This window comes from Kitasatospora sp. NPDC096140, from assembly GCF_040303045.1.
GTDB lineage: Bacteria > Actinomycetota > Actinomycetes > Streptomycetales > Streptomycetaceae > Kitasatospora.
In genome coordinates, this window is sequence record NZ_JBEOUW010000031.1 from 1 (window position 1) to 54,526 (window position 54,526).

The 54,526-nt window shown below is 73.9% G+C and carries 57 protein-coding genes and 1 pseudogene (1 of these 58 cut by a window edge); 30 read left to right on the forward strand and 28 right to left on the reverse strand.

From position 1 onward, the window contains the following. The 5 genes from ABT048_RS27940 to ABT048_RS27960 form a co-directional block, all read right to left on the reverse strand. The coding region (locus ABT048_RS27940) for an electron transfer flavoprotein subunit beta/FixA family protein (protein ID WP_350524285.1) at positions 1-506 on the reverse strand (506 nt) is incomplete at its 3' end. 204 nt (positions 507-710) lie between these two features. Then, positions 711-1,556: a family 1 encapsulin nanocompartment shell protein gene (locus tag ABT048_RS27945; RefSeq protein WP_350524286.1), complete on the reverse strand. Its 846-nt coding sequence runs from the start codon at positions 1,554-1,556 to the stop codon at positions 711-713. After that, positions 1,553-2,614, reverse strand: coding sequence for a Dyp-type peroxidase (locus tag ABT048_RS27950; RefSeq protein ID WP_350524287.1), 1,062 nt, complete (start codon positions 2,612-2,614; stop codon positions 1,553-1,555). Before ABT048_RS27950 ends, ABT048_RS27945 begins: the two co-directional genes overlap by 4 nt. A gap of 220 nt (positions 2,615-2,834) precedes the next feature. Beyond that, positions 2,835-3,461 (reverse strand): FMN reductase, encoded by a 627-nt coding sequence (locus ABT048_RS27955; RefSeq protein ID WP_350524288.1) that lies wholly within the window; start codon positions 3,459-3,461, stop codon positions 2,835-2,837. Beyond that, positions 3,458-4,618, reverse strand: a complete 1,161-nt coding sequence (locus ABT048_RS27960) for an LLM class flavin-dependent oxidoreductase (protein ID WP_350524289.1) — start codon at positions 4,616-4,618, stop codon at positions 3,458-3,460. Before ABT048_RS27960 ends, ABT048_RS27955 begins: the two co-directional genes overlap by 4 nt. Before the next feature lie 133 nt (positions 4,619-4,751). Here ABT048_RS27960 and ABT048_RS27965 point away from each other — a divergent pair, with 133 nt between their 5' ends. Next, on the forward strand, positions 4,752-5,513 hold the full coding sequence (locus tag ABT048_RS27965) for a PP2C family protein-serine/threonine phosphatase (protein ID WP_350524290.1): 762 nt from the start codon (positions 4,752-4,754) through the stop codon (positions 5,511-5,513). A 131-nt stretch (positions 5,514-5,644) separates the two neighbouring features. Here ABT048_RS27965 and ABT048_RS27970 read toward each other — a convergent pair whose 3' ends face one another. Together ABT048_RS27970 and ABT048_RS27975 are read right to left on the reverse strand one after the other, a co-directional pair. Further along, entirely contained in the window at positions 5,645-7,939 is a 2,295-nt protein-coding gene (locus tag ABT048_RS27970) for a M9 family metallopeptidase (RefSeq protein ID WP_350524291.1), read from the reverse strand. A gap of 247 nt (positions 7,940-8,186) precedes the next feature. Continuing rightward, positions 8,187-8,759 carry a DoxX family protein gene (locus ABT048_RS27975; protein WP_350524292.1) on the reverse strand — a complete coding sequence of 191 codons (573 nt, stop codon included), beginning with the start codon at positions 8,757-8,759 and terminating at the stop codon, positions 8,187-8,189. Between the two features lie 211 nt (positions 8,760-8,970). Here ABT048_RS27975 and ABT048_RS27980 point away from each other — a divergent pair, with 211 nt between their 5' ends. Both ABT048_RS27980 and ABT048_RS27985 read left to right on the forward strand, forming a co-directional pair. Beyond that, positions 8,971-9,591 (forward strand): TIGR03086 family metal-binding protein, encoded by a 621-nt coding sequence (locus tag ABT048_RS27980; protein ID WP_350524293.1) that lies wholly within the window; start codon positions 8,971-8,973, stop codon positions 9,589-9,591. 200 nt (positions 9,592-9,791) lie between these two features. Further along, positions 9,792-10,244, forward strand: coding sequence for a hemerythrin domain-containing protein (locus tag ABT048_RS27985; protein ID WP_350524294.1), 453 nt, complete (start codon positions 9,792-9,794; stop codon positions 10,242-10,244). A gap of 69 nt (positions 10,245-10,313) precedes the next feature. Here ABT048_RS27985 and ABT048_RS27990 read toward each other — a convergent pair whose 3' ends face one another. Further along, positions 10,314-11,099, reverse strand: a complete 786-nt coding sequence (locus ABT048_RS27990) for a VOC family protein (protein WP_350524295.1) — start codon at positions 11,097-11,099, stop codon at positions 10,314-10,316. Positions 11,100-11,220: 121 nt separating this feature from the next. Beyond that, positions 11,221-11,349, reverse strand: a pseudogene (locus tag ABT048_RS27995) (Uma2 family endonuclease); the annotation flags it as partial. Between the two features lie 137 nt (positions 11,350-11,486). On the opposite strand from ABT048_RS27995, the gene ABT048_RS28000 reads away from it, so the two are divergent. From ABT048_RS28000 to ABT048_RS28010, 3 genes are all read left to right on the forward strand, one after another. Then, positions 11,487-12,167 carry a TetR/AcrR family transcriptional regulator gene (locus ABT048_RS28000; RefSeq protein WP_350524296.1) on the forward strand — a complete coding sequence of 227 codons (681 nt, stop codon included), beginning with the start codon at positions 11,487-11,489 and terminating at the stop codon, positions 12,165-12,167. Positions 12,168-12,373: 206 nt separating this feature from the next. After that, positions 12,374-13,909, forward strand: coding sequence for an MFS transporter (locus tag ABT048_RS28005; protein ID WP_350524297.1), 1,536 nt, complete (start codon positions 12,374-12,376; stop codon positions 13,907-13,909). A gap of 328 nt (positions 13,910-14,237) precedes the next feature. After that, the gene (locus ABT048_RS28010; protein WP_350524298.1) at positions 14,238-14,678 is read left to right on the forward strand and encodes a PPOX class F420-dependent oxidoreductase; all 441 of its coding nucleotides are present in this window, start codon (positions 14,238-14,240) and stop codon (positions 14,676-14,678) included. Between the two features lie 106 nt (positions 14,679-14,784). Here the strand turns inward: ABT048_RS28010 and ABT048_RS28015 are convergent, their stop codons facing one another. Further along, a complete protein-coding gene (locus tag ABT048_RS28015) occupies positions 14,785-14,988 on the reverse strand; it encodes a hypothetical protein (protein ID WP_350524299.1) in 204 nt (67 codons plus the stop codon). Continuing rightward, positions 14,985-15,254, reverse strand: coding sequence for a DUF1876 domain-containing protein (locus tag ABT048_RS28020; RefSeq protein WP_350524300.1), 270 nt, complete (start codon positions 15,252-15,254; stop codon positions 14,985-14,987). The genes ABT048_RS28015 and ABT048_RS28020 overlap by 4 nt, the downstream gene beginning before the upstream one ends. A 168-nt stretch (positions 15,255-15,422) precedes the next feature. Between ABT048_RS28020 and ABT048_RS28025 the strand changes: the two genes are divergently transcribed. The 3 genes from ABT048_RS28025 to ABT048_RS28035 all read left to right on the forward strand — a co-directional run bounded on the left by ABT048_RS28025 (position 15,423) and on the right by ABT048_RS28035 (position 17,561). Continuing rightward, entirely contained in the window at positions 15,423-16,265 is an 843-nt protein-coding gene (locus ABT048_RS28025) for a YndJ family protein (protein WP_350524301.1), read from the forward strand. Further along, complete coding sequence (locus ABT048_RS28030) at positions 16,262-16,774, forward strand: DUF1990 domain-containing protein (protein ID WP_350524302.1); 513 nt, start codon at positions 16,262-16,264, stop codon at positions 16,772-16,774. Before ABT048_RS28025 ends, ABT048_RS28030 begins: the two co-directional genes overlap by 4 nt. Positions 16,775-16,931: 157 nt before the next feature. Then, positions 16,932-17,561 (forward strand): hypothetical protein, encoded by a 630-nt coding sequence (locus ABT048_RS28035; protein ID WP_350524303.1) that lies wholly within the window; start codon positions 16,932-16,934, stop codon positions 17,559-17,561. Positions 17,562-18,267: 706 nt separating this feature from the next. On the opposite strand, the gene ABT048_RS28040 is transcribed toward ABT048_RS28035, so the two are convergent. Genes ABT048_RS28040 through ABT048_RS28050 form a run of 3 tightly spaced genes read right to left on the reverse strand, consistent with a single transcriptional unit; the run spans position 18,268 to position 20,240 of the window. Next, complete coding sequence (locus ABT048_RS28040) at positions 18,268-19,077, reverse strand: anti-sigma factor family protein (RefSeq protein WP_350524304.1); 810 nt, start codon at positions 19,075-19,077, stop codon at positions 18,268-18,270. Continuing rightward, positions 19,074-19,646, reverse strand: coding sequence for a sigma-70 family RNA polymerase sigma factor (locus tag ABT048_RS28045; protein WP_402806890.1), 573 nt, complete (start codon positions 19,644-19,646; stop codon positions 19,074-19,076). Before ABT048_RS28045 ends, ABT048_RS28040 begins: the two co-directional genes overlap by 4 nt. Before the next feature lie 33 nt (positions 19,647-19,679). Next, complete coding sequence (locus ABT048_RS28050; protein ID WP_350524305.1) at positions 19,680-20,240, reverse strand: hypothetical protein; 561 nt, start codon at positions 20,238-20,240, stop codon at positions 19,680-19,682. A 161-nt stretch (positions 20,241-20,401) separates the two neighbouring features. Here ABT048_RS28050 and ABT048_RS28055 point away from each other — a divergent pair, with 161 nt between their 5' ends. The 6 genes from ABT048_RS28055 to ABT048_RS28080 all read left to right on the forward strand — a co-directional run bounded on the left by ABT048_RS28055 (position 20,402) and on the right by ABT048_RS28080 (position 25,994). After that, positions 20,402-20,827 (forward strand): thioredoxin family protein, encoded by a 426-nt coding sequence (locus ABT048_RS28055; protein ID WP_502894088.1) that lies wholly within the window; start codon positions 20,402-20,404, stop codon positions 20,825-20,827. A 184-nt stretch (positions 20,828-21,011) separates the two neighbouring features. Further along, positions 21,012-21,746, forward strand: coding sequence for an alpha/beta fold hydrolase (locus tag ABT048_RS28060; protein ID WP_350524307.1), 735 nt, complete (start codon positions 21,012-21,014; stop codon positions 21,744-21,746). 150 nt (positions 21,747-21,896) lie between these two features. Further along, positions 21,897-22,352, forward strand: a complete 456-nt coding sequence (locus ABT048_RS28065; protein WP_350524308.1) for an OsmC family protein — start codon at positions 21,897-21,899, stop codon at positions 22,350-22,352. Continuing rightward, positions 22,349-23,791, forward strand: coding sequence for a dihydrolipoyl dehydrogenase family protein (locus tag ABT048_RS28070; RefSeq protein WP_350524309.1), 1,443 nt, complete (start codon positions 22,349-22,351; stop codon positions 23,789-23,791). The genes ABT048_RS28065 and ABT048_RS28070 overlap by 4 nt, the downstream gene beginning before the upstream one ends. Before the next feature lie 179 nt (positions 23,792-23,970). After that, a complete protein-coding gene (locus ABT048_RS28075) occupies positions 23,971-25,065 on the forward strand; it encodes a WD40/YVTN/BNR-like repeat-containing protein (RefSeq protein ID WP_350524310.1) in 1,095 nt (364 codons plus the stop codon). A gap of 173 nt (positions 25,066-25,238) precedes the next feature. After that, positions 25,239-25,994, forward strand: a complete 756-nt coding sequence (locus ABT048_RS28080; RefSeq protein WP_350524311.1) for a GNAT family N-acetyltransferase — start codon at positions 25,239-25,241, stop codon at positions 25,992-25,994. A gap of 115 nt (positions 25,995-26,109) precedes the next feature. On the opposite strand, the gene ABT048_RS28085 is transcribed toward ABT048_RS28080, so the two are convergent. Then, a complete protein-coding gene (locus ABT048_RS28085) occupies positions 26,110-27,060 on the reverse strand; it encodes a DUF8686 domain-containing protein (protein ID WP_350524312.1) in 951 nt (316 codons plus the stop codon). Between the two features lie 155 nt (positions 27,061-27,215). Here ABT048_RS28085 and ABT048_RS28090 point away from each other — a divergent pair, with 155 nt between their 5' ends. Further along, positions 27,216-28,262: a LacI family DNA-binding transcriptional regulator gene (locus tag ABT048_RS28090; RefSeq protein ID WP_350524313.1), complete on the forward strand. Its 1,047-nt coding sequence runs from the start codon at positions 27,216-27,218 to the stop codon at positions 28,260-28,262. Positions 28,263-28,332: 70 nt separating this feature from the next. Here the strand turns inward: ABT048_RS28090 and ABT048_RS28095 are convergent, their stop codons facing one another. Further along, positions 28,333-29,370, reverse strand: coding sequence for a sphingomyelin phosphodiesterase (locus ABT048_RS28095; protein WP_350524314.1), 1,038 nt, complete (start codon positions 29,368-29,370; stop codon positions 28,333-28,335). A 235-nt stretch (positions 29,371-29,605) separates the two neighbouring features. Further along, a complete protein-coding gene (locus tag ABT048_RS28100; RefSeq protein ID WP_350524315.1) occupies positions 29,606-30,124 on the reverse strand; it encodes a GNAT family N-acetyltransferase in 519 nt (172 codons plus the stop codon). A gap of 88 nt (positions 30,125-30,212) precedes the next feature. Here ABT048_RS28100 and ABT048_RS28105 point away from each other — a divergent pair, with 88 nt between their 5' ends. Further along, entirely contained in the window at positions 30,213-31,325 is a 1,113-nt protein-coding gene (locus ABT048_RS28105; protein WP_350524316.1) for a hypothetical protein, read from the forward strand. Between the two features lie 101 nt (positions 31,326-31,426). On the opposite strand, the gene ABT048_RS28110 is transcribed toward ABT048_RS28105, so the two are convergent. Beyond that, on the reverse strand, positions 31,427-31,888 hold the full coding sequence (locus ABT048_RS28110; RefSeq protein WP_350524317.1) for a molybdopterin-dependent oxidoreductase: 462 nt from the start codon (positions 31,886-31,888) through the stop codon (positions 31,427-31,429). Between the two features lie 364 nt (positions 31,889-32,252). Here ABT048_RS28110 and ABT048_RS28115 point away from each other — a divergent pair, with 364 nt between their 5' ends. Continuing rightward, entirely contained in the window at positions 32,253-32,618 is a 366-nt protein-coding gene (locus ABT048_RS28115; RefSeq protein ID WP_350524318.1) for a YciI family protein, read from the forward strand. A 67-nt stretch (positions 32,619-32,685) separates the two neighbouring features. Further along, positions 32,686-33,942, forward strand: coding sequence for an RNA polymerase sigma factor (locus tag ABT048_RS28120; protein WP_502894087.1), 1,257 nt, complete (start codon positions 32,686-32,688; stop codon positions 33,940-33,942). Positions 33,943-34,034: 92 nt separating this feature from the next. Here the strand turns inward: ABT048_RS28120 and ABT048_RS28125 are convergent, their stop codons facing one another. After that, positions 34,035-34,502, reverse strand: coding sequence for a MarR family winged helix-turn-helix transcriptional regulator (locus ABT048_RS28125; protein ID WP_350524386.1), 468 nt, complete (start codon positions 34,500-34,502; stop codon positions 34,035-34,037). 117 nt (positions 34,503-34,619) lie between these two features. Here ABT048_RS28125 and ABT048_RS28130 point away from each other — a divergent pair, with 117 nt between their 5' ends. Beyond that, entirely contained in the window at positions 34,620-35,402 is a 783-nt protein-coding gene (locus tag ABT048_RS28130; RefSeq protein ID WP_350524320.1) for a dioxygenase family protein, read from the forward strand. A 66-nt stretch (positions 35,403-35,468) separates the two neighbouring features. Here the strand turns inward: ABT048_RS28130 and ABT048_RS28135 are convergent, their stop codons facing one another. The 3 genes from ABT048_RS28135 to ABT048_RS28145 are packed head-to-tail and all read right to left on the reverse strand — an operon-like array spanning position 35,469 to position 36,869. After that, positions 35,469-35,855: a VOC family protein gene (locus tag ABT048_RS28135; protein WP_350524321.1), complete on the reverse strand. Its 387-nt coding sequence runs from the start codon at positions 35,853-35,855 to the stop codon at positions 35,469-35,471. Between the two features lie 4 nt (positions 35,856-35,859). Then, entirely contained in the window at positions 35,860-36,411 is a 552-nt protein-coding gene (locus ABT048_RS28140) for a GNAT family N-acetyltransferase (protein ID WP_350524322.1), read from the reverse strand. Continuing rightward, positions 36,408-36,869: a group II truncated hemoglobin gene (locus ABT048_RS28145; protein WP_350524323.1), complete on the reverse strand. Its 462-nt coding sequence runs from the start codon at positions 36,867-36,869 to the stop codon at positions 36,408-36,410. The genes ABT048_RS28140 and ABT048_RS28145 overlap by 4 nt, the downstream gene beginning before the upstream one ends. A gap of 249 nt (positions 36,870-37,118) precedes the next feature. On the opposite strand from ABT048_RS28145, the gene ABT048_RS28150 reads away from it, so the two are divergent. From ABT048_RS28150 to ABT048_RS28160, 3 genes are read left to right on the forward strand one after another with little or no spacing between them, the layout of a single operon-like run. Further along, positions 37,119-37,883 carry an SDR family NAD(P)-dependent oxidoreductase gene (locus tag ABT048_RS28150; protein WP_350524324.1) on the forward strand — a complete coding sequence of 255 codons (765 nt, stop codon included), beginning with the start codon at positions 37,119-37,121 and terminating at the stop codon, positions 37,881-37,883. Between the two features lie 3 nt (positions 37,884-37,886). Continuing rightward, complete coding sequence (locus ABT048_RS28155) at positions 37,887-38,381, forward strand: MerR family transcriptional regulator (RefSeq protein ID WP_402806860.1); 495 nt, start codon at positions 37,887-37,889, stop codon at positions 38,379-38,381. A 51-nt stretch (positions 38,382-38,432) separates the two neighbouring features. Continuing rightward, positions 38,433-39,968 carry an AMP-binding protein gene (locus tag ABT048_RS28160; RefSeq protein WP_350524325.1) on the forward strand — a complete coding sequence of 512 codons (1,536 nt, stop codon included), beginning with the start codon at positions 38,433-38,435 and terminating at the stop codon, positions 39,966-39,968. Between the two features lie 56 nt (positions 39,969-40,024). On the opposite strand, the gene ABT048_RS28165 is transcribed toward ABT048_RS28160, so the two are convergent. Next, complete coding sequence (locus ABT048_RS28165; protein ID WP_350524326.1) at positions 40,025-40,783, reverse strand: helix-turn-helix transcriptional regulator; 759 nt, start codon at positions 40,781-40,783, stop codon at positions 40,025-40,027. A 293-nt stretch (positions 40,784-41,076) separates the two neighbouring features. Here ABT048_RS28165 and ABT048_RS28170 point away from each other — a divergent pair, with 293 nt between their 5' ends. The 3 genes from ABT048_RS28170 to ABT048_RS28180 all read left to right on the forward strand — a co-directional run bounded on the left by ABT048_RS28170 (position 41,077) and on the right by ABT048_RS28180 (position 43,246). Then, on the forward strand, positions 41,077-41,907 hold the full coding sequence (locus ABT048_RS28170) for a TIGR03084 family metal-binding protein (protein ID WP_350524327.1): 831 nt from the start codon (positions 41,077-41,079) through the stop codon (positions 41,905-41,907). 111 nt (positions 41,908-42,018) lie between these two features. Next, positions 42,019-42,633 (forward strand): hypothetical protein, encoded by a 615-nt coding sequence (locus ABT048_RS28175; RefSeq protein ID WP_350524328.1) that lies wholly within the window; start codon positions 42,019-42,021, stop codon positions 42,631-42,633. A 106-nt stretch (positions 42,634-42,739) separates the two neighbouring features. After that, on the forward strand, positions 42,740-43,246 hold the full coding sequence (locus tag ABT048_RS28180; RefSeq protein WP_350524329.1) for a hypothetical protein: 507 nt from the start codon (positions 42,740-42,742) through the stop codon (positions 43,244-43,246). Between the two features lie 35 nt (positions 43,247-43,281). Here ABT048_RS28180 and ABT048_RS28185 read toward each other — a convergent pair whose 3' ends face one another. The 3 genes from ABT048_RS28185 to imuA' all read right to left on the reverse strand — a co-directional run bounded on the left by ABT048_RS28185 (position 43,282) and on the right by imuA' (position 49,243). Next, positions 43,282-46,530, reverse strand: coding sequence for an error-prone DNA polymerase (locus tag ABT048_RS28185; RefSeq protein WP_350524330.1), 3,249 nt, complete (start codon positions 46,528-46,530; stop codon positions 43,282-43,284). 153 nt (positions 46,531-46,683) lie between these two features. Continuing rightward, positions 46,684-48,429, reverse strand: coding sequence for a DNA polymerase Y family protein (locus ABT048_RS28190; protein ID WP_350524331.1), 1,746 nt, complete (start codon positions 48,427-48,429; stop codon positions 46,684-46,686). 1 nt (position 48,430) lies between these two features. Further along, entirely contained in the window at positions 48,431-49,243 is an 813-nt protein-coding gene (gene imuA' / locus ABT048_RS28195; protein WP_350524332.1) for a DnaE2-dependent mutagenesis accessory factor ImuA', read from the reverse strand. A 305-nt stretch (positions 49,244-49,548) separates the two neighbouring features. Between imuA' and ABT048_RS28200 the strand changes: the two genes are divergently transcribed. Then, positions 49,549-50,166: a HEAT repeat domain-containing protein gene (locus tag ABT048_RS28200; protein WP_350524333.1), complete on the forward strand. Its 618-nt coding sequence runs from the start codon at positions 49,549-49,551 to the stop codon at positions 50,164-50,166. 479 nt (positions 50,167-50,645) lie between these two features. On the opposite strand, the gene ABT048_RS28205 is transcribed toward ABT048_RS28200, so the two are convergent. Next, entirely contained in the window at positions 50,646-51,473 is an 828-nt protein-coding gene (locus ABT048_RS28205; protein ID WP_350524334.1) for an oxidoreductase, read from the reverse strand. 83 nt (positions 51,474-51,556) lie between these two features. Between ABT048_RS28205 and ABT048_RS28210 the strand changes: the two genes are divergently transcribed. After that, on the forward strand, positions 51,557-51,979 hold the full coding sequence (locus ABT048_RS28210; protein WP_350524335.1) for a MerR family transcriptional regulator: 423 nt from the start codon (positions 51,557-51,559) through the stop codon (positions 51,977-51,979). Between the two features lie 118 nt (positions 51,980-52,097). Here ABT048_RS28210 and ABT048_RS28215 read toward each other — a convergent pair whose 3' ends face one another. Beyond that, positions 52,098-53,120 (reverse strand): hypothetical protein, encoded by a 1,023-nt coding sequence (locus tag ABT048_RS28215; RefSeq protein WP_350524336.1) that lies wholly within the window; start codon positions 53,118-53,120, stop codon positions 52,098-52,100. Positions 53,121-53,341: 221 nt separating this feature from the next. Between ABT048_RS28215 and ABT048_RS28220 the strand changes: the two genes are divergently transcribed. After that, positions 53,342-53,998 (forward strand): ArsR/SmtB family transcription factor, encoded by a 657-nt coding sequence (locus tag ABT048_RS28220; protein WP_350524337.1) that lies wholly within the window; start codon positions 53,342-53,344, stop codon positions 53,996-53,998. Then, positions 53,995-54,526: the 5' portion of an SRPBCC family protein gene (locus ABT048_RS28225; protein WP_350524338.1), read on the forward strand. The gene runs 206 nt beyond the window's last position; the window shows 532 of its 738 coding nt (coding positions 1-532); it begins with the start codon at positions 53,995-53,997; its stop codon lies off the right edge, out of view. Before ABT048_RS28220 ends, ABT048_RS28225 begins: the two co-directional genes overlap by 4 nt.

Consider the following 54,526-nt stretch of genomic DNA (forward strand, 5'->3'; position numbering starts at 1 on the left):
ACCAGCTCGGTCGCCGCGTCACCGTCACGACGGCCCTTGACCACACCGCCCTCGACCGACACCTCCGACAGCAGCGTCACCTGCGGCACACCCAGACGCTCCGCCAGCAGCGCCGGCAGCACACCCATCGTGCCGTCCGTCGACGCCATGCCACCGATCACCAGGTCGAACCCGGTCTTCTCCAGCGCCTTCGCCAGCACCGCCGACGTCCCGATCACGTCCGAACCGTGGATGTCGTCGTCGTTCACGTGCACGGCCTTGTCCGCACCCATCGACAGCGCCTTGCGCAGCGCGTCCTTCGCGTCGTCCGGCCCGACCGTCAGCACCGTCACCTCGGCGCCCTCGTTCGCCTCCGCGATCCGCAGCGCCTGCTCCACGCCGTACTCGTCCAGCTCCGACAGGAGGCCGTCCACGCCCTCCCGGTCCGTGGTGTGGTCGTCCGCGAAACGACGGTCACCCGTCGCGTCCGGCACGTACTTCACACAGACAACGATCCTCAAGCTCATGAGCGGTTCTCCTGTCACGGGTGCACGGATGCACTGGATCCATGGCCTCAGGTCATGCCGAGGGTACTGAGTGCCAAGTCCGGCCCGGTCGCGACCCGCGCGCCGCGAGCGCCACCTGGACCGGCATACCGTGTCGGCTCTCTTCGACTGGCGTCAGAGGCTCCAGGGAGAGAATACGGCACTCAGTACCCCTCGTAAAGGAACTCAGTACCCTTCCCGGTGCCCGGGGGGCCGCGAGCCGTCCGCCCGCGCGGCACCGCCCAGGGCGACGGCGGCCTCGCCGGTGTGGACGCGGAAGGTGAGCGACTCCTGGAGGTAGAGCCGGACCGTTTCGGCGTCGTGCGAGAGGTAGCCGACGGAGACGTCCTGGCCGAGGAAGAGCTCGAAGTCGCCGCCGCGGGTGGAGAGGAGGAAGGCGCCCTCGATGGCGGGGGCCCAGATGATGTCGCCGTCGAGGAGGCGGGCGAGGTGGTTGTGGACGGGGTAGCCGTGGTCGCTGGTCTCGTTGACGGCGGTGAAGGCGTCGGCGCCGAGGAGCAGGGAGTAGGGGCCGCCGACGCCGGCCAGCCGCAGCGCCGTGAGCGCCCGGCTGACCGCCTCGGGGTACTCGCGGACGTCCTCGGGGAGGGGGACCGGCGGGTTGGTGGAGGCGGCGCGGATGCCGTCGACGGCGGCGGCGCGGTAGCCCTCGAAGACGGTGCGGTCCTCGGCCAGGGCGAGGGTGCGGGCGGCGTCCTTGACGGGCTGCCAGTCGGAGTCGCGGGAGCCGCGCTCGACGTCGTCCACGGCATCGCGGCGGACGGTGAAGGGGACGCGCAGCTCGACCACCGGCTGGGCGGCGCGGGCGTGCGCCTGGACGCCGTCCATCGGCGGTTCGATGCCGGTCAGGTGGCCGGTGCCGACGGCGGAGAGGTCGACGCCCGCAGGGCCGCTGAGGTCGACCACCCGGCGCCCGGCGATGTGCAGCTTGAAGGTCTGGCGGGCCTCGTCCTCGATCTCCTCCCAGGCGGAGGCGGAGACGGGGGCGAGGTCCCGGTGGAGGTTGTTCATGCGCGGGGTCCTGTTCGGGGGGTCTGTTTGAGGCTGCCGATGCCCAGCGAGCCGGGGCTTCCGCCCGCCGTCGATCCGGCGGCGGACCCAGCCGGCGATCCGGCGGCGGACCCGACCACCGCGCCCGGTGCCGGCGGCGGGGAGTCGAGCAGGTCGGCGGTCGGGACGAAGAACAGCGCGCCGGTGACGGCCGTCGAGAAGTCGAGCAGCCGGTCGGTGGTGCCGGGCGGGTTGCCGACGAACATGTTGCGCAGCATCTCCTCGGTCACCCCGGGGTCACGGGCGTAGCCGATGAAGTAGGTGCCGGACTCGCCGCCGTGCGCGAAGGAGCCGAAGGGCATGTTGAAGCGGACGATCTTCCGCTCCTCGCCGTCCGGGCCGGTGATCACGGTGAGCGCGACGTGCGAGTCCGCGGGCTTCACGTCGTCGGCGAGCTCGACGTCGGTCAGCTTGGTGCGGCCGACCGCGCCCTCCTGCTCCTCGACGCTCAGCGCGTTCCAGGCGTCCAGCCGGTGCAGGTACTTCTGGACGACGACGTAGCTGCCGCCGGCGAAGTCCGGGTCCTCCGCGCCGACCAGCGCGGCGTCCACGGCGGCCCGGCCCCCGGGGTTCTCGGTGCCGTCCACGAAGCCGAGCAGGTCCCGGTCGTCGAAGTACCGGAAGCCCTGGACGGAGTCGACCACGGTGGCCGCCCCGGCGAGCCGGCCGGTGAGCTGCCCGGCCAGTTCGAAGCAGAGGTCCATCCGCTCGGCCCGCAGGTGGAGCAGCAGGTCGCCCGGTGTGGCCGGGGCGCGGTGGCGGGCGCCGGCCACCTCCCGGAAGGGGTGCAGGGCGGCCGGCCGGGGGCCGTCGAAGAGGCGGTCCCAGAGTTCGGAGCCGATGCCGGTGACACAGGTGAGGCCGCCCTCGGGGGCCCGGAAGCCGACCGCGCGGCGCAGCCCGGCGAGGTCGGGCAGCAGCTCGCGCACGGCGTGCTCGCCCCCGGGTTCGACGGTGAGCACCAGGAAGATCGCCGCGCCGGTCAGCGGGGAGAGCACGTCCTGCGGTTCGGGCTGCATGACGTCGCCCCTCAGGACACCGGGTGCGGGCAGGAGGGGCAGGAGTAGACCGAACGGACCGGCACTGATCTGATCATGGGAATGATTACATCGCATAGCGGACAATTCGGCGCGGCCGGCACGCATCCGAAGGACCCCGCCGGGCGGGCGGGGTGCCGACACGCGGCGAGGGGCGGGTGCGCCTCGTCGCGCACCCGCCCCTCCCGCCCTCGGCAGCGGTTCAGCCCCGCAGCGCCGCCAGCTGCTGCTCGAACGGCACCACCTGCTCGGGCACCGCCGGCGCCGCCGCCGGGCCGCGGCCGGACAGCAGAGCCGCCAGCTCACCCGCCGCACGGTCGATCCGGCGCGGCAGCCCGTCGGTGAGCCCGTCCCCGGTCCCGCCCCAGTCGTCGGTCGCCGCGTAGACGGAGGTCGGCAGCACCACCGCGCGCAGGTAGGCGAACAGCGGCCGGACGGCGTGCTCCAGGGCGAGCGAGTGCCGGGGCGTGCCACCGGTCGCGGCGATCAGCACCGGCTTGCCGGTGAGCGCGTCGTGGTCGATCACGTCGAAGAAGGACTTGAACAGCCCGCTGTAGGACGCCGTGAAGATCGGCGTCACCGCGATCAGCCCGTCCGCCTCCGTGACCGCCTCGATCGCCTCCCGCAGCGCGGCGCCGGGGAAGCCGGTCACGAAGTTGTTCGCGATCTCCACGGCCAGGTCCCGCAGTTCGACGACGGTGACGTCCACCGGCCGGCCGTCCGTGCCGAGCTGCCGCGCGGTCGAGTCGGCGAGCCGGTCCGCCAGCAGGCGGGTCGAGGACGGCTTGCTCAGCCCGGCGCTCACCACCACCAGCTTGTACGCGGTCACTTGGACACCTCGGCCTTCTCGTTCTCGTCGGTCGTCTCGTCGCTGGTCCCGCCGGTCGTCCCGGCGGCCTGCTCGGCGGCCTTCCGGTCGCGGTCCGCGACCAGCGCGGCGTGGGTCGGCCCGTCCGGCACCTCGGCCGGGCGGCCCTTGGCGAACTCCTCGCGCAGCACCGGCACGACCTCCTCGCCGAGCAGGTCCAGCTGCTCCAGCACGGTCTTCAGCGGCAGGCCGGCGTGGTCCATCAGGAACAGCTGGCGCTGGTAGTCGCCGAAGGTCTCGCGGAAGGTCAGCGTCTTCTCGATGACCTCCTGCGGGCTGCCGACGGTCAGCGGCGTCTGCTCGGTGAACTCCTCCAGTGAGGGCCCGTGCCCGTACACCGGCGCGTTGTCGAAGTACGGACGGAACTCGCGCACCGCGTCCTGGGAGTTCTTCCGCATGAACACCTGCCCGCCGAGGCCGACGATCGCCTGCTCGGGCGTGCCGTGGCCGTAGTGGGCATAGCGCTCGCGGTAGAGGTCGATCAGCTTCTGGAAGTGCTCCTTGGGCCAGAAGATGTTGTTCGCGAAGAAGCCGTCCCCGTAGTAGGCGGCCTGCTCGGCGATCTCGGGGCTGCGGATCGAGCCGTGCCAGACGAACGGCGGGACGTCGTCCAGCGGGCGCGGGGTGGAGGTGAAGCCCTGCAGCGGGGTGCGGAAGCGGCCGCTCCAGTCCACGACCTCCTCGCGCCACAGCTCGTGCAGCAGCGCGTAGTTCTCTATCGCGAGCGGGATGCCCTGGCGGATGTCCTTGCCGAACCACGGGTAGACCGGGCCGGTGTTGCCGCGGCCCATCATGACGTCCACCCGGCCCTCGGCCAGGTGCTGGAGCATCGCGAAGTCCTCCGCGATCTTCACCGGGTCATTGGTGGTGATCAGGGTCGTCGAGGTGGAGAGGATGATGCGGTCGGTCTGCGCGGCGATGTAGCCGAGCATGGTCGTCGGGGAGGACGGGACGAACGGCGGGTTGTGGTGCTCGCCGGTCGCGAAGACGTCCAGGCCGACCTCCTCGGCCTTGCGCGCGATCGCCACCATCGCCTTGATCCGCTCGTGCTCGCTCGGGGTACGGCCGGTGGTGGGGTCGGTCGTCACGTCGCCGACGGAGAAGATTCCGAACTGCATGCTGCTCACCGCTCTCCGGAGGAGGTCGTTCAACTTTCAACCACCTTAGCACGCAGGTGGCCCCGGCTATTCCCGCCCACAATGGAAGGAAGGCGGGGCACGAGCGGCGGGGTTCCGGAAAGGGCGGCGGACGATGGCGCCGTACATCGCGGTGAGCGCACTGAGCCACGAGGGCCTGGTGCGGGAGCACAACGAGGACAGCCTCGCGATCGGCCCGTGGACGCTCTGCGCCACCGTGACCAGCAACCCGCAGACGCTGCTCTTCCCGCTGGGCCCGCCCTGCGTGGTCGCGGTGGCCGACGGCCTCGGCGGCCACCCCGGCGGCGAGGTGGCCAGCGCCCTGGTCGCCCGTCGGCTCGCCGCCCACGGGGACGGCCTGGACGGCGAGGAGGCCGTCCGGGAGGAACTGCAGGAGTGCAACCGGGCCGTCTACGCGGCCGCCGCCGGGGAGCCGGAGCTCGCCGCGATGGGCACCACGATCGCGGGGGTGGTGCTGCTGCCCGAGCGGGCGGTGGTCTTCAACGTCGGCGACAGCCGGGTCTACCGGATCGACGGGGACGGGCTGAGCCGGGTGAGCGTCGACGACAGCCCGCCGCTGCCGCCCGGACGCCGCACCACCTCGATGGTCACCCAGACCCTGGGCGGCTCACTCGGGCTCACCTTCGTCGAACCGCACGTCCGGGTCGCCCCGCTGGCATCCGGCGACCGCTACCTGGTCTGCAGCGACGGGCTGACCGACCCGGTGCCCGAGGAGGAGCTGGCCGACCTGCTGGCCCGCTCCTACGAAGGGGCCGAACGATCCGACGGCAAGGCCGCGTTCGAGCTCTGGAAGGCGGCGATCGAGGCCGGCGGGCCGGACAACATCACCCTGGCGCTGGTGCGGGTCGGCGGGTAGCCGCACCCCGGCGGAACGTGCGCGACGGCCCCCGCGGAACGTGCGCGACGGGCCTCGCGGAACGGACCCGCCCCGGCGGGGCGCCGAAGCGCTCCGCCGGGGCGGTCACCTGTCCGTTCGCCGTGCTCGGCTCAGAATTCGCTCGTGACGGTCACCCCGCTGAAGCCCTGCTGGGCGTAGAGGCTGAAGTAGACGTAGCCGGTCGGCGGGTTCGTCACGGTCAGCGTCTCGGAGTTGTCCGGGCCCGCCGACCGCGTGGCGTACGAGCCCGTGTACGCCCAGCTCGCCGGGTTGTAGTAGAGGTCGCCGTTGCCGGTGCCGCCACTGGTGGTGATCTTCACCTGCTTGGTGCCGACCGGCACCAGGAGGTAGAAGTGCGCGTAGTTGCCCGTGGTGGCGGCGACGTTGCTGCGGGCGCAGTTCGTGTCCAGCGCCCGGGTGTCGGCCGCGGCGCACTCCGGCAGCTGCGGGACGGTCGGGTTCGTCGCGCAGGCGCCGTTCGCGCACGCGGTCAGCCAGCTGTCGAAGCCGGCGTCGTACCGGGTGCCGATGGTGGTCTTCAGCAGGGTGCGGGCGCCGGCCCAGTCCCCCACCCGGTACTTGGCGAGGACCGCGTCCATGTCGGAGCGGTGCTGCTCCAGCATGTAGCGCACGGCCAGGTACCCCCAGCGGTAGACCCGGTCCTGGTCGCCGTAGGCGGTGTCGAAGAGGTCGCTCAGCCGGTAGGTGTGGCGCGCGGCCGCCGCGATCGCGGCGTCGTTGCTCACCTTCCGGTACGAGTAGGAGACGTACTCGGCGAAGCCCTCGACCCACCAGACGGTCGGGGTGGTCATGCCGGCGTTGAAGTCGCCGTACATGTCGAAGCGGCCGTCGAGGTAGTGGGTGTACTCGTGGTTGAGGTTCCAGATCTCGAAGGACGGGCGGGCCCACTCGGCCTCGTAGCAGAGGAAGCGCGGCTGGTTGCCCGCCTTCGCCGGGTCGCCCTCCAGGTACATGCCGCCGTTGTTGGTGTCGATGCCGTAGATCGCGGCGGCCAGCACCTGGTAGTCGAGCGAGGAGTGGAAGACCACGACCTCGATCGTGGTGTTCCCGTCGTCCTTGACCGGGCCGTTGTCCTTGACCACCGAGTGGAAGTAGGCGTCCTGACCGGTCAGGCTGGTGCAGGCGGTGCCCAGCTGGGTGGCGTCCAGTGCCTGGGCGATCAGCTTGATGCTCGGGCTGCAGGTGTAGTCGACCTTCAGCACACCGGCCTTGAGCTGGTCGGCGGAGTTGCAGGTGCCGTAGTACGAACAGTTGCCCGCGTCGTAGTAGCCGACCGCCTCGGCGACCGCGGCCCACTGGAACACGGTGCGGCCGTTCGGCGCCGACGAGTCCGCCAGCGCCTTGGCGAGCGGACGGACCTTGGCCTGGAGCGCCGGGTCCTTCAGGAAGCGGCCCAGCTCCTTGGTGGCGTTGTAGGTCAGCACGCCGAAGTCGCCGCCGAGCAGGTCGTTGTTGCGGCCGGCGAAGGCGGCGAGGGTGTCCAGGACGCTCGGGTCGGCCTCGACGGCCGCGTCGAAGCCGGCCACCTGGTGGCCGCGGAACAGCACGGTGAACACCGGGTTCACCGACCAGGCCATGCCGGCCGGGTTCCAGGTGGCGCTGGTGTAGTCGGTCAACAGCCGCTTGACCACCGGGAGGTAGCGGACGTTCTCCTGCGCGCTGTCGATCAGGGTGACGGCCTCGCCCAGGATGGGCGCGTTGCCGGCGGCGACGTCCCGCGAGTGCGCGCTGCCGAAGAACGCGTCCAGCGCGGAGCGGATCGCCGTCTGCAGGGCGGTGCCGTACGTGCCGACGTCACCCGGGTGGTACCACTGCGCGAAGTAGCCGGCACGCAGGAAGAGCACCAACTGCTCGACGGAGGTGGTGTTGTCGCCCGGGTAGCTGCCCGCCGCGTCGCGCAGCGCGTACGCCACCGTGGTCATCTGCTCCTCGCGGAACGCGCCGCGCGCGTCGCCGCCGGTGAGCTGGAAGAGGCTGTTGATGCACTGGATGTCGGCGGCCTTGATGTGCTGGACCAGGTCGCTTCCGGTCCGGCCGGTGAAGTCACCGATGTTGCAGGCCTGTTCGGCCGCCGCGCCGAGACGGGGGGCCTTGGCGTTCGGGGTGGCGGCCGCCTTCACCTCGGCCGGCCGGGTGTCCAGCGGCAGTGGGGCGCGCTGGTCGGCGGTGGCGAACTGCCGCTCACCGTCGGTGCGTTCGGGCGTTCCGGTGGCGGGCTGCGGGGCCGCACCAGTGGGGGCGGTGGGCGCGCCGCCGGGGGCGGGCGCCGCTACGGGCGCTGCCTGGCTCTGCGGCGCGAACAGGCCGACCGCCAGGAAGAGCGACAGGACGAGCGTCAACAATCGTGCCAACTGCGGGAGTCGCAGCAGTCGTGCGGGACTCACGTGAGGGCCTCCCGGCCGTCGTCGGCCGCGATCGGGGCGCGGCCGGTGGGGGATTCGAGGACCGTTGGCGACGGCGCCGCGTGGGGGCGGATCCGCCGGGAACCGGTGGGGAGTGTGACATGTACCATGGCACACATCACATAACCTTGGGAACCCTGGCCGCTGTGCGCAGTTTGCGGGGGAAACGCGCGGAGACCGTGGTGACGGTTCGTCACCACGGTCTCCGGGCCGGTCGGTTGTCGCGGAGCTACTTGCGGAGCAGCAGGATCACGCCCGCCGTCGCGAGGCCGACCACCACGGCGGCCGCGCCGTACGCCAGGCGGTGCGCCCGCACCACCGGCAGGAAGCGGTCCACCGCGTAGCGGCCCGGGCCGGTCAGCGCCAGCGCGGCGGCCCCGGCCGTCAGCAGCAGTTCGTACTCGCTGCCCTTCGGGGCGAAGAAGCCGCCGCCCCAGGTGACGGCGATCGCGTTGACCATCGTGCCGACGATCGCGGCGCCCGCCAGCGGGGTCAACAGGCCCACGGCGAGGGCGAGTCCGCCCAGCGTCTCGGTGAGGCCGGCCACCACGGCCATGGTGTCACCGGCCGGGTAGCCGCTCGCGGTGAAGAACTGACCGGTGCCGTCGATCCCGCCGCCGCCGAACCAGCCGAACAGTTTCTGGCTGCCGTGCGCGGCCATGGTCAGGCCGAGGACCAGGCGCAGGAGCAGGAGTCCGGCGTCATAGGCGTGCGGGGAGGTCGTCGCGGGCCCGGAGGTGTCCGGGGCCTGACTGACGGTGGGCTTGGTGGCGGCGGTCGTGCTCGGGCTGCTGCTCGGCATGCGCGTCTCCATCGGTCGAAGGTCGGTCGTCGCCGGCCGGGGGCCGGCGTGAGCGGGATGCGGTGAGGCGGCGGGCGGGAGTCGTCACCCCCAGGCCGTTGTTCAAATTTGAACCGCCGCTCCACCGACCGTACCTTGGAGTTCGAATTTGAACAACTGACGGTCCGTGGGCGACTCGCGGCCCCCGGCCGGACCGGGGCAGGGTGGAGGCATGGCTCAACGCAGGCAGCACCGGCGGGCCGACGGCACCGGCACCCCGTACCCCGAGGCCCTGGCCGCCTTCGGCGAACGCGTCCGGCTGATCACCCCCGGCCAGTGGGACTCCCCCACCCCGTGCACCGACTGGTCCGTCCGGGACCTGGTCAACCACCTCGTCGGCGAGCAGCTCTGGGTGCCCGAACTGCTGATGGGCGCCACCATCGGCGAGGTCGGCGGCCGGTTCGACGGCGACGTGCTCGGCGACGACCCCCTCGCCGCCTGGACGGACGCCGCCGAGGCCGCCCGACAGGCCTTCGACGTCCCCGGCGCCGCCGAGCTGACCGTCCACCTCTCCTTCGGGGACGTCACCGGCCGGTACTACCTGAACCAGCTCACCACCGACCTGGTCATCCACACCTGGGACCTCGCCGAAGGCACCGGGCGGCTCACCCGGCTCCCCGCCGAACTCGTCGACTTCGCGCTCGGCGAGATCACCGGCTACGGCGACCTCTCCGGCAGCGGAGTGTTCGACCCGCCGGTCCCGGTGCCCGAGGACGCGAGCCCGCAGACCCGGCTGCTCGCCCTCACCGGGCGCCGGGACGGCGGAGCGGCGGGCGCCGGCGATCAGGGGTGAGCGAGCCGAGCGCACGGCGGGGCGGGCACACGGCAGGGCGGGCGCACGGCGGTGACCGGGGCGGAAGCGGCCGGAACGGAGAGTGACGGGAACCGGGGGTGACGGGAACCCAGCGTGGCCGGGGCTCACCCGGCCCCGCGGCCCGGCGCCGGATACTGGAAGGAACGGGGGCCAGTTTCCGTGCGAGAGGCGGGCGCGCCATGAGCCGCAGGCCGGACATCCTCGGCGAGTTCACCGCCGACCACCGGGCCGTCACCGAACTGCTCGACGCGATCGAGGCCGCCCCGACGGGCAGCACCGAACGTGGCGACCTGGTGACCCGACTGACCGACCTGCTGTTCGCCCACTGCGCCGCCGAGGAGGAACACCTCTTCCCGATCGTGCAGCACGACGTGCCCGACGGCGGGGCACTGGTGTTCAGCAGCATCCACGACCACCTGGCGATCGGGCAGTACCTCTCCGACCTGCAGGCGCTCCGCCCCGCCGACCCGACCTTCGACACCCTGCTGCGCGGCCTCGCCGACACCCTGCGGCGGCACCTGCACGGCGAGGAGAAACAGCTCTTCGCCGCCGCCCGCAAGGCCCTGCCCGCCGCCTCCCGCGCCGCCCTCGGCGACCGGCTGCGCGCGGAGCGCGCGGCGCTCGGCTCCTGACTCCTCCGGCCGGCCCCCGGCCGACCCACCCGGCCGACCCCCCCGATCGGGCCTCGATCCGCTCGGTGATCAGTTCTTCGGGCTGATCACCGCGAAACGCGCGCCCTCGTGGTCCTGCAGCCGGGCCACCCGCCCGTACGGGGAGTCGAAGGCCGGGCCGAGCGGCGCGCCGCCCAGCTCCACCGCCCGCTCCAGCGCCCGGTCGGTGTCCGGGACGGCGAAGGACACCTCCCAGTGCGGCGGCATCCCCGCCGGACCGCCCGCCTGCTCCTTGGCCAGCGCCGCGACGCTGTTCCCCTCGGCGCGCAGCACCACCCGGTCGTGCTCCCAGCGCACGTCGAAGCGCTCCGGATCGCGGCCGTCCCAGCGGAACACCTCGCCGTAGAACAGCGCCGCCGCGAACGGATCCGGGGTGCGCAGCTCGATCCAGACCGGCGCGCCGGGCAGTTCCAGCTTCCGGGCCCGGCCCAGCGGGCCCTCCCAGATGCCGAACACCGCGCCCGCCGGGTCCGCCGCGAAGGCCACCCGCCCGGCGTCGAAGGCCAGCGGCCCGATCGCCAGGGTCGCGCCGCGCTCCCGCACCGCGTCGGCGGCCGCGTCGGCGCTCTCCGTCCCGAAGTAGCTGGTCCAGGCGAGCGGGATCGCCCCGACGCCCGCGACGCCGAGCCCGGCCACCGCCTCCCCGCCGACCACCGCGTGCACGTACGGCCCGAAGTGGTCCGGCCCGGTCTCGAACTCCCACCCGAGCAACGGCCCGTAGAACGCCTTGGCCGCCTCCAGGTCCCGGGCCATCAGGCTCACCCAGCACGGAACGGCCGCCACACAGCGCACCTTGGCGGTCTCACCGCTGCCCATCGCGAACCTCCTCGCCCACCCGGCCGCCGGGCCGCTCCCGACTCCCACGGCCCACCGGCCGCCCGGGACCTCCACAGCCTAGGACGAGGGGCGCACCACCCCCGGGAAGGCATGGCCGGGGTCAGCGCACCCAGTTCTTCAGCGGCTCGGTGTCCAGCGGGATGCCCACCGGATCGGGCAGGTCGACGGTCCTGCCGAAGGGAACGATCCGAACGCTCTCGTAACGGACGCCGTCGGGCTGACTGTGCACGGGTCGACCGACAGGCAAAGCGCCCGATGTGACATAGGTCACATCGGGGGCGGAAATTCCGGGGACAGATTCCCCGTTTCCGAGTACGTTGGCAAAAGCGGGGAGAACTTCCCCGGTATCCTCAAGGAGCAGTCGTCGTGACCACCGCCGCCGCCGAGTCGGTCAGTCCCGCCGGGAGCACCCGTACGCCGAAGCTGCGTGCGGATGCGAGCCGGAACCGGGAACGGATCGTGCTGGCGGCCCGGGACGCGTTCGTCGAGCACGGTGCGGATGCACCGCTGGACGAGATCGCGAAGCGGGCAGGGGTCGGCAACGCCACTCTCTACCGGAACTTTCCGGACCGGATGGCGCTGATCCAGGAGGTGGCGGTGCTCGTCAAGAACCGCATCCTGGCCCTCGCCGAGACGGCGACGGCGGAGGCGGACTCGCCTGACGGCGACGGCCCGTTCGACGCTCTGCAGCGGTTCGCGCACGCGACCGTCGCGGAGAAGGTCGGCGGTCTCTGCACCTTGTTCAGCAGCCATGTCGACCCGTTCGACCCGGAGTTGACCGAGATCCGGGAGCGCCTGCAGTCCGCCGTGGGCGGGCTGATGAAGCGCGCCCGGGCCGCGGGTGAGCTGCGGCCGGACGTCGAGCACGGCGACCTGTTCATCGCGATGAGCCAGCTGACCCGACCCCTGCCGAACACCACGTGCCAGGTGCACGACGAGTTCGTCCACCGGCACCTGCAGATCTTCCTGGACGGCCTGCGCACGCCGGTCCGTTCGACGCTGCCCGGCCGGGCGGCGACCTTCGAGGACTTCCAGCCCCGCAACTGACCGACGCACCAGACCTGATCCGACCGGAACACCTGATCCACACCTGATCCGTCCGGTGGCACCGGGCGACCCGCACTGCTGAGCGGCGCCGCCCCGGCACGCCCCCGCACGCCCGCAGAGCACCTTTCACCGTACGGCAACCTGCCGTTCCCGTACGGCAGTCGACCATGCACGCACACACCACGCACCGTGAAGCGAGTACCCCCATGTCCCAAACCGACGCCCGCCCGGCGACGCTGCCCGATCCCCGGCGCTGGAAGGCGCTGATATTCATCGGCCTCGCCCAGCTGATGGTCGTCCTCGACGCGACCATCGTGAACATCGCCCTGCCGTCCGCACAGCGGGACCTGGGCATCACCGACGGCAACCGCCAGTGGGTGATCACCGCCTACGCGCTGGCCTTCGGCGGCCTGCTGCTGTTCGGCGGCCGGATCGCGGACCTCTGGGGCCGCAAGCGGACGTTCATCGTCGGCCTGACCGGCTTCGCCCTCGCCTCCGCGCTCGGCGGCGCCGCGGCCAACACCGCGATGCTGCTCGGCGCCCGCGCCCTGCAGGGCGTGTTCGGCGCGCTGCTCGCCCCCGCCGCGCTGTCGCTGCTCGCGGTGACCTTCACCGAGGCCAAGGAGCGCGCCAAGGCGTTCGGCATCTACGGTGCGATCGCCGGTGGCGGTGGCGCCATCGGTCTGATCCTCGGCGGCCTGCTGACCGAGTACATGAACTGGCGCTGGACCTTCTTCGTCAACATCCCGTTCGCCATCGTGGCCGCCGTCGGCGCCGTGATGGTGATCCGCGAGCCCGCCGAGGGCCGCAACCGCAACAAGCTGGACGTCCCCGGCGTACTGCTGGTGACCACCGGCCTGGTCTCCCTGGTCTACGGCTTCACCCGGGCCGAGTCCTCCGGCTGGACGGCCGCCAGCACCCTCGGCCTGTTCGCCGCGGCCGCCGTGCTGCTGTTCGCCTTCGTGATGGTCGAGCTCAAGGTCAAGGCCCCGCTGCTGCCGCTGCGCGTGGTGCTGGACCGCAACCGCGGCGGGGTCTACCTGTCGCTGGGCATGGCCGTGATCGGCATGTTCGGTCTGTTCCTCTTCCTGACCTACTACCTGCAGATCGTGCTCGGCTACAGCCCGGTGCTGACCGGCGTGGCCTTCCTGCCGATGGTGGCGGGCATGATCACCGGCTCGACCCAGATCGGCGCCCGGCTGATGACCCGGGTCCCGGCGCGCTACCTGATGGCGCCCGGCTTCCTGGTCGCCTCGATCGGCATGTTCCTGCTGACCCACATCAGCCTGGACACCTCCTACCCGGCGCTGATCCTGCCCGGCCTGGTCCTGATGGGCCTCGGCATGGGCACCGCGTTCATGCCGGCCATGAGCCTCGCCACGCACGGCGTCCAGCCGCGCGACGCCGGTGTGGCCTCCGCGATGGTCAACACCTCGCAGCAGGTCGGCGGCGCCATCGGCACCGCGCTGCTGAACACCATCGCGGCCAGCGCGACCACGAGCTGGCTGGCCTCGCACGCCACCGCCGCGGCCGCCGCCTCCCCGGAGGCCGCCAAGGCGCTGCAGTTCGGCGGCATGGTGCACGGCTTCTCGACCGCGATCTGGGTGTCCTTCGGGATCCTGGTGGCCGCCGCCGCCGTCGCCTTCACCTTCATCAACGCCGGCCGTCCCGGCTCGGCGTCGGGCGCGGGCGCCGGCGCGGATCTCGCGAAGAACGACGAGGTGCCGGTGCTGGTGCACTGACGCCCAGGGGTTGCTCGGGTGCGTAAGCGGCCCGTCCGGTGTCCCACGACACCGGGCGGGCCGCTCGCCGTTTCCGGCATACGACATCCGGCATACGACATCCGGCGTCCGGCGTCCGGCACACGAACAGCCCCGCCCCCTCGAACTGCCCGCCCCGGTGGACGAGAATGAAGTGGCCCACCCGGCGGGAGCGCTCACCCGCGAGCGAGGCCGTCCCGCGGGTTCCACGGCGAGTACGCGCACGTCCCCGAGCCCACCGCCGAGGAGTACCGCGGGATCACCGAGGGCCACGGGCACTGACCCGCCCCGACGCCAGAGGGAGGACATCGTGCACGACCGAACCGACCGGCTCGCCGACAGCAGACACCTCCTGCTGACCACCTTCGACGAGGACGGCACCCCGATCGAGTCCCAGCTCTGGGTGGTGCCGGACGGCACCGCGCTCGGGGTCTGGACCCCCGCCCACTCGGGCGAGGCCGAACGGATCCGCCGCCACCCCCGGGTGCTGGTCGGCCCCTGCGACAGCCACGGGCGCCCGACCGGCCGGCCCGTCCCGGCCCGCGCCCGGCTCTGCGACGCCGACGCGACCGCGGGCTACCGCACCTCACTGATCAACAAGTACGGCCTGACGGCGCTCATCGTGCTGGCCCGCAGCCGGTTCCGGGTCGGGCTGGACGGAACGGTCGGGATCCGGATCACCCCGAACGAGCCGGAGCGGCGGCTGGTCGGGCCGGAGTGGCGGCCTCCGGACTCGTACTGCGTCAACTGAGGCGGCCGACGCGGGTGCCGAGCCCTGCGGATGACACCGACGAGCCGGCCGGGTCCGGGGGCTCGGGCCCGACGGCACGGGCCCGGGGATCCCGGGCCCGTGCCGCTCAGCTCCCGTCGTCCGGCGCCCGCGCCAGGTCCTCGGTCTCGCAGGCCTCCCGGCCGGTCCCGACGTGGACGACCTTGACCACCCGCTCGGGGCCGCCGGGCACGACCTGCTGCTCGTGCCCGCAGCGCGGGCAGATCAGCGGGATGCGCGGGCGGGCCGGTTCGGGCGCGGCGGAGCCGCCGCCAGGACGCGGGGCGGTCACGACAGCGGGTGGGTCGGGACCGGGCTGACCTCCTGGATCTCGCCGTGGGCCTTGGTGAGCAGCTGGGAGGCGAGGTCGTTGAGGGCACGGGCCCCCGCGACCTCCTCGCCGACCCGCAGCTGTTCCGGGTCGGAGGGGTGGCGGCTGCTGAAGCCGTGGGCGCGCAGTTCACTCCCGTCGCCGAGCCGGAGCAGGGCGGCGGCGCTGGTGCGCGGACCGTCCTCACGGAACTCCATCTCGATGTGCCAACCGACCAGAGTCTGCATGGCGGATCACCTCCATCGGTTACTCCTCCAGAGTGCGCCGCACCCACCGTTAGCACCAGGCAAGCCGGGTCGGGGCCCGGCGAGGGGGCGAGTTGAACGCGTTCAAGTCGGCGGCGTAGAGTCGGCGGCGAAGCTCATTTGAACACGTTCAAGGGGGGTGTGTCCGCCATGGGAAAGGGCACCACCGAACTGGTGGACCTCCTGGTCCTGCTCGGCATGGGCGCCGTCGTCCCGCTCGGCCTCGCCCTGATCGACGAACCCGGGCTCGCCCGGATCCGCCGGCTCTGGCCGCTGGCCGCCGTACCCGGCGCGCTCTCGCTCTGGCTGCCGCGCGGCGCCCTCGCCACCGGCCCCGCCGTCGTCTACGCGCTGGGCACCCTGGTCATCGCGCTGCACGCGCCGCTGCGGCTGGCCCGCACCCGCTCGCTCGCGCCCGCCGAGATCGCGGTGCTCACCGCGCTCGCCGCGCCCTCGGTGGCGGGGGTCGCCCTCGTCGCCGAACGCTCCGGCTACCCGCTGTTCGGCTTCGAGCCGCACATCCTGGCGCTGACCGTCCCGCACTTCCACTACGCCGGGTTCACCGCCGCCCTGGTCGCCGGGCTGGTCTGCCGGGCCGTCGACCCGGCCTCCACCGCCGCCCGCTGCGCGGCGCTCAGCGTGCCGGCGGGCACCCTGGTGGTCCTGGCCGGCTACTTCCTCGGCAACTGGTGGCAGTTCGCCGGCGCCCTCGTCCTGACCACCGGGATGTGGCTGGTCGGCCTGATCACCTGGCGCGAGCTGCGCCACCGGGCCCACGACACGGCCACCGGCCGCCTGTTCGCCGTCTCCTCGGCCGTCCTCGCGCTCACCATGGTGCTCGCCCTCTGGTGGGCACTCGGCCGGGCCGCCGGACTCCCCCACCCCACCCTGGCCTGGATGGCCGCCACCCACGGCGTCGGCAACGCGCTCGGCTTCGCCCTCTGCGCGCTCCTCGCCTGGCGCCGGCTCGACACCCCGGAGGCCCACCGATGACCGACCTCAGCTACCCCGAACAGGGCGCCAGCACCACCGGCGAACTGCCCGACGGCTACAACCACCTGCGGCACCGGGCGCGGATCGGCCACGGCCGCGCCGCGCTGGAGGTCGCCGGAGCCGCCCTGCTCGGCTGGCGGATGCACCGGCTGGCAGGCGTACGGATCGATACCGAGGCGCAGCGCGCGGCCCCGGGCGTCGCCGTCCACTGCGGGATCGGGGTCGGGCCGCTGCGCGCCGGGGCCCCGAACCGGGTGCTGGCCACCGTCGACGGCCCGGACCGCTACGGGTTCACCTACGGGACGCGGCACGGCCACCTGGCCGCCGGCGAGGAGACCTTCCTGGTCGAGATGGGGCCGGACGGGGCGGTCTGGTTCACCGTCACCGCCTTCAGCCGCCCCGTCGCCTGGTACGCCCGACTGGCCGGACCGCTGCTCCCGCTCGCCCAGCGCGCCTTCGCCCGGCACTGCGGACGGGTGCTGGCGGGGATCGCGGCGGACGCGGCGTAGCGGACGCGGCGTAGCGGACACGGCCGCCGCGGACACGGCGTGAGCGCTGTGGCGGCAGCGGGCCGGGCGCGGGGACAAGCGTCACGACGGCAGCGACGGCAGCCGGCGCGGCGTAAATGCCGCGACCGGCGGTGCCGCCGTCCGGCATCATCGCCCGATGATGCTGATGCAGCCGGTACTGGAGATCCGCTCCCCCGACGGCTTCGCGCTCTGGCCCACGGCCGAGCACGAGGGCTGGGGATACCTGGTGCTGAACGGGGAACTGACGCCCGCCGAGGTGGGCACAGCGGTGTGGCGGCTGGCCGACGTCAACGACGTCGACCCCGAGGAGGACGACGAGCGCGGTCCGCGCCCGGCGGACCCGCTGGGCGCCTTCCTGCACGGGCTGCTCACGATGCCCGACCTCTTCGCGCCCGGCGGGTTCCGGGTGACCGACCCCGCCACCGGCACCGTCTTCACCCCGGGCTGCTGCACCGGCCTGGAGGACTGGCGCGAGTGGACGGCCGTGGTCGAGGGCTCGGGCCCGGCCTGGTTCGGCCACGACCCGGACGCCCGGGTCGAGTGGATCGGCCGGGTCGTCCGGCTCACCCAGGACGACGAGGACGCGGACAGCCCGGTGATCGAGCTGCCGGTGGACGAGCTGCGCCGACTGCTCGCCGGGGCCGAGCGGGACCTGCGCGACTTCCTCGCCCTCGCCGCGCGGTGGGCCGAGCGGCAGCTGCCGGACCGCGCGCCCGCCGTCACCACCGCGCTCGCCCGCGCACTCGCCCTGGAGGCCCCGGCATGACCAGTTTCCACACCCACCGGGCCCGGGTGCACGACACCTCGCTCCCGGTCCACCGGCGGCACAGCGCGCTGCGGACCTGCCTGACCCGCTTCGCCCCGTAAGGCCTGCGGGCGACCTACCACCACCTCACCGTCAGCGCCCGGATGCCGCGGCGCCTGGAGACGGACCCGGACTCGCTGCTGCGTGCGGTGGACGAGCTGCACGAGGCGCGCGAGCTGTGGCGGGCCGGGGCCGAGGAGTACGCGGCGCAGCGCCGGGCGCAGAAGCGGTCCGGGCGACGGACCCGGCCGGTGCCGCCGTGGTGGGACCGCTACCGGTGGGGCCCACTGGAGGCGGCGTGGCACCACGACCCGTTCCTGCACCCCCCGTTGAGCCTGCCCGACTACGTGCGGCGGCGGAACGCCCTGCTGGACGGCGCCGAGCTGCCCGGCTGCCCGGCCTGCGGGGAGGAGGGCCCGGCGGTGCCGGTCCCGACCGGCCACGGCGAGGCCGGGCTGTGCCGGTCCTGCGCCCGGGTGCTGACGCCCTGCCCGTGCGGGCGGTGGCACGGCTTCGAGCCGTCGGTGCGGTACGGCTGGAGCCGGACGTGGCGGCGGGAGCACATGACCGACTCCGGCGAGCCGGATCCGCGGTGGCCCGGCGTCCGGGGCGCGGCCGGGACCGTGCGGCCGGCCGCGCAGCACCCCCGTGCACCCGCCGTCCTGAGTCAGGCGCGGTGGGCGGGGACGGCGAGCAGGACGGCGCCGTTGCCCTGGACGCGCACCTCGAAGTGGTCGATGTCGCCCGGCTGGAGGGCCGTACCGCCGGTGGTGCGCAGCACGCCGCCGTTGCCCCCGTAGCCGCCCGCCGGGATGCGCCAGGTGTTGACCGTCTGCTGTCCGCCGGTGTGCGAGACCGCGACCAGGCTGCAGGTCAACGGGCCCTGGACGCCGGAGAGTTGCATGCTGACCTGGCTGCCCCAGGTGGTGCCGTCGACGCCGACGGTGGCGTGCGCGCCGGTGGTCGGGTCGGTGGCGCTGAACTGCTCGGCCACGGCGACCACGGCGGGGGTGCTGTCCGCGGTGAGCACCGCGGCCGTGACGGCGGGGCCCGCCGCGATCATCGCCGTCGCGGCCAGGGCCAGGACCAGCCGCCGCACCCGGCCCCGCCGCCGGGCGGTACCGACCTCGGCGACCAGCCGGTCCAGGAGCCGCGGGTCCGGCTGCGGGGCGGGCGCGGCCGGGTCCAGCCCGGCGGCCGTCCCGGCGGCCGCGTACTCGGCCAGCAGCGGTTCCACGAAGCCGAGTTCGGCGACCTGCTCGGCGCACTGCGGGCAGTCGGCCAGGTGCTGCTCGAAGGCGGCGCGCTCGGCGGGTTCCAGCAGGCCGAGGACGTAGGCGCCGGCGTCGACGTGCTCCGGGCCGTCGAAGGCGCGGCCGGTCCCGCCGGGCCCGTGGTCCGGGCCGCCGGGCGTGCCGCCCCCGCCGCCGGGAACGCCGTCCGGGCTGCCGGGCACCGGGTCGGGGCGCTTGGTCACGATGTCACTCCCCGTTCCTCCAGCGCGAGCCTGAGCGAGCGCAGTGCGTAGAACACCCGCGACCGCACGGTCCCGGCCGGGATGCCGAGTTCGGCGGCCGCCTCGTTGGCCGTGCGCCCCTTCAGGTAGGTCTCGACGATGATCTCGCGGTGCGCCGGCGAGAGGTCGCCGAGCGCGTCCGCGACGGTCATCATCCGCAGGGCCCGGTCGAGCTCGTCCTCGGCGGGCAGCAGTTCCAGGGCGGCCGCGTCCACCTCGCGGGGCCTGGCCCGGGCGCTGCGGTGCTCGTCGATCACGATCCGCCGGGCGACGGTGACCAGCCAGGGCCGCAGCGAGCCCGCCGCCGGGTCGAGGCGGTCGATGTTGCGCCAGGCGCGGACCAGGGTCTCCTGGACGACGTCCTCGGCCCGCTGGCGGTCGCCGGCGACCAGGTGGAGCACGAAGCCGAAGAGCGGACCGGCGTGCTCGTGGTACAGGGCGCGCATCAGCTCCTCGTCCGACGCCCCCGTGACATGGCCGGCGGTGCCGCCGACGGGGTGCTCCTCGGTCACCACTTCATCGTTGCGCACCCGGGCCTCCCGGTCGAGGACGGTCGGCACCGGTCAGTAACCCGGAGTGCTGGGCATCGGACTGGGGGTCGCCGGGCTCGGGGCGGAGCCGGTGCCGGTGCCCGCCTTGCCGCCGCTCGGGGTCACCGCGAACCAGGTGCCGCCGACGCCCTGGCCCTTGGTGTCGCCGGGCTTGGTGTCCGGCGAGTAGCGGTAGACCGGCCAGCCGTTGACGGTGACCTGCTTGGTCCCGTCGGAACGGGTGACGGTGCCGACGAGCTTGCTGTCGATGCCCTTGACCGTGACGTCGCCGTTGACGTGCTCCGGCGGCCAGATCACGGCGCAGCTGCCGTTGCAGTACGACTCCGGCGGGTTGTTCTCGTCCTGGTCGAAGCGGTACAGCGTGAAGCCGGCACTGTCGGTGACGATGGTGCCCAGCTTGGGGTCGGTGGCGGTCTGCAGGGTCGCACTCGCCGGGGCGCTCTGGCTGCCCGACGTGCTCGGCGCGGCGGACTTGCTCCCGCCGGACGACCCGCAACCGGCGATCAGGGCGGCCACCGCGATGCCGGAGGCGGCCAGCACGGCGGCCCGGCGGGTGCGGGGTTTGCTGGACATGGGTGCCTCCCGCGGTCGGAAACGGACTGGACACCCTTCTGTACGTCCGGTGCCGACCGGCTGCTCAATGCCGGCGCCCGGACGCCCGGGGAAGGCCGGACGCCCGCGGAACCGCCCACGGAATACCGTGTCGGGTGGCGCCGTTGTGGCGGGCACACGGTCTGTACCGCGGCCTCCGGAAGGGAAGGAAGCGCAAGATGAGCAGCACGGTCGAACTGACCAAGGAGAACTTCGACGACATCGTCCCCGGCCCGGAGGGCAAGGACTTCGTCTTCATCGACTTCTGGGCCGGCTGGTGCGGTCCCTGCCGCCAGTTCGCCCCGGTGTACGAGAAGGCGGCCGAGCGCCACTCGGACCTGGTCTTCGCCAAGGTGGACACCGAGGCGCAGCAGGAGCTGGCCGCCGCGTTCGGTATCCAGTCGATCCCGACGCTGGCGATCATCCGTGAGGGCGTGCTCGTCTTCTCGCAGGCCGGTGCGCTGCCGGAGGCGGTGTTCGAGGACCTGATCGGCCAGGCCCGCGGGCTGGACATGGTCGAGGTGAAGCGCAAGGTCGCCGAGGAGCAGGCGGCCGGCGGCCAGGCCTGAGGCCGGGCCGGTCGGCGAGGGCCCGGGGAGCGGTGTCCCCCGGGCCCTCGCCGCACCCGCGGCCCGCCCGATCCGGCGACGCCCGTCGCGCTCCGCCACGCCCGTCCCGATCCGCTCCTAGAGTCGTGTCAGCGGCCCCCACCGGGGTCTCCGCGGAGGTACCACCGACGAAGGAGTGATCGCCATGAGCACGTTCGTACTGGTCCCCGGATTCTGGCTCGGCGCCTGGGCGTGGGACGACGTGGCCGCGCCGCTGCGCGCCGCCGGGCACCGCGTCCACCCGGTCAGCCTGCCCGGGGTGGCCGAACGCGCGGTCGAGTCCGGTGGGTTCGGACTGGAGGACCACATCGCCGACCTGGCCGACCTGCTGGTCCGCGAGGACCTGTGGGAGGTCGTGCTGGTCGCCCACAGCGGCGCCGCCGCCCCGGTGGGCGGGCTGGCCGACCGGATGCCGGAGCGGATCCGCCGGGTGGTCTACCTGGACAGCCGCCCGATGCCCGACGGCTCCTCGGTCTACGACCTCTGGCAGCCCGGGTTCCGCGAGGAGGCCGACGCCACGGTGACGGACGGCCGACTGCCGATGCCGCCCTGGGACTTCCTGTCCTCCCAGGGGGCCGGCCTGGACGGCCTGGACGAGGCCGCGCTGGCCCGGATCCGGGCGCGGGCCACCCCGCACCCGGAGGGCGCGTTCCGGGACCGGCTGCGGCTGACCGGCGCCGGGGACGCGCTGCCGCAGGCGATGGTGTTCTGCTCCTTCCCGCTCGCCACGGTGCGCGCGCTGATCGACTCCGGGGATCCGGGCTTCGCCGCGCTCGCCGGGCCGAACTGGGAGCTGCGCGAACTGCCCACCGGGCACTGGCCGATGTTCTCCCGCCCGGCCGACACGGCGGCGGTGCTCGTGGAACTCGCCGCGCTCTGAGACCGCCCGGCCGTCCCCCGCGCGCCCCGGTGCTGTCCCCTGCGCGCACGGATGTGTCCCGTGCGCGTCCTGGGCGTGTCCGTCCGTCGCGCGGGCGCGCCCGGCCCGGCAGGATGGGCCCCACACCGTACCCGAGCGGAGAGCGACCCCATGAGCGAGCAGCCCGGCCGTACCGAACCACCCGCCGCCGGGCCCGAGTTCCGGCGGGTCACCACCGCCCTGGTCACCGGGAGCGCCGCCGACGCGCCGTACCACGTGGACGTCAGGGCCGGCACCCACCCGCTGACCTCCGACGAGCCCGCGCGGCGCGGCGGCTCGGACAGCGGGCCGGAGCCGTTCGCGCTGCTGCTCGCCTCGCTCGGCTCCTGCACCGCGATCACCCTGCGGATGTACGCCGACCGCAAGAAGTGGCCGCTGGAGACGGTCCGGGTCAGGCTCGGGTACGAGACCGACGGCAGCCGGGGCCGGATCTCCCGCCGGGTCGCCCTGACCGGCGGCCTGGACGGGGACCAGCGCGCCCGGCTGCTCGACATCTGCGAACGCACGCCGGTCACCCTCGCCCTGCGGGCCGGGATGGCCATCGAGACGACGGAGGACCGGGCATGACCAGCACCGCCGAGGAGTACGACGTCATCGTCCTGGGGGCCGGCCCGACCGGCGAGAACGTGGCGGACCGCACCGTCGCCGCCGGTCTGCGCACGGTGATCGTGGAGGCCGAGCTGGTCGGCGGCGAGTGCTCCTACTGGGCCTGCATGCCGAGCAAGGCGCTGCTGCGCCCGGTGGCGGCGCTGACCGACGCCCGCGCGGTGGCCGGCTCCCGGGAGGCGGTCGGCGACGGCCGGCTGGACCCGGCCGCGGTGCTGGCCCGGCGGGACTCCTTCACCTCGCACTGGAAGGACGACGGCCAGGTGAAGTGGCTGCGGGACACCGGCATCGACCTGGTCCGCGGCCACGGCCGACTGGCCGGGGAGCGGACGGTGACGGTGGAGGCCGAGGACGGCAGCGAGCGGGTGCTCACCGCCCGGCACGCCGTCGTGGTGTGCACCGGCAGCCGTCCGGTGCTGCCCGGACACGTGCCGGGGCTGGCCGAGGCCGCGCCGTGGACCAACCGGGAGGCCACCGGCTCGTCGGCCGTCCCCGGGCGGCTGGCAGTGGTCGGTGGCGGCGTGGTCGGGGTCGAGATGGCCACCGCCTGGCGGGCGCTCGGTTCCGAGGTGGTGCTGCTGGTGCGCGGCGGGGGGCTGCTGCCGCGGATGGAGCCGTTCGCGGGCGAGCTGGTCGCCGAGGGCCTGCGCGGGGCCGGGGTGGACGTCCGCTTCGGCGTCGAGGTCGCCGCGGTGGAACGGACGGACGGCTCCGGGCCGGTGACCCTGACGCTCAAGGACGGCGGGGAGCTGACCGTCGACGAGGTGCTGTACGCGACCGGCCGGGCCCCGCGCAGCGCCGACATCGGGATGGAGCAGGTCGGGCTGAAGCCGGGCGGCTGGCTGGAGGTGGACGACAGCTGCGCGGTGCTCGGGGTGGACGGCGAGTGGCTGTACGCCGCCGGGGACGTCAACCACCGGGCGCTGCTCACCCACCAGGGCAAGTACCAGGCCCGGATCGCGGGCGCGGCGATCGCCGCCCGCGCCCAGGGGCGCCCGTTGGACACCGCGCGCTGGGGCGCGCACGCTGCGTCCGCCGACCTCGCGGGCGCGCCGCAGGTGGTGTTCACCCAACCGGAGGTCGCCGCCGTCGGCCTGACGCTGGCCGCCGCCGAGGAGGCCGGGCTGCGGGTCAAGAGCGTCGACCACGACCTCGGCGCCGTCGCCGGGGCCTCGCTGTACGGCGACGACTACCGCGGCCGGGCCCGGGTGGTCTTCGACCTGGACCGCCAGGTGCTGGTCGGCGCCTGCCTGGTCGGCCCCGGGGTGGCCGAGCTGCTGCACTCGGCGACCGTCGCGGTGGTCGGCGAGGTGCCGATCGACCGGCTCTGGCACGCGGTGCCCGCGTACCCGACGATCAGTGAGGTCTGGCTGCGGCTGCTGGAGGGCTGCCGGGGGTAGCCCTCCGGACGGACCGACGGACGACGGGTGAACAGACGGACAGGTGAACGGACCGCCGGGCGAACGGACGGCCTTCCGGGTGATCGGCGCGGCGAGGTGTGACCACCGGTGGACGGCGGGACACTGGCAGTCGGGGACCGTCCCGGGGGGCCGTGCTCGTGGACCAGGTGGTGTGAGGCATGACCGAGGTGCTGTTGGCCGTCGGAACCGAGAAGGGCCTCTTTCTCGGCCGCAGCCGCGACCGGCTGACGTGGGAGTTCAGCGGGCCGCACTTCCCGATGAACGCGATCTACTCCGTCTCCGTCGACCGCCGGGAGGGCCGCACCAGGATCCTGGTCGGCGCCGACAGCAGCCACTGGGGCCCGTCCGTCTGGCGCTCCGACGACCTCGGCGCGCACTGGTACGAGCCGCCGCAGCCGGCCATCCGCTTCCCGGAGTCCACCGGCGCCTCGCTCACCCGGGTCTGGCAGCTGCAGCCCGCCGGAGCGGAGGCCCCCGGTGTCGTCTACGCCGGCACCGAGCCCGCCGCGCTGTTCCGCTCCACCGACGGCGGCGAGACCTTCGCGCTGGTCGAGTCGCTCTGGGAGCACCCCCAGCGGCCGCAGTGGGGCGCCGGCTACGGCGGCCAGGGCCTGCACACCGTCCTCACCGACCCGCGCGACCCGCAACGGCTGCTGGTCGCCGTCTCCAGCGGCGGCGTCTACCGCAGCAAGGACGGCGGCGACAGCTGGGAGCCCTCCAACACCGGGCTGCGCGCGGAGTTCTTCCCGCAGGAGCGCCAGTACCCCGAGTTCGGCCAGTGCGTGCACAAGATCGCCCCGGACCCGGTCCACCACGACCGGCTCTACCTGCAGAACCACGGCGGCGTCTACCGCAGCGACGACTGGGGCGGCAGCTGGCGCTCGATCGTCGACGGGCTGCCCGCCGAGTTCGGCTTCGCCGTGGCCGCCCACCCGCGCCGCGGCGACACCGCGTACCTCTTCCCGCTCGGCGGCTCCGACGACCGCATCCCGCCCGGCCGCCGCTGCCGGGTCTTCCGCACCACCGACGGCGGCAACAGCTGGCAGCAGCTCGCGGCGGGCCTGCCCGGCGAGGACCACTACGGCATCGTGCTGCGCGACGCCCTGCGCACCGACGACGCCGACCCGGCCGGGATCTACTTCGGCAACCGGACCGGCGACGTGTACGGCAGCCGGGACGAGGGCGAGAGCTGGTCGCTGCTGAAGTCCCACCTGCCGGACGTGCTCTGCGTCCGCGCGGCGGTGGTGGCCTGACCCGTCCTCGGACCCGCCGCGGGACCCGCCGCGTGACCCGCCGCCACACCTGCCGCCGGGTCACCGACCACCTGATCACCGGCCGCCGGAAAACCGCTTGCCCGGGCGCCGCGCTCCGACGAGCATGGGCCGCCGACGAACGATCCCGCGGGAACACGCGAAAGGGGTGGGCCGTGGCGGAGGCCGACTGGGTGGTCAGGCACGACGGCGAGGGCACTCCGGTGCTGCGCTACCAGCCGGGCGAGCGGGCGGGCCGGCCCTGGGCCGACCTGCTGGAGGTGCTGGACGGGTCGGTGGACGCGGCCGGGTACATCCGCGCCGAGCTGCCCGGGTGGGTGGTCTCCGGCAGCCCCGAACTCGGGCGGCGACTGGTCGCGGACGGTGCGACGGTGCTGCGGCACGCCCACACCTTCCGGCGGGACCTGCGCGCCGATCCCCCGCCCGCCGACTGGGCCGGGGCGCCACTGCGCGAGGGCCTGCGGGCGGCGCCCTGCGACCGGGCGCCCGAGGAACTGTTCGAGGCCTGGCGGGCCGCCTTCGGTCCCGGGCACGTCGACCACTTCCCGGGCGACGACGCGCAGGCGCTCTCCGAGCGGCTCGCCCTGCTGCTCGCCGGGAACGCCATCGGCCCGGTCCTGCCGTCCAGCGTGCTCGCCGTGGACGCGGAGGACCGCGTGGTCGCCGGGTTGGTCCTGACCGACCGCGACGGCCTGCCGTGGGTCGGCGACGTCTTCCGCCACCCCCATCGCGGCTACCGCGGCCTCGGCGCCGACCTGCTGCGCCTGACGGTCGCGGACGCCGCCGCCCGCGGCCTCGCCGACGTGCACCTGGTGGTGACCGAGGGCAACCCGGCCCGCCGCGTCTACGAGGCGCTGGGCTTCCGCCTGAAGGACACCACGCTGACGGTGATCGTGCCCGACGCCGGCTGAGCCCCCGGACCCGCCCGGCCAAGGAACGGCTACGGCTACGGCCACGGCCACGGCCGGACGGGTTCCGATGTCGACGGCTCCGCGGGGGCGTCACCCCGGCCCGCGCGCACCGACGTCACGGGGCGGGCCGGTGCCCGCCCTCGATCCGGGCGCCGCGCACCACGATCATGGTCAGGCCGACGGCGACCAGCAGCTCCGCCCAGAAGAAGGCCGCGTAGTCCAGCACCGAACCGATCGGCGGGCTGCCGGGCGCGGCGTTGCGCATGCCGACCAGGGCGAACAGCGTGGCCGCCATCCAGCCGAGGGCGGGCCAGACGATCCCGCGCCGCTGCCGCACGATCAGCCAGGCCGCCACCAGGACGGACAGCGCCAGCGCCCACATCGCCGCCATCATGAACCAGGCCAGGATGAAGGTGCTGCGCGAACGGCTGATCCGCTCGGTCACGGCGACGGCGCCGCCCTCGCTCTGCCGGGACTCCTGGGCGAAGGCGAAGAACGGGTCGGCCTCCTCGATCGCGACCACCACCGGGGCGGGCCGCCCGCCGATGGTGGCCCGGAAGCCGATCAGGGCGTGGTAGCGGTCGAACGGGTAGTCGGTGACCCGCCCGCCGTACAGGTCGAACGCCACCGTGCCGGTGGCGATCTGCTGGCCGGCCGGGTACCTGAGCGCGGTCTGCTCCAGCGAGGTGGTCTCCAGCAGCACGTCCTGCGCCGGGACCAGCGGGTTGCCGTTCATCTCCAGGGCGCCGTACGCCCGGACCAGGACCCTCGTGGTGAGCGTCTGCGCGGCCGCGTCGACCCGCTGGAGCAGCACGTGCACCTCCAGGTGGTCAGGTCCGGGGGCGGTGCCCACCACCTGGGTGCGGCCCCGGCTCGACCGCTCGTCGAGGTAGAACAGCAGCCCGGCGACGACGAGCAGCACGATGGCCGTCGCCACCGCGTACGCGCTCCAGGGCCTGACCTTCGGCCGGGTGGCGCCGACGGCCCGCTCCCGCGTGCGGACGCGCACGCGAGGCCGGGCGCCGGGACGGGGTGACCGGGTGGCCCGGCGCTGCGGCGTGCTCATCGACCTGCTCCCACGGTCGGCGGCGGCACCGAACGCCGCCCGTCCCGCCAGCCTCGGCACCGCACCACCCGCCCCGCAAGCCCGGACGGCCGATCGGGGCCCGGTGGACACGCGGGAAACCGGCTGGTCGGAGGTGGTGTGTAGGCTCAACGGTCATGGCGAGGGTGACACGGGACGATGTGGCGCGGGCGGCGGGGACGTCCACGGCCGTGGTGAGTTATGTGATCAACGACGGGCCGCGGCCGGTGGCACCGGCGACCCGGGCACGGGTGCTCGCGGCGGTCGAGGAGCTCGGCTACCGGCCCAACCGGGTCGCCCAGGCGATGGCGCGGCGGCGGACCGACCTGCTCGGGATGGTCGTGCCGGACGCCCGTCAGCCGTTCTTCGCCGGGCTCGCGCACGCCGTCGAACAGGCCGCCGCCGACCACGGCCGGCTGCTGCTGATCGGCAACTCCGACTACGCCGACGAACGCGAGGCGCACTACATCCGCGCCTTCCTCGGGATGCAGGTGGACGGCCTGATCCTGGTCACCCAGGACCCGGCCACCCCCGGACTGACCGGCTTCGACGTGGCCGACGGCACCCCGGTCGTGCTGCTGCACCACCGCGCGGAGAGCGCCAACGGCGTCGCCGTGGTCGCGGACGACGAGGGCGGCGCCCGCGAGGTGGTCCGCCACCTGCTCGGGCACGGGCACGCCGAGGTGCACTGCTTCGGCGGCACCCTGGCGCTCAGCCCGCACGACCCGGTCACCGCGCGGACGGCCGGCTGGGCCGCCGCGCTGGAGGAGGCCGGGCTGCCCGTCGAGGGGCGGCTCGCCCCGGCGCCGTTCGACCGCGTCCGGGCGCACGCCGAGGCGCTCGCCCTGCTGGCCCGCCCCGACCGGCCGTCCGCCGTGTTCTGCGCGACGGACGACCAGGCGATCGGCCTGCTGCGGGCCGCCGACGACCTGGGGATCCGGGTGCCGGAGGACCTCGCGGTGGCCGGCTTCGACGACATCGCCGAGGCGGTGATCGCCGGGCCGGCGCTGACCACCGTCACCACCGCGCAGGACGAGATGGCCCGCGCCGCACTGGAGCTCGTCCTCGGCGGGCCCGAGAGCCGCGCCGCCGGCGCCCGGACGTTCCCGGCCCGGCTCGTGGTGCGGCGCTCGTGCGGCTGCCCGGCGCCGGACCGGTCGGCCTCGGCCCGAGCCTCGGCCTGACGCCGTCCCGCCCCCGGCCGGGCGTCGGTTCAGCCGGAAGCCGGGCGTCAGTTCAGCCGGAAGCCGGGCGTCAGTTCAGCCGGAACGTGGCCTCGACCGGGTAGTGGTCGCTGGGCGCGAGGGTGTCGAGCTGCCCCGGCGTCCAGCCCGCCTGCGGGTCGAAGTCGACCTTCACCGTCGACATCCCGGCCGGCACCGGGCGGCCCGGGGCGTTGAGGTAGCCGATGTAGTCGAGGTCGTCCCGGTAGTCCTTGGGGAACGTCTCGACGCCCGACATGTACTGGCACCAGGCGGAGACCGAGCAGTCCATGGTGGTCAGGTTCTGGCCCGGGTCGGTGGCCGGGGTGCCGAGCACGCCGTTCACCGCGTTCTGGGCGTTGGCGTAGTCGCCGCGGCCCTGCCCGTGGACGTACTCGACGTTGAGGTCGCCGCCGATCAGCACCGGGGCGCTGCTGCCGACGATCCCGTCCACCCAGGCGCGGATCTCGGCGAGCTGGCCGAGCCGGGTGGCCTGGGTGGTGTCGGTGGAGACGTCCGACTCGTCGGCCTGCAGGTGGGTGCCGACCACCCAGGCGGTGCTGCCGTTCTTGGTCACCTTGACCAGGGCCGCGCCCTTGTCCGCGTGGTAGTCCCAGGTGCCGTACGTCGAGTTGGCGAAGACGTGGGCGTACTGGGCGGCGATCGGGTACTTGGAGAGGATCATCGTGCCGCCGTTGATGACGAACCACGAGCTGGAGCAGTTGCCGCTGATCCCGGTCCAGCCGCCGCCGGAGCAGGTGCCGCCGACCACCGGGGTGCGGTACGGGTAGAGGTCGGCCAGCTTGGCGTTGATGTCGGCGGTCGAGCTGTTGTTGAACTGCTCGTCCAGGATGACGACATCGGCGTTGTGCTGACGGACGATCTGCTCGATGACCGGGGTGCGGCGGGCGGCCTGCTCGTTCTGGGTGCTGTCGACGACGGCGGTGCCGAGGTCCACGTTGAAGGCGAAGACGGACAGCGTGGTGGGGCTCGCCGGGGCACCGGCGTTGGCGACCGGGGCGGTGCCGCCGAGCAGCAGTGCGGCGGCGGCCGCCGAGGTGAGGGCGGTGGCCGTGCGACGCGAGAGCATGGGCGTTCTCCTGGGTTCGTCTACCCTGCGGGGCCCGGTGCCGGGGTGACCGGCATCGGGGATGGCGGAGGAACGCTAGCTACCGACCGGTACGTCGGGGAGAACGCCAGGAGATCAGTTCCGGCCGATCATGTGGCCATGAGATGTCTGTACAGCTCTGGGCGGGTGGGCGACAAGATGTCTGTACACCCTCGCACTACCGCGAAACCGCCCGCCCGCCCCGCCCGAACGACCTTCAGCCGTCGAGAAGTTCGTCCGCGAGCAGGTCCATCAGCAGGTTGTCGTGCCAGGTGCCGTCCGAACCGCGCTCGTACTGGCGCATGGTGCCGACCGGGCGGAAGCCGACCTTGGCGTAGCAGCGGATCGCGGCCAGGTTGTCCGCGGCCGGGTCGATCACCAGCCGGTGGTAGTGGTGGTCGTGCACCAGGTACCGGGCCATGGTGCGCACCGCGTCCGTCCCCAGGCCCAGGCCGTGCACCGTCGGGTCGAGGTAGAGGTCCATCCCGGCGTGCCGGTACTCGTCGTCGTTGTTGGCGTACCACTGGATGGCGCCGACCACCTGGCCGCCCAGGTCGATCGCGAAGGTCTCCGTGTCGGGCGATTCCAGGTCGTTGGCCACCTCGGCCGGCAGGTCGTCACCGCCCCGCCAGCGGGCGAACACCTCGGGCGTGCCGCGGATGGCCGCCAGGGCCGGGATGTCGTCGGTGGTGGCCGGTCGCAGCGTGACCAGGGCGCCGTGCAGAATCGTCCCCATATGGGGCATGTTGGCACGGAAACCCGGCTCCGGCGAGCGCTTTTACCGCATTGCCCGCACCCACCGCGACCAGGGATGATGCTCCGCCGTGACATACCTCATCCTCGGCCTGCTGATCGTCGGCGGGTACGCCGCCGTCCTCAGGGTCCGGCAGACGAAGGCCCGGAACTGGGCGCTGACCGGGTTCGACGCGCCCGCGTACGGCCTGACCCCCCGCGACCGGCTCGACCCGCGCCGCGCCGGTCCGCCGCCGCCCCCGCACCGCCGCCGGGAGTCCCAGGCGGTGGCCGATGCCGCCTGGGCCGGGAACTGGAAGCCGGCCGCCGCGCACGTCGAGGCCGCCGGACAGGACTGGGACGAGCGCTGGTCGCGGCTCGAACTGCTGGACTCCGTCGCCGACCGCGACGAGGGCTGGCTGAAGGCCTGGCGCGCGGCCGACCCGGGCAACTGCGACGCGGCCGCCCTGGAGGCCCTCCGGATGGTGCACGCGGCCTGGGCGATCCGCGGCTCCGGGTACGCGCACGAGGTGCCCGAGGAGGACATGCGGGCCTTCCGGGCCATGCTGCCCGCGGCCGTCGGGGCCGCGAGACGGGCCGCCCTGCTGGACCCGGCCAACCCGGCCCCCTGGGTGGTCATGGTGAGCGCCGCACGCGGCGCGCGGTACACGCCCGAGCAGTTCGAGGAACTGTGGCGCGGACTGGTCGAGCGGGCACCCTTCCACTACGCGGGCCACTGGCAGGGCCTGCAGTACTGGTGCGCCAAGTGGTTCGGCTCGGACAAGAAGATGCTGGCCTTCGCCAAGCGGGCGATGAAGGACGCCCCGGCCGGCAGCCCGCTGCCCGGCCTCTACCTGCACGCGCTGCACGAGCTGGAGCTGCGCGGGACCCTCGGCACGACGCTGGACGGCGAGCTGGGCAAGCAACCGGTGCGGAAGGTCGCGGCCGCGCTGGCGCAGGTCCGCCCCGACGACGACCGGCTCCCGCTGCTGCGGCACCGGCTCGCGTACTACGCGGGCAAAGCCGGGCTGCACGGCATCGCGCTGGAGCAGTTCCGGGCGATCGGACCGTGGTGCGGCTGCCCGCCGTGGACCGACACCGACGACCCGGCGCTGGCCTTCCACCTCGCCCGCGGCGCCGCCGTCCGGCTCTCCGGCGCCCGGCCGCTGCCGCCGGAGCTGCGGCCCAAGGCGGCGCAGGAGTAGGGCGGCTCGGGCGTAGGACGGCCCGGGCGTAGGACGGCCCGGGCGCAGGGCGGGCACGGCGGGCGCAGCGGCAGGGCGCGCGGCAGGAGGGCGGGGCGGCGCTACGCGGTGGGGTGCGCCGGGTCGCCGAGGGGGCCGAGCCAGACGGCGGTGACGGCACTGACGTAGCGGGCGCCGCAGTGGTCGTCCGGGACGACGAGCTGCGGGCCGACGGCGTCCAGCGGGGCGCCGTCCATGCTGGTGGCCAGCAGGATCCGCCGGCCGCCGAAGTCCGGGTCGATCTCGGCCCAGGAGACCACCGCCCGGTGGCCGTCGGCGCCGACCACGGAGAGCAGGAAGCGCAGCCGCTGCTTGCGACCGGAGAAGTCGATCCGGGGCCGGGCCCCGCGCAGCACGTCCAGCAGCGCCGGGCCCTCGTAGCCGTGCCGCTGCTCGCCCTCCGTCCGGCAGTCGAAGCTGACCTCGACCCGGTGCGCGGGCAGCGCCCGCAGCTGGTCGACGGTCAGCTCGGCGGGCCGGTCGAGGTGGCCGTGCAGCCGGACGGTGGGTCTCGCCGGGGTCATGGTGCTCCCTCCTCCCGGACCGCTGCGCCGCGGCCCGGGAGAAGGGCTACCCGAGCGGCCATCCTGTCATTCGCACATGCCGGGCTGAATGCCACTATTCAGTCGCAACTGCGATGGTTCGGCACCCGTACGGCCCGCATCTGCACTCAGGCCCGGTCGGACCCGGCGCCCGGCGGACGTACCGCACGTCGCCCGGGGCGCAGCCGATCAGGACCCGGTGCTCGCCCTCCCGGCACCGCCTCCCGCCACCGCCTCCGGAGCGCCGGAAGATTTCTTCGCGGCGGGTGTCGATCCGGCGGCGACCCGTTCGACGCCAGGGGTGAGAGGCGGGGAGAGGCCCCGCCCGACCCACCGAGGAGTCACCGTGCCGCGCTTCATGACACTGATCCGGATCAACGAGCAGGACCGCGCCGACTGGGAGTCGGACCCGGAGTTCGACCAGCGGATGGGGGCCCTGTTCCAGGAGATCACCCAGGCCGGGGTGATGCTGGAGACCGCCACGCTCACCCCGACCGCCGAGGGCACCCGGGTGACCTGGCACGGCGGGAAGGTCGGCCACACCGACGGGCCGTTCACCGAGACCAAGGAGGTCATCGGCGGCTACGCCGTCCTGCAGTGCAAGGACCACGCCGAGGCCCTGGAGTGGACCCGGCGCTTCCTCCAGGCCCACTCGGTGAAGTGGAACGTCGAGGCCGAGGTCCGGCAGATCGCCGACCAGCCGGCGCAGTAGCGGCGGGAACGACCGTGCCCGTGCCCGTGGTTGCCTCCCGCCCCGCCGGCTGCTCTGATGGGTGGCCGTGACGGAGAGGGCTGCAGCGAACGGGACGGCGGAGGCGGCCGTCGAGACGGTGTTCCGGATCGAGTCCGCCCGGATCATCGCCGGGGTCGCCCGGATCGTCCGGGACGTGGGCATCGCCGAGGAGCTGGCGCAGGACGCGCTGGTGGCCGCGCTTGAGCGGTGGCCGCAGGAGGGTGTCCCGGACAATCCGGGTGCCTGGCTGACGGCCACCGCCAAGCACCGGGCGATCGACCTGGTCCGCCGCCGGGAGGTCTACGCCCGCAAGCTCGCCGAGGTGGGGCGGTCGTTGGAGGACGTGCCGCCCCCGGAGCCGGCCGAACCCGACGGCATCGACGACGACCTCCTGCGGCTGATCTTCACCGCCTGCCACCCGGTGCTGTCGGCGGAGGCACGGATCGCGCTCACCCTCCGGTTGCTCGGCGGGCTGGCCACCCCGGAGATCGCCCGCGCCTTCCTGGTGCCCGAGCCGACGGTGGCGCAGCGGATCGTCCGGGCGAAGCGGGCGCTGGCCAAGGCGTCGGTGCCGTTCGAGGTGCCGTACGGGGAGGACCGGGCGCAGCGTCTGTCGTCGGTGCTGGAGGTCATCTACCTGATCTTCAACGAGGGGTACTCGGCGACCGAGGGGGGCGACCTGCTCCGCCCCCAGCTGTGCGAGGACGCGCTGCGGCTGGCCCGGGTGCTGGCCGCGCTGATGCCGGCCGAGCCGGAGGTGCACGGGCTGGCCGCGCTGCTGGAGTTCCAGGCCTCGCGCACGGCCGCCCGGACCGCGGCGGACGGCCGGCCGGTGCTGCTGGCGGACCAGAACCGGGCGCGCTGGGACGGGCTGCTGATCCGGCGCGGCTTCGACGCCCTGCAGCGGGCGGGCACCGGGCCGTACTCGGTGCAGGCCGCGATCGCCGCGTGCCACGCGAAGGCGCGGCGCTACGCGGACACCGACTGGGCGACGATCGCCGCCCTGTACGAGCGGCTGCTGGCGCTGTCGCCGTCCCCGGTGGTGGCGCTGAACCGGGCGGTGGCGGTGTCGATGGCCGAGGGCCCGGCCGCCGCGCTGGAAGCGGTGGACGCGTTGGCGGCGGAGCCGGCGCTGCGCGGCTACCACCTGCTGCCGAGCGTCCGGGGTGATCTGCTGGCCCGGCTGGGGAGGGCGGCGGAGGCCCGGGCGGAGTTCGAGCGGGCGGCGGGGCTGACCCGCAACGAACGGGAGCGGGAGCTGCTGCGGGAGCGGGCCGCCGCGCTCGGAGGGGGCCAGGCCTGAGCCGGCTCGGAGCGTGGGCTGGAGGGGCCGGCGCGGGCGGGCCGGCTCGGGCGCGGGCGGGCCGGCTCGGGCGCGGGCGGGCCCGCGCGTCCCTAGGGCGTCTCGTCCAGGCGGAGCCGGGCGCTGACCTCCCCGAGGCCCTCGGCGAGGACGGCCAGCTGCTCGCGGCTGAGCACGTCGATCAGCAGCTCGCGGACCAGGGCGACGTGCCCGGGTGCGGCCTGGCGCAGCATCTCCCGCCCCTGGTCGGTGAGTTCGGCGAAGACCCCGCGCACGTCGCTGGGGCAGGAGCGGCGGGCGACCAGGCCCGTCCGCTCCAGCTGGGTGACCTGGTAGGTCAGGCCGCTCTTGGAGGTGACGAGCTTGTCGGCGAGTTCGGTCATCCGCAGCGAGTCGCCGGGGGCGGCGGACAGGTGCACCAGAATCTCGTACTGCTGGTGCGAGAGGCCGGAGTCCTCCTTGAGCTGGCGCTCCAGCCGGCGGTTGAGCAGGTTGCTCGCGGTGACGAAGCCCCGCCAGGCGGCCATCTCGTCCGGGTCCAGCCAGCGGGGTTCGTTCAGTGGGGGCATGGGGCCAAGCCTACTCCTGTTGTTCAAATTCGAACGAAGGTGTACCGTCGGTCGGAGTAGAGGTTCAAATTTGAACTATCAGTGGATGAACAGTCCGAGGAGGACGCCATGAGCGCCGCGGCCGCCGAGCGCATGCCCGCCCTGTACCTGTCGCACGGCGCTCCGCCGCTGGCCGACGACCCGGTCTGGCCGGGCGAACTGGCCGCCTGGTCCGCCGACCTGCCGCGGCCCAAGGCCGTCCTGATGGTCTCCGCCCACTGGGAGGAGGCGCCGCTCGCCCTCGGAGCCGTCACCACCCTCCCGCTGGTCTACGACTTCTGGGGCTTCCCCGAGCACTACTACCGGGTCCGGTACGCCGCCCCCGGCGCGCCGGAGCTCGCCGAGCGCGTGCGCAAGCTGCTGCGCGCCCCCGGGACGCCCGTCCAGGACATCCCCGACCGCGGGCTCGACCACGGCGCGTACGTCCCACTGGTGGAGATGTACCCCGAGGCCGACGTCCCGGTGCTCCAGGTCTCGCTGCCCACCCTCGACCCGCAGCGGCTGCTGGAGATCGGCCGCAAGCTCGCCCCGCTGCGCGACGAGGGCGTGCTGATCGTCGGCAGCGGCTTCTTCACCCACAACCTGCGGGCGCTCAGCAGCGACGGCCGGGTCACCTCGGTGATGGCCGAGTTCGACGACTGGGGCCGGCGCGCCCTGGAGGCCCACGACCTGGACGCGCTGCTCGACTTCGAGCACAAGGCCCCCGCCGGGCGCCTGGCCCACCCGCGCACCGAGCACTTCGCCCCACTGTTCGTCACCCTCGGCGCCGGCGAGGCCGACCTCGGCAGTCAGCGCAGCGTCATCGACGGGTTCTGGATGGGGCTGGCCAAGCGCTCGATCCAGCTGGGCTGAACCCCGCACCGGAAGCAGCCGAGGCACGTGGCCGGGTCGGCCACGTGCCTCGGCTGCGTCCCGCGCTTACGCGTCGCCGGTGGCGGCGCGCTCCGTCCGGCTCCGCTCCACGCAGAACTCGTTGCCCTCCGGGTCCGCCAGGGTGATCCAGCCGGTGCCGTCCGGCCTGCGGTGGTCGGCCAGCACGGTGGCGCCCAGGGCGACCAGCCGCTCCGCCTCCTCGTCCCGGCTGCGGTCCTGCGGCTGCAGGTCGAGGTGGACCCGGTTCTTCACCGACTTGCCGTCGGGCACCCGGATGAACAGCAGCGAGGCGCCGGCCGACTCCACCACCGCCTCCTCGTCGCCCGGGTTGTCGTCCTCGCCGAGGGTGCCCTCCAACGCTTGGGCCCAGAAGCCGGCCAGGGTGTGCGGGTCGGCGCAATCGATCGTCACATGTCGTACCAGGGAAGCCATCCGCCTACTCTGACCCGCTCCGCTCGGATCCGTCCAGCCGTTTCCGGGAGTGCCGGTGGCCGTCCAGCGGGTAGGGCGGGAACGCCGGGACGATCTCCGTGAACGCGTAGCCGCTCTTCTCCGCGACCCGGCAGGAGGCGTGGTTGTCGCCCTCGTGCAGCAGGTCGATCCGGCGCAGGCCGTCCTCGGCGAAGGCGGCGAACGCCCAGGCGGTGAGGCCCTCCACCGCGCGCGGGGCCACCCCCCGGCCGCGCGCCGGGCCCGCCGTCCAGTACCCCACCTCGGCCGTCACCCCGCCCGGGGTGCCGCGCTTGAGCACGACGGTGCCGACCAGCTCGCCGGCGTCCACGACGGCGAAGGCGTACCGGGTGCCGGCCGCCCGGCCCTCGTGCTGCAGACCCATCCAGTGCGCGGCCTGCTCGGCGTCGTCCACCGGGGTGCGGGTGAAGCGGCGCAGGGTTTCGTCCCGGTAGGCCTCGACCAGGGCCGGCGCGTCGGTGTCCTCGAAGGGGCGCAGCAGCAGGCCGTCGGCCGTCGGGTGGGCGGCGACGGTCACTTCTCCAGCCCCTCCCAGCTCCAGCGCGGGGTCGGGCCGGGATCGCCCAGGTCGGTGCCGGCCGGGGAGGCGGAGACGTCCTCGGCGATCTTCGTGCCCCAGTCGAAGTACTCCAGCACCCGGCGGCGCAGCAGTTCGTCCGCCGGCAGCTCCCGGTCGACGGCCTCGGCCATCAGCCCCATCCAGCGCAGCCGCTGCTCCTCGGTGATCGCCAGGCCCAGGTGGGCGCGCAACAGGGCCTGGTGGCCGCCGAGTTCGTCGGTGAAGGCGGTCGGGCCGCCGAAGATCTCGGCCAGCCAGACCGCGACGTGCTCGATGTGGGTGGGGGTGAAGTCGGCGAAGACCGGCGCGAGCAGCGGGTCGGCGAGGACGCCCCGGTAGAAGGTGTGACTGAGGCGGCGCAGCGCGTCGATGCCGCCGACGGCCTGGTAGAGGGTGTCGGGCCGTTGGTCGCTCATGGATGTGCTCCCCGTGGGTGGTTGGCCGTGCGTTGCGACCTTCCTAGCAGGCGGCGGCCCGGACGCCCGGCCGGCGGGCGCGTTGTTCGCGTCGGGCTCAGCAAGCGGACGGCGGCGCTCCTCTCCCCCGCCGCTCGACCCCGGCCCGCCGCCGCTTGACGCCGGTCCTCGGCCCGCCGCCGCTTGACGCCGGTCCTCGGCCCCCGGCGCTTGACCCTGACGCCTGCGGCAGGGTCGCAGGCTTGCCGCATGGACACTGTGAACGCAGCAGAGGACCGGGTCGTCGTGGTCACCGGAGCCGGGACGGGCATCGGACGGGAGACCGCGCGGGCCTTCGCGGCCGAGGGGGCGCGGGTGCTCGCCGTCGGGCGGCGGCCGGAGCCGCTGGCGGAGACGGCGACCGCGCACCCGTCCCTGATCGAGCCGTTCACCGCCGACCTGACCGGCCCGGACGCGCCGGAGACGATCGTCGGGGCCGCGCTGGAGCGGTTCGGCCGACTGGACGTCCTGGTCAACAACGCCGGGATCGTCCGGAGCGGCCAGGGCCTCGGCGGCTACGACCGGCCGGGGATCGAGGAACTGCTGGCCACCAACCTGGTCGCCCCGGTGCTGCTCGGGCAGGCCGCGCTGCCGGCCCTGGCCGACAGCCGGGGCGTGATCGTCAACGTCAGCACCGCCGTCGGACAGCGCGGCTGGCCCGCCAACGCGGTGTACGCGGCGAGCAAGGCCGCACTGGAGACCGTCACCCGCAGCTGGGCGGTGGAGCTGGCGCCGCGCGGGATCCGGGTGGCGGCCGTGGCACCCGGCGCCGTCGACACCCCGATCGCCGACCATTCGGGGTACGACCCCGAGCGGCGGGCGGCCATCCGGACGTGGCAGATCGAGCACACCCCGCTGGGCCGGATCGGCCGGCCCGCCGAGGTGGCCTGGGCGATCGTGCAACTCGCCTCGCCGCAGGCCTCGTTCGTGACCGGCGTAGTGTTGTCCGTCGACGGGGGCGCCCTGGTGGGCTGACCAGTGGGACGGACGGAGAGGGCCGTACGGGTGCGGATCGGCGAGCTGGCGCGGGCGACGGGGGCGACCGTCCGGGCGCTGCGGCACTACGAGCAGGCGGGGCTGATCGACTCCGCGCGCGAGCCGAACGGCTACCGCGACTACGGGGAGTCCGCGGTCGTCCGGGTGCGCAACATCCGTGCGCTGGTGGGCGCCGGGCTCACCCTGGAGGACCTCCGGCCGCTGCTGGGGTGCCTGGACGGCGACGTGCTGGCGAACCGGCCGTCCGAACGGGTGCTGGCGATCGCCCGGGAGCGGCTGTCGGTGCTGGAACGCCGGATCGCCGCCCAGACCGAGGCGCGGGACCGACTGGCGGCGGCCCTCGCCGCGGCGCTCCCCACGGCGGTTCCGGCCGCTCCCGAGGCGGTTCCGGCGGCGCTCACGACAACGCTCCCGACGGCACCCCCGATGGCGCTCCCGACGGCTCCTGCGGCGGACGGGAGTGCTGCGGAAGGGTGACACCCCCGATCGGGGGTGTGCACGGGGCGCACGGGAGAGGACAGTGAGCGCATGCAGATTCCACTCTCCGTGATGGACTTCATCGACCGGGCCGAGCTGGTCTACGGCGACCGGGTCGGCATCGTCGACGAACCGGTCCAGCCGGCCGAATCCTGGGGCGAGCTGACCTACCGCCGGGTCGCCGAACTCGCCCGCGCCCAGGCGGCCGGCCTGGACCGGCTCGGCGTCGGGCCGGGCGAGCGGGTCGCGATCGTCTCGCACAACTCGGCACGACTGCTCACCTCCTTCTTCGGGGTGAGCGGGTACGGCCGGGTGCTGGTGCCGGTGAACTTCCGGCTGAAGGCCGAGGAGGTGTCGTACATCGTCGAGCAGAGCGGCGCCTCCGTCCTGCTGGTCGACCCCGAACTCGCCGACGCGCTGGACGGGGTGGTGGCCGATCACAAGTTCGTGCTCGGCGCGGACAGCGACGCCCTGCTGTACGACTTCGACAACTCCCCCCGGCGCTACGCGATGTCCGAGAACGACACCGCCACCATCAACTACACCAGCGGAACCACCGCCCGCCCCAAGGGCGTTCAGCTCACCCACCGCAACGTCTGGCTGAACGCGACCCTGATGGGCCTGCACTACGGCGCCAACGACCGCGACGTCTACCTGCACACCCTGCCGATGTTCCACGCCAACGGCTGGGGCCTGCCGTTCTCCCTCACCGGGCTCGGCGCCCGGCACATCGTGCTGCGCAAGGTGGACGGCGCGGAGATCCTGCGCCGGGTCGAGCGGCACGGAGTGACCTTCCTGTCCGGCGCGCCCGCCGTGGTCCAGATGGTGCTGGACGCGGCCGCCGACTGGGACGGCCCGGTGCCCGGCCGGGACCGGGTGCGGATGATCGTGGCCGGCGCCCCGCCGCCGACCTCGGTGGTGCAGCAGGTCGAGGAGGAGCTGGGCTGGGAGTTCATGCAGCTCTACGGCCTGACCGAGACCGCGCCCATCGTCACGGTGAACCGCTCGCGGGCCGAGTGGGACGCGCTGCCGGCCGCCGAGCGGGCCGAGAAGCTGGTGCAGGCCGGCGCACCCGCGCTCGGCACCCGGCTGCGGGTCGACGACGAGGGCGAGGTGCTGGTGCGCTCCAACACCGTGCTGGACGGCTACTGGCGGCAGCCGGAGGCGACCGCCGAGGCGCTGCGGGACGAGTGGTTCCACACCGGCGACGGCGGCACCCTCGTGGACGGCCAACTGGCCATCTCGGACCGGAAGAAGGACGTCATCATCAGCGGCGGGGAGAACGTCTCCTCGATCGAGGTGGAGGACTGCCTGTACGACCACCCGGCCGTCGCCGAGGCGGCGGTGATCGGGGTGCCGGACGAGAAGTGGGGCGAGACGGTGAAGGCGCTGGTCGTCCTCCGCGAGGGCCACGGACCGGTCGTCGAGGCCGAGTTGATCGCGCACTGCAAGCAGCGGCTGGCCGGCTACAAGTCGCCCACCACGGTGGAGTTCCGGGACTCACTGCCGCGCACCGCCACCGGGAAGCTGCAGAAGTTCCGGCTGCGCGAGCCGTACTGGACCGGGCGGGAGCGCCGGGTCAACTGACCGCGGCTCGGGCAGGCGGCCCGGCCGGGCGGTGCGGGCGGACTGTTCGGGCGGGCTCAGTCCACCAGGCCCGACTCCCGTGCCGCCAGCGCGAGTTCGGTCCGATTGCGGACGCCGAGCTTGTGCATCGCGGACTTGAGGTAGCCGGTCACGGTGTTGCACGTCAGGCCCAGTCGGGCGGCGATCTCCGGGTTGGTCCGGCCGGTCGCCGCCCAGCGCAGCACCTCGTGCTCGCGCGGGGTCAACGGCCGTACGGGGGCGGTCGGTCGGCCCGGCTCCGGTCGGCCCTGATCCGGTCGGGCTGCCGCGCGGCTCCAGGCGGCCGCCCCGGCCAGGGCCCGGGCCGCGGCCCGGGCCAGCGCGCCGACGGCGGAGATCCGAACGTCCCCGAACGGCACGACGGCACGCACCGAGGCGTACACCACGCCGTGCACGGTGCCGCCGTCCATCAGCGGGACGGTGAGCATCGCGTACAGGTCCTCGGCGGCCACGGCCGCGTCGTAGTGGTGCGAAATGGTCGTCGCCGCACGGTAGTCGGGCACCCAGGTGGGCGCGCGCTCGGCGAGCGCGCGGCCGCCGAGGCCGAGGCCAGCCGGGACGGCCACGTCGTGCAGCAGGTCCGCCCGGGTGCCGGCCCAGTGGCGCAGCACCATGCCGTCGTCGCCCTTCCGCAGCCCGGGCAGCGGCTCCGGCACCCCGACCAGCCCGACGTCCGCGCCGCACTCCGCCACCACCCGCCGGGCGAGGTCGCCGAGGACGGCGTCCCGCACCAGCTCGGCAGCCCGGCGGGCGACTTCGACCTCGCCGGGTCGCACAGTATCCGATCGCACGGCATCCGATCGCACGGCATCCGGTCGCGCGGCAACGTCGGACCGCACGGCGGCACCGGGTCTCACGACCCCGCCGGATCGCGCGGCAGCGTCACCGGCTCGCGCAGCTTGGGAAGTGTCCGCGCTTTTCATCGCGCGATTCTCACACGCGCCGCGGCCGGTGGCGAGAGTCCTGACGTGCGTGTTCCGCGGAGTGCCGGGCGCCGGTGACGGGGCGGGCGTAGGGTGCGGCCGTGACGACCGGCGGGTGGTGACCGCCTTGATCGGAGGGGAAACCGATGACCGACCCGAACACCCCGACTCCGCCGCCGAGCGGCGTCCTCGGCGGGCTGCTGGAGGACCTGCGGGCCGAGAGCGCGGTGCTGGACGGGCTGGTGACCAGCCTGCCGGCAGAGGGCTGGGCCCGGTCGACACCCGCCGAGGGCTGGACGATCGCGCACCAGATCGCCCACCTGGCCTGGACCGACGACTGGACGGCACTGGCCGCGCGCGACGCGGAGGGCTTCGCCGCCGCACTCGACGCCCGCTTCGGCAAGCTGTCGGCGGCCGGCGCCGACCCGGTCGAGGAGGGTGCGCGGGACGGCGCGGCCACCGAGCCGACGGTGCTGCTCGCCCGCTGGCGGGCCGGGCGGGAGGAGGTGCTGGCGGCACTGTCCGCGGCACCGGCCGACGTACGGCTGCCCTGGTTCGGCCCGCCGATGAAGCCCGCCTCGATGGCCACCGCCCGGCTGATGGAGACCTGGGCGCACGGCCAGGACGTCGCGGACGCGCTCGGCGTCACCCGCGAGCCCACCGCCCGGCTGCGGCACATCGCCCATCTGGGGCTGCGCACCCTGGGCTTCGCCTTCGGCGCACACGGCCTGCCCGCGCCGGAGCGGCCGGTCCGGCTCGAACTGACCGCCCCCGACGGCGGGACGTGGGCCATCGGCCCGGCCGACGCACAGGACGTGGTGACCGGCCCGGCCCTGGACTTCTGCCTCCTGGTGACCCAGCGCCGCCACCGGGACGACCTCGCCCTCACCGCGACCGGCCCGGTCGCCGCCGCCTGGCTCCCGATCGCCCAGGCCTTCGCCGGGGCGCCGGGCAAGGGGCGGCAGCCCGGATCGTAGGGTCGGACGGCCCCGGCGGTCCGGCCGTGCGGGTCGCGGCCGCCGCCGCGTGGCCGGCCCGCGGGCCGCGGCCGCCGGGACGTGTCGGACCCCCGGGGTTCAATGGCGGGCATGAACGACCTGATCGGCCGACTGCCCGCCATCCCCGAGCTGCGCGACCGTTGCCGCGCCCTCGCCGCGCTCGACGCGATCCTCAGCCCGGACGACTGGGGCGGCCGGTACTACTCCTTCGATTCCCGCTGGTCCGCGGACAACGCGCTCGGTTCGATGCGCGACGGCCAGGGCAACGACTGGTTCGTGCTCTTCTCCCCCGTCGGCGTCTACGGGCGGAGCTTCGACCACGAGGTGCCGACGGCGCTGAAGCCGCTCGGCGCCGTCCCCGAGGCGTTCCGCGGCTTCGTCGAGGAACTGGGCAGCGGGGACGAGGAGGAGCCGGTCGCCACCGCCTTCTTCTGGCGGACGCACCAGGACGCGGCCTGGCGGGGGGACGCCGTCGACGCGTGCGAGGCCGGCCCGTTCGGACTGCTGCTGGACCCGTCGGCCGAGGCGTACCGGGACTGGGCCGAGGAGTACTTCGAACCCGAGCAGCCGCTGGACCTCGCCGCGATCGAGCACGTCCTGGCGCTGCGCCCGCTCACCCCGGCCGTCGTCGCGGCGCTCAACCCGGACACCGACCTGGAGGAGCTCGCGAAGGACCTCGCGGAGATCGACTTCCCCACAGGCTGACAAAAGGCTGACACATCGCCACATTTCCTGACGAAGACGGCGGTAGCGACAGAACCACTCATTCTGGCGATAGGCCCGCACATTCGGCGAGTGGTGGAATGCCCGCATGATTCGCACCCCCACCACTCGCGCCGCTCTGGCCGCCGCCACCGCCCTGCTCACTCTCGCCGGGCCGGCCGCCGCCGCCCGGGCCACTCCCCCGCAGACCGCCCCGGCGGATGCCGCCACCGTCGTGGCGCCCACCCCCGTGATCGGAGCGCCGGTGCGGGCCGGCACTCCGGCCGCCGACCGGGTGGCCGCCTTCCTGGAGGCGTACCGCGCCGCCGTGCTCGGGCAGAGCGACCGGACCCCGCGACAGGTCCGCGGCCACTACCTCTCCGCGCACCTGAACCACCGGCTGGACGCCCGGGCCCAGCAGCCCGACGCCGACCCGGTGTTCCGGGCGCAGGACGTCCCGGCGCACTGGGCGGCCCAGGAGGTCGGGCAGGAGAAGGGCTTCGCCTCCGTCCGGCTGACCGAGTCCTGGGGCGACGGGAGCGGCCGGGACGTCTGGTACGCCGTCCGCCTCACCGATCTGCGGATCCTCGACCTGGGCGACGAGCCCGCCTTCTAGGGCCCGTCTTCGAGCCCCCGGCCGGCCCACCCCGCTCAGAGTCCGATCCTGAGCGGGGTGAGCCGGGTGGCGATCAGGTTGGTGGCGCCCCGGTCGCGCTCGATGTGGCCGTGGACCAGCAGCCCGGCCCGGTCCAGGGCGGTACGGCGCTGGGACTCCCAGACCGGGCGGTTGCAGATCACGTTGATCAGGCCGGTCTCGTCCTCCAGGCTGAGGAAGAGCACCCCGCCGGCCGTCGGCGGCCGCTGCCGGTGGGTGACCAGGCCACCGACCACCACCGCCGTCCCCGGCGGCACATCCGGGAGCTGGGCGGCACGGAGCGCGCCGCCGCGGTCCAGGCGGTCGCGCAGGTGCTGGAGCGGATGACTGGTGGCGGAGGTGCCGGTGGCCCACAGGTCCGCGATGGTCTCCTCGACCGGGCTCATCCCGGGCAGCTCCGGCGCCTCGGTGCCGGGCGTGGTGCCGGGGATCAGCTCGGCCGAGATCCCGGCGAACGCCCCTGCCGCCCACAGTGCCTGACGTCGCGTCAGGTCGAAGCAGTCGAAGGCGCCCGCCGTCGCCAGCGCCTCCAGGACGGGCGCGGGCAGGCCGGTGCGACGGGCGAAGTCCTCCAGGTCCGCGTACGGCTGTCCGGCCACGACCGCCTCGGCCTGCGGGGTGCCGATGCCGCGGACGGTCTCCAGGCCGAGCCGGATGGCCGGCTGCGGGCGCCCGGCGGTCAACGGCGGCTTCGGGGTCGGCCCCCGGTAGGGCTCCAGGGTGGGCCGCGCCCCGCTGGCGTTGACGTCCACCCCGCGCACCCGCACGCCGTGCCGCCGGACGTCCGCGACCAGGCTGAGCGGCGAGTAGAAGCCCATCGGCTGGTTGGCCAGCAGGGCGCAGGTGAAGGCCGCCGGGAAGTGGTACTTGAGCCAGGCGCTGGCGTACACCAGGTAGGCGAAGCTGATCGCGTGGCTCTCCGGGAAGCCGTAGTTGGAGAAGGCCTCGATCTTGCCGTAGACGTCCTCGGCGACCTCCGGCGGGATGCCGCGCTCGGCCATCCCGCCCAGCAGCCGCTCACGCAGCCGGGCGACCCGCTCGTGCGAGCGCTTGGCGCCCATCGCCTGCCGCAGCTGATCCGCCTCGGCCGGGCTGAACCCGGCGCAGTCGATGGCGAGTTGCATCATCTGCTCCTGGAACAGCGGCACCCCGAGGGTCTTGCCGAGCGCGTTCTCCATCAGCGGGTGCGGGCAGCCGGCCGGTTCGACCCCGGCGCGGCGGCGCAGGTACGGGTGGACTGAGCCGCCCTGGATCGGGCCGGGGCGGATCAGTGCGACCTCGACCACCAGGTCGTAGAAGTGGTCCGGCTTGAGCCGGGGCAGGGTCGCCATCTGCGCCCGGGACTCGACCTGGAACACGCCCACGGTGTCGGCCCGGCGCAGCATCGCGTACACGCCCCCGTCGTCGTCCGGGATGGTGGCCAGGTCGTAGCGCAGGCCGTGGTGTTCCGCGACCAGGTCGCAGGCGTCGTGCAGGGCGGCGAGCATGCCGAGGCCGAGCAGGTCGATCTTCACCAGCCCGGCGCCGGCGGTGGACTCCTTGTCCCACTGCAGGACGGAGCGCCCGGGCATCCGGGCCCACTCGGTCGGGCAGATCTCCCCGATCGGCTCCCGGGTGAGCACCATGCCACCCGAGTGGATGCCCAAGTGTCTCGGCAAGCCGTGGAGTTGGGTGGCGAGGGCGAGCACGTCGGCGGGGATGACGGCGTCCGCGCCGGGAGCGGAACGGAAGTCGGTCTGCCGGCTGAACGCGTCCACCTGCCCCTGCGGGTAGCCGAGCACCCGGGCGGCGTCGCGGATCGCCAGCCGGGGCCGGTAGGTGATCACATTGGCGACCTGCGCGGCGTGCTCGCGCCCGTAGCGGCCGTAGACGTACTGGATGACCTCCTCGCGGCGGCGGTTCTCGATGTCCAGGTCGATGTCGGGCGGCCCGTCCCGGGCGGTGGAGAGGAATCGCTCGAACAGCAGCCGGTAGTGGATCGGGTCGACGGCGGTGATCCCGAGGGCGTAGCAGACCGCGGAGTTGGCGGCCGACCCGCGCCCCTGGCACCAGATCTCCCGGCTCCGGCAGAAGTCCACGATGTCGTGCACGATCAGGAAGTAGCCGGCCAGGTCGAGGTCCTCGATCACGTCCAGCTCCTTGGCGAGCTGGCGGCGGGCGGCGGCGTTGCCCGGACCGAAGCGGGCCGGGCCGCCGGCCGCGACCAGGGCGCGCAGGTGGCTGATCTCGGTCTCGCCCTCGGGAACGGGGAAGCCCGGCAGCTCCGGGTCCAGTTTGGCGAAGTCGAAGGCGCAGGCCCGGCCCAGCTCGACGGTGGCCCGCTGCACACCCGGGAAGCGGGCCAGCCGACCGGCCATCTCGCGGCCCGAGCGCAGGTGCGCGGTGCCGGCCGCCCTGGTCCAGCCGACCGCGTCCTGCAGGGTGCGGCGCTCGTGCAGCGCGGCGAGGCTCTGCGCGAGGCGGCCCTGGGCGGGGCCGGCGTGGTGGGCGTTGGTGGAGGCGACGACGGGCAGTCCCGCCTCGGCGGCGAGGGCGGCGAGGGCGTCGTTGCGCCGGTCGTCGCCGGGCAGCCACTGGTCGATCAGCTCGACGTACACGTTCTCGCGGCCGAACGCCTCGGTGAGGGTGCGCAGCCGGTCCCCGGCCCCGCCCCGGTCGGGGCCCTGCCTCCCGGCGAGGGCGGCGGGGACCCGGCCGAGGCGGCAGCCGGTGAGCACCGCCCAGTGGCCGCCGTGCGCCCCGGCCAGCGCCGCGAGGTCGTACGCCGGGCGGCCCTTCGCACCACCGGCCAGCTGGGCGGCGGCGATCGCGGCGGACAGCCGGCGGTAACCGACCGGGTCGCGGGCCAGGACCAGCAGGTGCTCGGTCTCCTCCGGGGAGCGGCGGTCCGCCGCGTGGCGGAGGGTCAGCTCCGCGCCGAACACGGTGGCCACACCGGTGCCCCGGGCCGCCTCGGCGAGCCGGACGGCGCCGTACAGGCCGTCGTGGTCGGTGATCGCGAGGGTCTCCACGCCCAGCCTGGCCGCCTCGGCGACCAGGTCCTCCGGGTCGCTGGCGCCGTCCAGGAAACTGAAGGCGGAGTGGACGTGCAACTCGGCCCAGGGTTCGGCGGACTCCTCCGGGGCGGGGGGAGGCCCCGCCGGGGCGGGGCGGCGCAGCGGGACGACCGTACGGTCCGGCGCCGCGCCGGTCAGCCGGCGGTGCAGCTCGCTCCAGGGGAGGTTCGGGTGGCTGGTGAAGCCCATCGGGGGTTGCCTTCGTCGTTCTCGTGCCTGCACTCACCCCCCTCGGTCCCTTGCGGGCCCGGGCTCATTGCGGGCCTGGTCCCTTGTGGGCCTGGTCCCTTGTGGGTCTGGTCCCTTGTGGGCTCCTCGCGGGTCCCTCCGGTTCCGGGACCGCTAGTCGTAGCCGGCCTCCAGGTACCACGCACCCCCCTCCACGGTGAGCAGCAGCGCCCGGCCGTCGCCCACCACGACCTGGAACCGCGCCCGGCGGCGGGCGAGCGACTGGTCCCACCAGTACTCGACCGCCGGCCAGGGCCCGGTCCAGCCGTCCACCGGCTCCTCCCGCCCCCGGACCACGACCAGGGCCGGACGGGCCGACACCCCCGCCCGGCCGTCCACCGTGACCGGCAGCCCGGCCTCGTCCAGCACCCGCACCGGCGTGGGCTCCCGCAGCACCACGGCCGGCCACACCTCCGGCAGCCGCCCCGGCCAGGGCGCGTCGGCCGGCACCGCCGCCTCGTACGGCTCGCCCCACGGCACCTTGACCGCCTGCTCCCCCGGACCGCGCCCGCCGGCCGGCTCGATCCGGCGCAGCCCGGCGTGCCCGAGCACCGCCTGCACCCGGGCGACCGCCCGCTCCACCCGGTCGTCCGCGACCGCCTGGCCCCACAGCGCCAGCTGGCGGCCCTGGTCCGGGGAGAGGCCGTCGGGGGCCAGGCGGAGCAGGGTGAAGCCCTCCTGTCCGTCGGTGAAGGTGCCCATGCCCTGCCAGGCCTGGAGCTGCCAGCGGACCCGCTCGGCCAGCGCCGTCGCCGACAGCCGGCCCTCGTGCCGCCACAGCCGGGAGGCCGACCGGCCGTCCGCACAGGCCACCTCGACGGCCACCCGGCGGCAGGTCAGCCCGGCCCCGGCCAGCCGCTGGTGCAACGCCTCGGCCAGCGTGCGGGCGACGAACACCAGCGGCTCGGCCAGCGGCTCCGGCGGGTCGAAGCGCTGCTCGACGGCGAGGTCCGGCTCCTGGTCGCGCGGCACCAGCGGACGCGGCTGCAGCCCGCGGGCCAGCCGGTGCGCGACCGTCCCGGACGGGCCGAAGCGGTCCGCGACCGCCTCCGGCGGCAGCGCGGCGAACGCCCCGACGGTGGGCAGGCCGAGCCGGTCGAGCAGCTCGGCCGGCGCCTCGTCGCCCAGCGCGCTCACCGGGTACGGGGCGAGGAACTCCGCCGTCCGGCCGGCCGGCACCAGCACCCCGGCGCGGGCGGCCAGCACGGCGGCGAACAGGCCGTCGGCGACGCCGACCTGGGCGTGCGGGGCTTCGGGGGGCCGGGGGGCCTCGGGGGGCTTGGGGGGCTTGGGCGCCTCGGAGGGCTTGGGGGTTTCAGGGGCCTCGGGGGCTTCGGGGGTTCCGGGAGCTTCGGGGGTTCCGGGGGCTTCGGGGGTTCCGGGAGCTTCGGGGTTCACCGCGCCCGGGACGGCGTCCGGGACGGGCGGGCGGCCGAGGGCGTCCGCCACCGCCGTACGGACCTTGGCGGCCAGCGCCTCCTCGCCGCCGAAGTAGCGGCCCGGGCCCTTCACCGGGATCGCGCACAGGCCGGGGCGGATCACCTCCACCCGAGGCGTGAACGCCTCCACCGCCGCGACCACCGGCTCGAAGCGGCGGGTCTCCGTCTCCGGGTCGCGGTCGCGCAACTCCAGCTCCGGGCAGAGCCGCTGGGCCAGCTTGAGCCGCTGCCCCTGCCGCACCCCGGCCGCCCGGGCACCCGCCGAGCAGGCGAGGATCCGCCCGCCCTCGGTCACCGCCACCGGGTCGTCGCCGGTGACGGCCACCACCGGCCAGTCCGGGCACCAGACCACCAGCACCCGGGGGGTACGGTCCTCGGCGGTCCCGGACGGCTCGCTGCCGGACCGCTCGTTCCCGGGCATCTCAGACCACCGCCGCGACGCGTGGTGCCGCCGGCTCCGCCACGGGCTGCGGCTGCGGGTGCTCCCGGACCGGACGCTCCTGGAACGGGCCTTCCTGCAGCGGGCGGTCCAGGACCGGGCGCTCCTGCAGCGGGCGCACCGCGCCGTGCTCGTCCGGCAGCCAGAGCCGGGCGGTCCGGCCTCGCACCGCCGAGCCGCGGCCCTCGGCCGCCACCTCGACCTGTCGGCCGGCGAGCTGCCCGTAGCCGTCGCCCAGCCCGAACCAGCGCCCGGAGCGCACCCCCAGCCGCAGTGCCGCGCCCGGCCAGGGCCCGGCCACCAGCAGCACGCAGCCGCTGCGCCGCAGCACCGCCGCCAGCCGGGCGGCCAGCTTCGGCGGCACCGGACCGTCCGGGCGCAGCATGACCAGTTCGACCGCACCGGCCAGCACCGACACCACCTCGGCCCAGTGCGGCCCGGGGTCGTCCGCGACCAGCAGTCGGCGCAGGTCCAGCCCGTACCCCTCGGCGGCGGCGAGCCCGAGGTCCGGCAGCCCGACCGCCGCCGCCCAGCCGCCCTCGGTGTCCCGCACCCCGGCGGCGAGCGCCAGCAGCAGCCCGGTGTCCCCGCCCGCCACCGACACCGCCGTGCCGCGTCGCAGGCCGCCGTCCGGCAGCACCTCCCGCAGCGCGGGCGGCACCGGCAGCAGGCCACGGGCCTCCGTCCGTCCGTCGCCCGGCTCCCCCGGCACGGCAGCCGGGAGCGCCACCGGCCGGAGCGCGGGGCGTGCGGGCTGCTCGGCGGTGGATTCGAAAACAGATTCGAAAACGGGCACAGCCCCAGGATCGAACATTCGTTCGCAAAGATTCAAGTCCGACCCGGTAGCCCCACCCGTCACTCTCCGTGCCAGGTCGCGATAGCTGTCACATGGGCGAAGGGGATCTGTCACTGTCCGTGTCGGCGAACCTTGAGCCCATGCCATTGAAGATTGATCAGCGGCAGGTTCGTACCACTGAGGTCTGGCTGGCGTACACGCTCAGCACGTCGGAGTGTGGCAGCGCCGACTTGCCCCAGGCAGTTGTTTGTCAGCGTGCTGCCCTACTGTGCGCGGCAACCGGACCTGAGTGGGCAGGAGTCGAGATGGCACTGACGTTGGACCAATCTGTGGAACAGCTTGGCGACAGGCAGTCCGCCAAGCGACGCTCAGCCGCGAGGCGTCTGCGGCGGCTCGCGCAACCGGTCGCGGGTCCGCCGCTGCTGGAGGCCCTGGAACACGAGGTACAAGACCGTCGCACGTGGGAGACCCAGTACGAGATCGTCATGGCCCTGGGGATGTGCGATCACCGGCCTGCGCTCGGGCCGCTGCGCGAACTCGCCCGGGCGTCCTTCGACGCCACCATGGTGTACGTCGCCCTCGGCGACGCCATCGTCCGGTTGAGCACACCCGAGGACACGGACGATGCCCTGCGGTGGTGCCTGAACAGCGGCACCCCGAGTCTCGCCGACGGCGCGCTGCGCGCCGTCGCCATGCAGCGCCTTCACCTCGACGCCCAGACAATCGACCACCTCCTCGACTGCCTGGGCCCACTGGAGCCCAACGACGGGCTGCGCTTCTGGGCGGCAGCTGCTGCGGCGGGCTGGTCAGGTCCCCGGGTCAGGGAATTCCTCGAAGCCTGCGCGGCCGGCCCCCGGGCAGATGTTGCCGACGCGGCCGCCTCATCCCTCCAGGGCAAGTACCAGACCTACCGCCCGTTGTAGATGTGCCGAGACACGTCAGTTGTCACTGATCGTAGGTTGTGGCCTGTGCCTTCGGTCGGTTTGGGACAGGCTGGTTGGCACTGATCGGCCATCCGTCTTGTCACCTGTGATGCCTGGTCGGTCTTGTTGGCACCGGTTTCGAAGATCCGTCTTGAGGCCTGTCGATGGTCGCGGTTCCAGGATCTCAAGGACGCCCCGCGCGGCCGGGCGCAGGTTTTCACCGCCCCGCCCGACGACGCCCTCACGACCGGAGCAGTCCTCGCGATCGCCGACCGGTTCCTCCAGGCTCGGGACGAGACGGAAGCTGTCCTGGGCGGCGCTGTCGGTGGGCCAGCAGCGCAGACTGCGGGCCCTGGCCGACCGGAACCGGCCCGGTCAAGGGCCCCTGACATGCCAGGAGATGGCCGCCAGCTTCGGCCTGGACCCAGTGCCCGCGAAGGTGGAGGCCCTGAGGTCGCGGGCGAAGCGCCTGACGTCTGTCAGATGGAGGTGGAGAGTGCTACGTGGCGCCACTGGTCGAGTTCCCGCCGCACCAGGTCCAGCTTCGCCTCGACGCGCTCGACCGCGTCCGCGCCCAACTGCAGGCGCAGCGGCGGCTCGGCGGTCTCGGTGACGTCGACGATGGCCTTGGCAGCCTTCACCGGGTCGCCCGGCTGGCGGCCGTCGTAGTGGGCCAGCGCCTCGCGCACCGGTCCTGCGGCCGTGGCGTAGTCGGCGATGGTGGCCGGCTCGGTGTGGAAGCTGGAGCTGCTCAGGAAGTCGGTGCGAAAGCCGCCCGGCTCGATGATCGTGACGCGGACTCCGAGCGGGGCCAGTTCGCCGTGCAGTGCTTCGGAGATGCCTTCGAGCGCGAATTTCGACGCGCCGTACAGGCCTGCCGCCGGTACGGTGGCGAAACCTCCCACGGAGCCGATGTTCAGGACGTGCCCGGATCGCTGGGCGCGCAAGGCCGGCAGGATCGCCCGCAAGGTGTTGAGCACGCCGAACACGTTGACGTCGAACAGCGCCCGGGCGGCCTCGTCCGAGGTCTCCTCGATCGCGCCGACCAGGCCGTAACCGGCATTGTTGGCCACGACATCGATCCGGCCGAACCTGGCCAGCCCGGCCTCCACGGCAGCGGTCAGCTGCCCCGGTTCGGTCACGTCCACGTTCACCGCCAGCAGTCCATCCGGCTTCTGCGGGTACGCCTTGAGTACCGCCGACACGTCCCTCGCCGTGGCGATCACGCTGTGCCCTCGGTCCAGTGCTTCACGGGTGATCTCCGCGCCGAGCCCCCGCGACGCCCCGGTGACAAACCAAACGCTCATGTTCTCTCCTCTTCCGATGCGGACGGCTCGACGCTAGGTCCTAGAGTCGGGTCTAGATCAACAGCTACGCGGGAGGGGCACTCATGGACCTGAGCATCGGAGAGGTGGCGCAGCGCAGTGGGCTGAGCGTGCACGCGCTGCGGTTCTACGAGCGGGAGGGCCTGTTCGCCAACCCCGTACGCCGCCTGTCCAACGGCCGCCGGATCTATCACGAGGAAGATCTGGAGTGGCTGGCGATCTGTACGAAGCTGCGTTCCTCCGGCATGTCCTTGCCGGTGATCCGGCAGTACATCGAGCTGGCCCGCCAGGGCACGGGCAACGAACCCGAGCGGCTTGCGCTGCTGCGCCGACACCAAGACCACGTGGAGGCGCAGATCCGGGAGTTGCAGGAGACCCTGGACGTGATGCGGGACAAGGTGCGGATCTACGAGGACCATCTCGCCCGAGGCGAAGCCGACCGCCTGTGGAACCCATCCCACCCGGATACCAAGCAATGCTCAGACTGAGAATCCGTCAGCTTCATTGCGCCAGGACACCAGCGGTGACAACAAGCGTGTCCAGGTGGCAACTAACGTGTCCCGGCACAGTAGAACGGCCGAACGATCAAGCTCCGATGGCGCGTGCTCAAAGTTCGGTGGCACAGGACAGTCGCTGCGCAGGTGGCCCGCCCTGCTGCCCGGTTGTGCGGTGCCGGTCCTCAAGCTGCGTGGCGAGGTGATGGCTGTAGTGGTCGAGTGCGGTCCTGAGTTCGCGAAGCTGGGGGGTGGGTCTCTGGATCACGTTCCAGATGTGCACGAGAGCTCGTGAGCGCCCGCTGGGGACTTGCAGGCAGACTGGGTGGAGGCGGGGCTCGCTGCTGGTGATCTGTGCCCAGATGTAGATCGTTACTGCGAGGTGTTCCTCGCTCGTCCAGCTGGTACTGCGGTTGCGGATGATGTCCGCGACGAGGAGGTTCCAGTCGGCTTCCGGAAGTGCCCAGTCGTGCAGGGCCTCGCGGCGGTGGCGGTAGTCGATCAGGGGCTCTGTCGTGAGCCGGTCTGCGATCCGGGAAACCGCCTGGGCGTATTGGGCTGCCTTGCCACCGTCTCTGAGCCAGGAGGTGACGTGAACTCCTGCGGCGAGTGCGCTGTTGGCTGGAAGGCCGAGGAACTGGCCTGCTTGGAGGCGTGAGGTGTCGTGGACCGTCTGGATCAGACGAATGGCAGCGTCCCGCTGGAGGTGGAGCCCGAGGGGGTTTGCCAGGTCATGCAGTTCCGCGAGCCAGTGATCAGGGAGTCGTTGGGGGACGTGGCGGGGTTCGAAGTCGCCGGTGCGATTGGACTCCTGGGCGTATGCGCCGACGCGGCCTTGGCGAGTGCGGACCAAAGGTTCTCGGAGGCGCGAGAGAGCGGACCTCAGTCCGGGGGAAGCGGATCGAACGAGGTGGGCTGCGCGTTGTCGGAACTTCGCAGGCAGGGGCGGGACGAGTTCTGAGAGAAGGGCGTCAGGGTGGGTGCCGTGGGTGAGCATGTCGGCGAACAGCAGCAGGGCGGTGCAGGTCCTCACGTCGTGGGGGAGCCCGATGGCGAACCGCGCTCGTTCATCGATGCGAGCGATCTGCTGGTCGAGGTGACCGTCGATGGCATTGAAGTGGGCGAAGTCTGGCACCAGCGGGCGGGCCGCTGGCCAAGTGTGTGCGGCACCAGTGCTGCCAACCGGCCGCGGTCTGCCGGTCGCCGTGCGGGCGGCGGGCGACCGCCGGACGGGCGGCGGGCCCGCAGTGGACGGGCGGCGGCGCTCGGCCGACCGGGCGGGACCACTCGGCCGACCGGGCTACCGACAAGCGTTTTTTCCTTGACAAATTTTTTTGTCGGATGAACCCTGGAGGGGTGCTGGATGTCGCCGTCATCGAAGAACCCGCCGCAGCCGAGGCGTCCCTGGACCCGATCCGGGCCCGGATCCTCGCCGCCCTGGCCGAACCCGGCTCGGCCGCCATGCTGGCCGGCCGCCTGGGCCTGCCCCGACAGAAGGTCAACTACCACTTGAAGGAACTGGAGCGGCACGGGCTCGTCGAACTCGCCGAGGAGCGGCGCAAGGGCAACGTCACCGAACGGGTCTACCGCGCCACCGCGGCCTCCTACGTGATCTCCCCCAGCGTCCTCGCCGCCGTCAGCCCGGACCCCGACCGCTCCCCCGATCAGCTCTCCGCCCGCTGGCTGCTGGCCCTCGGCTCCCGGCTCGTCCAGGAGGTCGGGACCTTGCTGACCGGCGCCGCCCGCGCCCGGCGGCGGGTCGCCACCTTCGGCATCGACGCCCAGGTGCGGTTCGCCTCCGCGGCCGACCGGACGGCCTTCGCCGAGGAACTGGCCCAGGCCGTGGCCGCCCTCGTCAGCCGCTACCACGACGAGTCCGCCCCCGGGGGCCGCAGCCACCGGGTGGTCGTCGGACTCCACCAGATCCCCTCGGCAGCACGGCCCGCGGCGGAGACGGCCGGGACCGACGCGCAACAGCCCGAGGACGAGCCGAACCAGGAGAACCCGCGATGACCCACCCGTTCGAGATCGAGCTGGAGACCTCCCTGCCCGCGAGCCCCGAGCAGGTCTGGGAGGCGATCGCCACCGGACCGGGGATCGACTCCTGGTTCATGGGCCGCAACGAGCTGGACCCGCGCGAGGGCGGCACCGCCGCCATGGAGGTCGGGGGCCACCGCGAGGAGGCGGTGATCACCGCCTACGAACCCGGCAAGCGCCTGGCCACCCGCACGACCACCGCCGAGGACGGCCGCTTCATGGCCTTCGAGTACCTGATCGAGGGCCGGGACGGCGCCGCCACCGTGCTCCGCGTCGTCCACAGCGGCCTGCTCGGCGACGACTGGCAGGACGAGTACGACGCGCTGCGCCGCGGCTGGCCCTTCCACCTCCACACGCTCCGCGAGTACCTCGCCCACTTCCCCGGGCGCACCGCCACCCCCGTCTTCGCCGCGGCGCCGTCCACCGGGCGGCCGGAGCCGGAGGTCCGCACGGTCCTCGCCGACGCACTGTCACTGCCCCTGCCGGTCACCGTCGGTGCACGGG

Coding starts and splice junctions, on each gene's coding strand:
- ABT048_RS27945 (WP_350524286.1), bottom strand. CDS start 1,556: ATGAACAACCTCCACCGGGACCTCGCCCCCGTCTCCGCCTCCGCCTGG.
- ABT048_RS27950 (WP_350524287.1), bottom strand. CDS start 2,614: ATGCAGCCCGAACCGCAGGACGTGCTCTCCCCGCTGACCGGCGCGGCG.
- ABT048_RS27960 (WP_350524289.1), bottom strand. CDS start 4,618: ATGCAGTTCGGAATCTTCTCCGTCGGCGACGTGACGACCGACCCCACC.
- ABT048_RS27965 (WP_350524290.1), top strand. CDS start 4,752: ATGGCGCCGTACATCGCGGTGAGCGCACTGAGCCACGAGGGCCTGGTG.
- ABT048_RS27975 (WP_350524292.1), bottom strand. CDS start 8,759: ATGCCGAGCAGCAGCCCGAGCACGACCGCCGCCACCAAGCCCACCGTC.
- ABT048_RS27980 (WP_350524293.1), top strand. CDS start 8,971: ATGGCTCAACGCAGGCAGCACCGGCGGGCCGACGGCACCGGCACCCCG.
- ABT048_RS27985 (WP_350524294.1), top strand. CDS start 9,792: ATGAGCCGCAGGCCGGACATCCTCGGCGAGTTCACCGCCGACCACCGG.
- ABT048_RS27990 (WP_350524295.1), bottom strand. CDS start 11,099: ATGGGCAGCGGTGAGACCGCCAAGGTGCGCTGTGTGGCGGCCGTTCCG.
- ABT048_RS28005 (WP_350524297.1), top strand. CDS start 12,374: ATGTCCCAAACCGACGCCCGCCCGGCGACGCTGCCCGATCCCCGGCGC.
- ABT048_RS28020 (WP_350524300.1), bottom strand. CDS start 15,254: ATGCAGACTCTGGTCGGTTGGCACATCGAGATGGAGTTCCGTGAGGAC.
- ABT048_RS28025 (WP_350524301.1), top strand. CDS start 15,423: ATGGGAAAGGGCACCACCGAACTGGTGGACCTCCTGGTCCTGCTCGGC.
- ABT048_RS28030 (WP_350524302.1), top strand. CDS start 16,262: ATGACCGACCTCAGCTACCCCGAACAGGGCGCCAGCACCACCGGCGAA.
- ABT048_RS28035 (WP_350524303.1), top strand. CDS start 16,932: ATGATGCTGATGCAGCCGGTACTGGAGATCCGCTCCCCCGACGGCTTC.
- ABT048_RS28050 (WP_350524305.1), bottom strand. CDS start 20,240: ATGTCCAGCAAACCCCGCACCCGCCGGGCCGCCGTGCTGGCCGCCTCC.
- ABT048_RS28060 (WP_350524307.1), top strand. CDS start 21,012: ATGAGCACGTTCGTACTGGTCCCCGGATTCTGGCTCGGCGCCTGGGCG.
- ABT048_RS28065 (WP_350524308.1), top strand. CDS start 21,897: ATGAGCGAGCAGCCCGGCCGTACCGAACCACCCGCCGCCGGGCCCGAG.
- ABT048_RS28070 (WP_350524309.1), top strand. CDS start 22,349: ATGACCAGCACCGCCGAGGAGTACGACGTCATCGTCCTGGGGGCCGGC.
- ABT048_RS28075 (WP_350524310.1), top strand. CDS start 23,971: ATGACCGAGGTGCTGTTGGCCGTCGGAACCGAGAAGGGCCTCTTTCTC.
- ABT048_RS28085 (WP_350524312.1), bottom strand. CDS start 27,060: ATGAGCACGCCGCAGCGCCGGGCCACCCGGTCACCCCGTCCCGGCGCC.
- ABT048_RS28090 (WP_350524313.1), top strand. CDS start 27,216: ATGGCGAGGGTGACACGGGACGATGTGGCGCGGGCGGCGGGGACGTCC.
- ABT048_RS28095 (WP_350524314.1), bottom strand. CDS start 29,370: ATGCTCTCGCGTCGCACGGCCACCGCCCTCACCTCGGCGGCCGCCGCC.
- ABT048_RS28100 (WP_350524315.1), bottom strand. CDS start 30,124: ATGGGGACGATTCTGCACGGCGCCCTGGTCACGCTGCGACCGGCCACC.
- ABT048_RS28110 (WP_350524317.1), bottom strand. CDS start 31,888: ATGACCCCGGCGAGACCCACCGTCCGGCTGCACGGCCACCTCGACCGG.
- ABT048_RS28130 (WP_350524320.1), top strand. CDS start 34,620: ATGAGCGCCGCGGCCGCCGAGCGCATGCCCGCCCTGTACCTGTCGCAC.
- ABT048_RS28135 (WP_350524321.1), bottom strand. CDS start 35,855: ATGGCTTCCCTGGTACGACATGTGACGATCGATTGCGCCGACCCGCAC.
- ABT048_RS28145 (WP_350524323.1), bottom strand. CDS start 36,869: ATGAGCGACCAACGGCCCGACACCCTCTACCAGGCCGTCGGCGGCATC.
- ABT048_RS28150 (WP_350524324.1), top strand. CDS start 37,119: ATGGACACTGTGAACGCAGCAGAGGACCGGGTCGTCGTGGTCACCGGA.
- ABT048_RS28160 (WP_350524325.1), top strand. CDS start 38,433: ATGCAGATTCCACTCTCCGTGATGGACTTCATCGACCGGGCCGAGCTG.
- ABT048_RS28170 (WP_350524327.1), top strand. CDS start 41,077: ATGACCGACCCGAACACCCCGACTCCGCCGCCGAGCGGCGTCCTCGGC.
- ABT048_RS28175 (WP_350524328.1), top strand. CDS start 42,019: ATGAACGACCTGATCGGCCGACTGCCCGCCATCCCCGAGCTGCGCGAC.
- ABT048_RS28180 (WP_350524329.1), top strand. CDS start 42,740: ATGATTCGCACCCCCACCACTCGCGCCGCTCTGGCCGCCGCCACCGCC.
- ABT048_RS28185 (WP_350524330.1), bottom strand. CDS start 46,530: ATGGGCTTCACCAGCCACCCGAACCTCCCCTGGAGCGAGCTGCACCGC.
- ABT048_RS28190 (WP_350524331.1), bottom strand. CDS start 48,429: ATGCCCGGGAACGAGCGGTCCGGCAGCGAGCCGTCCGGGACCGCCGAG.
- ABT048_RS28200 (WP_350524333.1), top strand. CDS start 49,549: ATGGCACTGACGTTGGACCAATCTGTGGAACAGCTTGGCGACAGGCAG.
- ABT048_RS28205 (WP_350524334.1), bottom strand. CDS start 51,473: ATGAGCGTTTGGTTTGTCACCGGGGCGTCGCGGGGGCTCGGCGCGGAG.
- ABT048_RS28210 (WP_350524335.1), top strand. CDS start 51,557: ATGGACCTGAGCATCGGAGAGGTGGCGCAGCGCAGTGGGCTGAGCGTG.